This is a genomic window from Caldalkalibacillus salinus (assembly GCF_016745835.1).
In the GTDB taxonomy this organism is placed as follows: Bacteria; Bacillota; Bacilli; order Caldalkalibacillales; family JCM-10596; genus Caldalkalibacillus_A; species Caldalkalibacillus_A salinus.
The window spans coordinates 1-57671 of record NZ_JAERVL010000017.1; the positions used below are offsets into that span (position 1 = coordinate 1).

43 protein-coding genes (1 of these 43 running past the window's edge) are annotated in these 57671 nt (G+C 43.6%); 7 read left to right on the forward strand and 36 right to left on the reverse strand.

The window, feature by feature from the left end; translation table 11 throughout:
- Positions 1–288 precede the first annotated feature (288 nt).
- Entirely contained in the window at positions 289–726 is a 438-nt protein-coding gene (locus JKM87_RS11060) for a DUF4830 domain-containing protein (RefSeq protein WP_202080429.1), read from the forward strand.
- Positions 727–1098: 372 nt separating this feature from the next.
- A complete protein-coding gene (locus JKM87_RS11065) occupies positions 1099–1356 on the forward strand; it encodes a GNAT family N-acetyltransferase (protein ID WP_202080430.1) in 258 nt (85 codons plus the stop codon).
- A 260-nt stretch (positions 1357–1616) separates the two neighbouring features.
- On the opposite strand, the gene JKM87_RS11070 is transcribed toward JKM87_RS11065, so the two are convergent.
- Positions 1617–2579 carry a DMT family transporter gene (locus tag JKM87_RS11070; RefSeq protein ID WP_236838764.1) on the reverse strand — a complete coding sequence of 321 codons (963 nt, stop codon included), beginning with the start codon at positions 2577–2579 and terminating at the stop codon, positions 1617–1619.
- A 106-nt stretch (positions 2580–2685) separates the two neighbouring features.
- Between JKM87_RS11070 and JKM87_RS11075 the strand changes: the two genes are divergently transcribed.
- From JKM87_RS11075 to JKM87_RS11090, 4 genes are all read left to right on the forward strand, one after another.
- Complete coding sequence (locus tag JKM87_RS11075; protein ID WP_202080431.1) at positions 2686–4476, forward strand: ABC transporter substrate-binding protein; 1791 nt, start codon at positions 2686–2688, stop codon at positions 4474–4476.
- Positions 4477–4630: 154 nt separating this feature from the next.
- A complete protein-coding gene (locus tag JKM87_RS11080; RefSeq protein ID WP_202080432.1) occupies positions 4631–5545 on the forward strand; it encodes a hypothetical protein in 915 nt (304 codons plus the stop codon).
- 279 nt (positions 5546–5824) lie between these two features.
- On the forward strand, positions 5825–6154 hold the full coding sequence (locus JKM87_RS11085; protein WP_202080433.1) for an immunoglobulin-like domain-containing protein: 330 nt from the start codon (positions 5825–5827) through the stop codon (positions 6152–6154).
- Between the two features lie 52 nt (positions 6155–6206).
- Positions 6207–6608: a hypothetical protein gene (locus tag JKM87_RS11090; protein ID WP_202080434.1), complete on the forward strand. Its 402-nt coding sequence runs from the start codon at positions 6207–6209 to the stop codon at positions 6606–6608.
- A 457-nt stretch (positions 6609–7065) separates the two neighbouring features.
- Here the strand turns inward: JKM87_RS11090 and JKM87_RS11095 are convergent, their stop codons facing one another.
- The 12 genes from JKM87_RS11095 to JKM87_RS11145 all read right to left on the reverse strand — a co-directional run bounded on the left by JKM87_RS11095 (position 7066) and on the right by JKM87_RS11145 (position 20300).
- On the reverse strand, positions 7066–7722 hold the full coding sequence (locus JKM87_RS11095) for an SAP domain-containing protein (RefSeq protein WP_202080435.1): 657 nt from the start codon (positions 7720–7722) through the stop codon (positions 7066–7068).
- A 122-nt stretch (positions 7723–7844) separates the two neighbouring features.
- On the reverse strand, positions 7845–9098 hold the full coding sequence (locus JKM87_RS11100) for an aminopeptidase (protein WP_202080436.1): 1254 nt from the start codon (positions 9096–9098) through the stop codon (positions 7845–7847).
- Positions 9099–9525: 427 nt separating this feature from the next.
- Entirely contained in the window at positions 9526–10074 is a 549-nt protein-coding gene (locus JKM87_RS11105; protein ID WP_202080437.1) for a hypothetical protein, read from the reverse strand.
- Between the two features lie 207 nt (positions 10075–10281).
- Entirely contained in the window at positions 10282–10737 is a 456-nt protein-coding gene (locus tag JKM87_RS11110; protein WP_202080438.1) for a 2-thiouracil desulfurase family protein, read from the reverse strand.
- 169 nt (positions 10738–10906) lie between these two features.
- On the reverse strand, positions 10907–11029 hold the full coding sequence (locus tag JKM87_RS18075; RefSeq protein ID WP_272899204.1) for a hypothetical protein: 123 nt from the start codon (positions 11027–11029) through the stop codon (positions 10907–10909).
- A 52-nt stretch (positions 11030–11081) separates the two neighbouring features.
- Positions 11082–11777 carry a response regulator transcription factor gene (locus JKM87_RS11115; RefSeq protein ID WP_202080439.1) on the reverse strand — a complete coding sequence of 232 codons (696 nt, stop codon included), beginning with the start codon at positions 11775–11777 and terminating at the stop codon, positions 11082–11084.
- Between the two features lie 19 nt (positions 11778–11796).
- A complete protein-coding gene (locus JKM87_RS11120; protein WP_202080440.1) occupies positions 11797–13230 on the reverse strand; it encodes a sensor histidine kinase in 1434 nt (477 codons plus the stop codon).
- A gap of 110 nt (positions 13231–13340) precedes the next feature.
- Complete coding sequence (locus tag JKM87_RS11125; protein ID WP_202080441.1) at positions 13341–14093, reverse strand: ABC transporter permease; 753 nt, start codon at positions 14091–14093, stop codon at positions 13341–13343.
- On the reverse strand, positions 14080–14808 hold the full coding sequence (locus tag JKM87_RS11130) for an ABC transporter ATP-binding protein (RefSeq protein WP_236838765.1): 729 nt from the start codon (positions 14806–14808) through the stop codon (positions 14080–14082). The genes JKM87_RS11125 and JKM87_RS11130 overlap by 14 nt, the downstream gene beginning before the upstream one ends.
- An 87-nt stretch (positions 14809–14895) precedes the next feature.
- Complete coding sequence (locus JKM87_RS11135) at positions 14896–16176, reverse strand: hypothetical protein (RefSeq protein WP_202080443.1); 1281 nt, start codon at positions 16174–16176, stop codon at positions 14896–14898.
- A 240-nt stretch (positions 16177–16416) separates the two neighbouring features.
- Positions 16417–18240 carry a coiled-coil domain-containing protein gene (locus JKM87_RS11140; RefSeq protein WP_336885168.1) on the reverse strand — a complete coding sequence of 608 codons (1824 nt, stop codon included), beginning with the start codon at positions 18238–18240 and terminating at the stop codon, positions 16417–16419.
- A gap of 2 nt (positions 18241–18242) precedes the next feature.
- Entirely contained in the window at positions 18243–20300 is a 2058-nt protein-coding gene (locus JKM87_RS11145) for an efflux RND transporter permease subunit (protein ID WP_202080445.1), read from the reverse strand.
- Positions 20301–20449: 149 nt separating this feature from the next.
- On the opposite strand from JKM87_RS11145, the gene JKM87_RS11150 reads away from it, so the two are divergent.
- A complete protein-coding gene (locus tag JKM87_RS11150) occupies positions 20450–21034 on the forward strand; it encodes a TetR/AcrR family transcriptional regulator (RefSeq protein WP_336885169.1) in 585 nt (194 codons plus the stop codon).
- Positions 21035–21161: 127 nt separating this feature from the next.
- On the opposite strand, the gene JKM87_RS11155 is transcribed toward JKM87_RS11150, so the two are convergent.
- From JKM87_RS11155 to JKM87_RS11265, 23 genes are all read right to left on the reverse strand, one after another.
- Complete coding sequence (locus JKM87_RS11155; protein WP_202080447.1) at positions 21162–21617, reverse strand: GNAT family N-acetyltransferase; 456 nt, start codon at positions 21615–21617, stop codon at positions 21162–21164.
- A gap of 53 nt (positions 21618–21670) precedes the next feature.
- Positions 21671–22027, reverse strand: coding sequence for a nuclear transport factor 2 family protein (locus tag JKM87_RS11160; RefSeq protein ID WP_202080448.1), 357 nt, complete (start codon positions 22025–22027; stop codon positions 21671–21673).
- A gap of 67 nt (positions 22028–22094) precedes the next feature.
- Positions 22095–22259, reverse strand: a complete 165-nt coding sequence (locus JKM87_RS11165; protein ID WP_202080449.1) for a hypothetical protein — start codon at positions 22257–22259, stop codon at positions 22095–22097.
- 381 nt (positions 22260–22640) lie between these two features.
- Positions 22641–23135, reverse strand: a complete 495-nt coding sequence (locus JKM87_RS11170) for an SRPBCC family protein (protein ID WP_202080450.1) — start codon at positions 23133–23135, stop codon at positions 22641–22643.
- A gap of 87 nt (positions 23136–23222) precedes the next feature.
- A complete protein-coding gene (locus JKM87_RS11175) occupies positions 23223–23681 on the reverse strand; it encodes a hypothetical protein (RefSeq protein WP_202080451.1) in 459 nt (152 codons plus the stop codon).
- A gap of 170 nt (positions 23682–23851) precedes the next feature.
- The gene (locus JKM87_RS11180; RefSeq protein WP_202080452.1) at positions 23852–24769 is read right to left on the reverse strand and encodes a VOC family protein; all 918 of its coding nucleotides are present in this window, start codon (positions 24767–24769) and stop codon (positions 23852–23854) included.
- 242 nt (positions 24770–25011) lie between these two features.
- Positions 25012–25743 carry a DUF899 family protein gene (locus tag JKM87_RS11185; RefSeq protein ID WP_202080453.1) on the reverse strand — a complete coding sequence of 244 codons (732 nt, stop codon included), beginning with the start codon at positions 25741–25743 and terminating at the stop codon, positions 25012–25014.
- 78 nt (positions 25744–25821) lie between these two features.
- Positions 25822–26130 carry a methylated-DNA--[protein]-cysteine S-methyltransferase gene (locus tag JKM87_RS11190; RefSeq protein ID WP_202080531.1) on the reverse strand — a complete coding sequence of 103 codons (309 nt, stop codon included), beginning with the start codon at positions 26128–26130 and terminating at the stop codon, positions 25822–25824.
- A 292-nt stretch (positions 26131–26422) separates the two neighbouring features.
- Complete coding sequence (locus JKM87_RS11195; RefSeq protein ID WP_202080454.1) at positions 26423–26836, reverse strand: RDD family protein; 414 nt, start codon at positions 26834–26836, stop codon at positions 26423–26425.
- Between the two features lie 94 nt (positions 26837–26930).
- Positions 26931–30074 (reverse strand): efflux RND transporter permease subunit, encoded by a 3144-nt coding sequence (locus tag JKM87_RS11200; RefSeq protein WP_202080455.1) that lies wholly within the window; start codon positions 30072–30074, stop codon positions 26931–26933.
- Positions 30071–31585 carry a phytoene desaturase family protein gene (locus JKM87_RS11205; protein ID WP_202080456.1) on the reverse strand — a complete coding sequence of 505 codons (1515 nt, stop codon included), beginning with the start codon at positions 31583–31585 and terminating at the stop codon, positions 30071–30073. The genes JKM87_RS11200 and JKM87_RS11205 overlap by 4 nt, the downstream gene beginning before the upstream one ends.
- A gap of 228 nt (positions 31586–31813) precedes the next feature.
- A complete protein-coding gene (locus JKM87_RS11210; protein WP_202080457.1) occupies positions 31814–33550 on the reverse strand; it encodes a fatty acyl-AMP ligase in 1737 nt (578 codons plus the stop codon).
- The gene (locus JKM87_RS11215; RefSeq protein WP_202080458.1) at positions 33547–34287 is read right to left on the reverse strand and encodes a DUF4386 family protein; all 741 of its coding nucleotides are present in this window, start codon (positions 34285–34287) and stop codon (positions 33547–33549) included. The genes JKM87_RS11210 and JKM87_RS11215 overlap by 4 nt, the downstream gene beginning before the upstream one ends.
- Positions 34288–34290: 3 nt before the next feature.
- Positions 34291–34722 (reverse strand): 3-hydroxyacyl-ACP dehydratase FabZ, encoded by a 432-nt coding sequence (gene fabZ, locus JKM87_RS11220; protein WP_202080459.1) that lies wholly within the window; start codon positions 34720–34722, stop codon positions 34291–34293.
- Positions 34723–35805: a beta-ketoacyl synthase N-terminal-like domain-containing protein gene (locus JKM87_RS11225; protein WP_202080460.1), complete on the reverse strand. Its 1083-nt coding sequence runs from the start codon at positions 35803–35805 to the stop codon at positions 34723–34725.
- Complete coding sequence (locus tag JKM87_RS11230; protein ID WP_202080461.1) at positions 35802–37052, reverse strand: beta-ketoacyl-[acyl-carrier-protein] synthase family protein; 1251 nt, start codon at positions 37050–37052, stop codon at positions 35802–35804. Before JKM87_RS11230 ends, JKM87_RS11225 begins: the two co-directional genes overlap by 4 nt.
- A gap of 2 nt (positions 37053–37054) precedes the next feature.
- Positions 37055–37291 (reverse strand): acyl carrier protein, encoded by a 237-nt coding sequence (locus tag JKM87_RS11235; protein ID WP_202080462.1) that lies wholly within the window; start codon positions 37289–37291, stop codon positions 37055–37057.
- A gap of 251 nt (positions 37292–37542) precedes the next feature.
- Positions 37543–38286 carry a 3-oxoacyl-ACP reductase FabG gene (gene fabG / locus JKM87_RS11240; protein ID WP_202080463.1) on the reverse strand — a complete coding sequence of 248 codons (744 nt, stop codon included), beginning with the start codon at positions 38284–38286 and terminating at the stop codon, positions 37543–37545.
- Positions 38283–39653, reverse strand: coding sequence for an MFS transporter (locus JKM87_RS11245; protein WP_202080464.1), 1371 nt, complete (start codon positions 39651–39653; stop codon positions 38283–38285). The genes fabG and JKM87_RS11245 overlap by 4 nt, the downstream gene beginning before the upstream one ends.
- Positions 39653–45637, reverse strand: a complete 5985-nt coding sequence (locus JKM87_RS11250) for a non-ribosomal peptide synthetase (protein ID WP_202080465.1) — start codon at positions 45635–45637, stop codon at positions 39653–39655. The genes JKM87_RS11245 and JKM87_RS11250 overlap by 1 nt, the downstream gene beginning before the upstream one ends.
- 12 nt (positions 45638–45649) lie before the next feature.
- Positions 45650–48832: a type I polyketide synthase gene (locus JKM87_RS11255; protein WP_202080466.1), complete on the reverse strand. Its 3183-nt coding sequence runs from the start codon at positions 48830–48832 to the stop codon at positions 45650–45652.
- Positions 48829–55563 carry a non-ribosomal peptide synthetase gene (locus JKM87_RS11260; protein WP_202080467.1) on the reverse strand — a complete coding sequence of 2245 codons (6735 nt, stop codon included), beginning with the start codon at positions 55561–55563 and terminating at the stop codon, positions 48829–48831. Before JKM87_RS11260 ends, JKM87_RS11255 begins: the two co-directional genes overlap by 4 nt.
- A gap of 7 nt (positions 55564–55570) precedes the next feature.
- On the reverse strand, positions 55571–57671 hold the 3' portion of the coding sequence (locus JKM87_RS11265; protein ID WP_202080468.1) for a type I polyketide synthase. 983 nt of this gene lie beyond the right edge of the window; 2101 of the gene's 3084 nt are visible here — the last part of the coding sequence; its start codon lies off the right edge, out of view; it ends in the stop codon at positions 55571–55573.

Here is a 57671-nt window from a genome sequence, read left to right on the forward strand (position 1 = left end):
TAGTCTTTTTTTACAATGTCTACTTGACAGGGGTAAGCCCAGGTGGCTTTTAGTGTTTATATACTAAGATTCAGTGATTGGGTACTATTATTGCAAAGAAGATAAAAAGAACATCTCTATTTAATATACAGTACAAAGACACTGTTCAGTAAGAAATAACAAATTCAAGAAGAAGTATAGACAAAACTAGAAGCAGGCCCGATAAAGGAAAGCGTGTATAGGTGTGACCGTCCATGGCCGCAGTTTAAAAACTTGAATTGATTCCCCAAGAGGAGGAGTTAATTAATTATGAATAAAATACTGTTCTATGGTATATTGTTAATTTTCTTTCTAGCAGGATGTAGTCATACAAATAAAAATGAATTAAATGAAATTGTTATAAATGAAAATGTGTTTAGTGAACATAGCCAATTCTTTTCCAATTATGGTTGGCATATTAAGACACCTTATAGTGAAAAAACAGAGATAATAAATTATTATCCAGAACGTATAGAATCACTAAAATTATCTGGATTAGACCTTGAGCAATACAAGGGAAAAGAAGTAAAAACAACATCATATGTTTTAGAGGAAGAGCAAATAAACGGAGATAAAGTCTATGTGACGATTTATGAGATTGACGGTGAAATAATTGGTGGCACCGGTGCATTAGAAAATTGGACACCAGGAGGTTTTTCTTTAAATGATAAGAAACGGCTTATTGAAGATAAAGTTATAAGTGAGTAAGTCAAACTTGTTAAGCTAATGAGTAATGAGGAACGGAACTTTATTTTTTATTTTAAGAAGAAAGGGGTTGCCATCCATGGAAACCTCTGACATAGTAGACGACGTTGCCACCGATAATAATATATCTACGTGGTGCTGCGCGGGAAGGATTGGTACCGAACCTGATGGTTTACTTTTGCTTTCTTGTTGTTTTGCAGTTTTTGCATTTGTATTCTGACAAAGGATCATTAACAGCACGAATGCTTAGATTGGAGATAGCAAAAGCTGATGATGTATATATTTCTTGTCAATAATGCTGCCCTAGGGACGATGCACGACAATTATTACGGTGGGATAATGATCACTGGGATAATGTCACTTTGGAGCTTGTAAGTGGCTATTTATTGGGACTGTAGAAATGGAGATTGGTATTTGTTTGTCAGACGTGTTTGGGGTAATGGTTATGCTACCGAAGCTGCACTTGCATGTAAGAAATATGGGTTTGAGCAAATGAATCTATCTAAACTTGTTTCTTTGCCTGATATCAACATTGTCCCTTCTACTAAGGTTGCTAAACGAATCGGTATGAAGGTAGAAAAGATAATTAATAAATGGGGAAAAGGGGTATATGTTTATTCTGTGGCAAAATAATTATTGCTTTCCATTGTAAAGGAAGCCTTGGAATATGAACCAGGAAAGAATGTGTTAAATGAAGGTTATATACCTATTGCAAGCTGTTCACACGTAAGTGGAGGGATGATGGTGACCCTCCTGTATATAGGATATATCATGATGATACAACTAGGACCAAAGTATCTAATAGTTTATCTGAGTTTCTGAAGCGCGGAAGGGTAGTTTAAAAATTAATAATTCAGATACAAAACAGCATCCGATTGGGGAATACGCTAGGATTAATTAATTTTATTAACCTGTTTTTTAGACTTTACAATGGTTTTTTCTTTTGCTTTTTCATTCTTATCTCCCATAGATAGCAAAAGAATGGAGATAATCAATATGAAGGCACCAGCTGTATTTTTAACAGTTAACTCAATTGGGAAAAAGGGGTAAGAAATAAACGCTAGTAATAAGGGACTAAAAGCTCTGGTCACATTAGCAATAGAAAATCGCAAATACCTTAGCGCTTCGTATAATAATATTGTCCCAAGGAATCCTCCGAAAAGTGTTGATAGGACTAAATATCCAACTCCTTCGAATGTATAATGTCCATCAAAAAGTTCCCCCTTGATGATGGAGTAGCTCAAGATAAAAAATAAAGATATACAATTATTGGTAAACATAATAGAGTTAGAGCTCTTTTGCTTAGACATCGACTTTTTGATAAAAATATTTGTTAGTGCAAAGAAGAATGTATATAATATAGCGAAAAAACTCCCGATTAAATGATTGGTGTAATTACCACCTGTCTCAACAAACAGAAAAGTACCAAGCATAGCAAAAATGATGAAAAACGTTTCTTTCTTAGACAGTTTTTCATTGAGAAAAATGACGGCTAAAATCACAGCAAACACCGTATAGAACCTTCCTAAGAAACCAATCTCCACCGGTGAAAGTAAATCAATGCTTAAAAACAAAAAGATGATTCCCATAGCATTAAAAACAGCTGACAGTATTATATTTTTTTCCAAATATAGTGTTACATATTTCTTAGTAAAGAGACCAAATAAAAAACAGGCTGCGATGATTGTCAAAACGTTTATAAGTGCTGCTTTAGCAGGAGAAATTTGTAGCAGTCCAAACTTCGATAATAAAGGCCCAATCGCTAACATGAAAACCGAGAGGACATTAAATAGATGCCCTTTTTGTAAATCACTCATTATGTTCACCATCCAATCATTGGTTTTTGGTTTGCTCATTCATTCAAACGACTATGTTTACATACGTTGATTATATTTGATAAACGGAGAATAAAAAGTGTAAATGATTCGTAGTCGTTTCACCTTTTTAATCGGAGGCTCAGCAATGAAGCTAGTTGAATATTACATTAGACTTTTTATGACGTTTGCTGACATCAAGACAGATCATCAAACGAGGGTATCCAGACAGACGATTAGCAAAGAGTTGGACTGTTCAGAACGGAATGTTATTCACGTATTAAACAAAATGGAGGAAAAACAGTGGATTAAGGTCGTGAGGGGAAAGGGAAGAGGACATACGACTAGTATTACTTTTTTAAAGTCACTCGAAGAAATGTTTGAGTGCTATGAAAAATGCTCTCCTAAAACGGTAGATATAGAACGTCTCATATCAATAATAGAGGGTCATCCGCAATTAAATGAAAGACACCAACTCATCAGTACGTTTTTTCATAAGCTATTTGGTATTGATAAAAGGTTCGCACAGGATGTCCAATTCGAAAATGAGTACGAGTATTTAAAAATACCCTATTATAGGTCTCTGTACGCCTTAGACCCCTCACAAGTCGAAAGGCAAACAGAAAGACATATAGTCAAACAGTTATTTAATACATTAGTGACATTTAACGAAGAAAGGAAGGAAGTAGAACCGTGTCTTTCTCATTATTGGGAGATTGATCATGAAGGAAAGACGTTCACTTTCTATCTAAGAAAAGGGGTTTCGTTTCACGATACAAGTAGTTTTGGAGCAGAGGATGTCAAGTTCACGTTTGAAAGATTAAAGAAAACACCATCTAGATGGATCGTTCAAGGCTTGGATAAGATTAAGTGTATGGGGAAGTACGTGATTCAATTCACCTTTACTCAGCCTTCTTATCACTGGCTGCACCTGATCACTTCACCGAAATGTTCCATTGTTCCTTATCATTATGCTAACAAATCCACTGAACAGTTTTCTAAACGCCCCATTGGGACCGGGCCATACAAAATCAAAGAACATGAATCAAATTTTCTTAAACTCACCGTTCATAACAGCTATTTTCAAGAGCGTGCTCATATTGATGAGATCGACATTTTTATACTGCCATCTATGGAAAAGTATCTTAACGCAAACGATATGGATTGGGAGCCGATATTTTACATGCCCTTTACAACCAGGGAAGATCATAATACTGAACTAAAATATATCGAACGGAAAAGATTATCTGTAAAGTATCTTACATGGAATATGAAAAAAGAAAAAATACGAACGAATGAAGAGATAAGAAGAAAACTTTCAGCAATACTAGACAGAAAGAAAATGGTAGAGGATCTGGGTTATCCAAGGTATGAACCTGCACATTCATTTTTCAAACAAGACGCTTCTTCTCAAGATGGCAAGTATGGTCATGAAGCATGTGATAGTCTTTTAACAGAACCGTTAATCTTAATGACCTATGATCTCCCACCACATACAGAGGATATAAAATGGATACAGCAAGAGTCTAGAAAATACGGAATTGAGATTGAAACCAAACACCTTCCATTTTCGACCTTTATTGACAATGCAAAACATGCTGACCTCGTTCTTTCAGAGTTTGTCACCGAAGAATCGGAAGAAGTTTCGCTCTATAATTTGGTTAAATCTCAATCAGGTGTTATATATAACCTTATTGATCCAGTAAATAAAGCAATCATACAAAGCTCTCTGAATCACCTTTTCCAAGAAGAAAAAAGGCAAGATAGAATAGAAGGATTAAAAAACGTTGATACGTTACTACGTCATAGCTGTATGACTATTCTTTTGTACTGGACTTTCCAAAAAGCACTATATGATCAGCATTTAATGGGGGTGTCTCTCAGTACCATTGGGTTAGTCCCTTTCAAAGATTTGTTTTACAGAAAACAACTGACGTAACACCAGAATAAATAGAATGGTCGTGTATGATAGACAACCGACTTTGACTTTGCCATCATTTAACTTTTCATTGCGAAGTGCTTAACGCTTCTTTATGATGAGTTTAGGTATTGAGTGAAGATGACTTCGACAAGAATAACAGGAGGGGAAGAAATTGGAGAGTAACAAGTATATCAAACCTTTTATGATTTTCGTTTCCGCGGCTTTAGTGGTGAGTTTAATCGTTAATTTCAATCTATTATCTAGAGTAGGTGAGATAGAAAATAGCGTGTATTCTCTGTCTAACAACCAACATAACATGATCACTGACATCAATGGTCAATCGGGACAAATCCGTCATGTATTAAATGAATTCAAAGAGGAACAGAGCTGGCTCGGCCAGATCGAAAGGAATGTCAATATGGACGCGATAGACCAGGGTCAAGTGGCGCTAAGCTATACATGGCAGGTCAAGGAGCTGCAACCTGGTTCGGAAGTCGTCTTCCATTATGCTTACGGTCAGTCTGATGAGTTCACCTCTCTTCCAGCAGAAGAGCTCCAACAAGGGCTGTTTCAAGTAAACCTTCCGTTAGAAGTGGACATGGAGCCCCGATGGGAAATTTATCAGTATACGGTGAACAGGAGCGATCAATCACATGCGGTTGAAGAACAGGAGGTGTTTGCAAAAGAAGAGGTGATTAAAGAACGGGATGAGACTGCTCTCAGGTACTTTGTATCTGTCACCAATGATGACATGGTCAGGAGTGGAGATATGCAAAAAGAACATTTAGATCATTTGGGAACGAGTAAATATGGGCATATCCAAACGGATATCCACCTGGATGAGGAGAACTTTGCCGTTAACCTCGAACATTATACTGATTCAATGCAGAGGATCGAAGAGGCTTCTCTTTTAATGTATGAGGATAATACATTGATTTCAGAGCAAGAAATTGAAAGGGATGAGCATAGGTCACCTGATGAGCACTATCAATTCTTCCGATTGGAACAGCAGAAGCGGGATGACCAGGCGCGTCATGTGATCAAAGTCCGCTACAGTGATGGTGAAACGTTTGAAAAAGAAATTTAACTACAAGGTTAGTGTTTAGGAAAAATGACTGGAAGTATAAAGGGGACAACTGAAGAAGAACTAGCAGATGTGTATTATGTTGTATCATTGGCAAATGCTTATGATATTCATTCTTGAGAAAGTGAATAAAATTAAAAAATAATAGTTCTGTTATGTTTGGTCGTATTTTTAAGTTCATGTGGGGAACCGAATAAAGATCCAAAGATAACTTACACCCTTGGAAATACTTCATCATTAACGGAATCGGAGCATCAATTAAACGGGGACTTTAAGATATCAATGGATAAAAGTAATTATACACTCAGTGATTCCATTACATATACAATTACCAATAATACAGATATAGAATATTATGTTATTAGTAATGAAATAACCCTTGAAAAAAAAGTTAATAACACATGGAAAAAAGTAATTTTTAATATTATTCCAATAGAAGATGGGCAAGAAATCGATAAAGTAACTAAGGAAAATCCATTTTATTCTGAAACTAGACCATTAGACGAATGGTTAACAGTAGGAACATTTAGAATAGTGCGTATCATTTCAAAGGACCGTGATATTAATACCGAAGATATTATATTACTCAGCTCTGAGTTCACGATAAAGTAATTTTCATTAGATTTAGGCTGCTTGAAGAAGGCCAGTCACAAGGAGAATTTCTATGAAGAAAAATATAATTATTATCATCTTAAGCAGTTTATTAATTTTGTTATCTGTTTATATGCTTGTAAGTAAAAAGGTTGAGCATGAAGAAATATTAATAGAAGATGCTCCGTCGTCAATTCAAGATACTATCCGAGAAGATGATAACAAATTAAGGTTTAGTATATTTCATGATGAAACTAATACATACATCTACTATAAAAGCGATCATTTTCCAAATGAATATATCACAACCTACTTAGATTTAGAGATTAAAGGTGGCAAGTACATTGTTACCGCAAGTGTTAGAAACGCAACAAACGATGGTTTTGTTAGTTACGAAAAGCTAATTAAAGTTGGGAAGCTAGTTGATAAAGATATAGTATTGGTAGAAGACGTAGATAAGACAAAGATATATTAAAAATTGATTATCGCTAATCAATTAAATATTAACTTCTAATCGCGTTCAAGTATGAAGATCCATGGCAACCTCTCAACAAAGAGGCCGGCGAATTCCAATAACAATATATTAGGTCGCACATTCTAGTGGGGGAGATCCCACCAGGGTAAGGACTAGCCATCCGCTCTGTATCAAGTCTTGGAGGCATGGCGGCAACGTCATGCTTTAAGCGCAGACAGAAAGTCAGCGAGGTTTTGATCCTATTACCTTATAAAAGGTTCATAGTATTTTCCTCAACTGATGCTAATCAATAAAAAGAGTATCGACACAAAGAGTATCGACGTTATCGGCAAGGATTTTAACTAGTTTACATAATATATATTATCGGACGCGACATCAAATTAGAAAATTATGCATTACCCTAATTTTTGAGCAATCAAGAAATGTTATTTAGGGACCAAAAAAAGTGACCACTGATTTATTCGTGGACACTTGTTATTTTCTTAACATCCTTTTCAAATCGTTGGAGTAAGTCGTGGCGATACTCCTTAGATCCAGGATTGTTTTTGACATAGCGCCAAAGGAGAGCAGCAACCTTCATTTTGTTCTTCATGTTCTTGCTTCTCGGGTCTTGATTAAATTCACGCACAAAATTGTTCCACTGATACGTTTTCTCTTCCGCTGAATCTATCGCTTTTTTTGTTTTTTTTCTAAGTTTGCTCTCTTCGTATACTTTTATTAAGTCCGCCACCGTCATTTCAAGATCCCCACGTTTTTCAGCGTCTCTTAGTGCTGCCGCCATATCCTTCGTAAAGGAAAATTTCGAAACATGATAGTACTCCATAAAAAATTCTCTCGCTTGATCATTAAATTTAAATCCCTCAGGAATCAGTCGGGTATGTAAAGTGATTTCATGATTATGGGCGCTTTTTCTTACATTTGAATGTTTTTTGCGCTTATCAATGACGACTTCCCCAGATAAATATTGTCTTATTTTCTCTTGTAGTTCAGCCTTTGTTCCGTGTGAAGAGAGACTATGTTTCATACAGATTTGCTTCAGTTCCTCTTTGTACCAATAATGTTGATCAAACTCTTCAACAGACATTCCTGGGCTAAACTCTTTTCGATTAATCATGTTATATATGCCTCCTAATATTTATCAGTGTTGACATATATTATTATATCATGAGTGTAAAGTCAGGACTTTGGATACATATGGAGAAAGTTGGTGCTTCGGTAGCATATCCGACGACCAAATTAGAATTGGAAATCTCCATCTTTCATTAGTAGGACTTCAGTTCCACCTTCTTTAATACCCACTACTTTCATATCATCGGTACCAAAGGCCACATTGACTAACAGGAGGGAAGTATTAAGTCCTGCTTCCTTCAACTCTTTCACCGATAGGTTGCTGCCATTTTGAAGGTTGGAAGGGGAGGCGTTTCCGATTCCAATATGGCAGGCCGTATTTTCATCAAACAAGGTGTTGTAAAAGAGAGTATCCGCCTGAGAAAGAGGAGAATTGTTAGAGACCAAAGCAATTTCACCTAAATAATGTGAACCTTCCTCTGTTTCGATGAGACTTTGTAACGCTTCTTGCCCAGTGGCGGCATAATAGGCAGTAATCCGTCCATCTTTAAAGGTTAGGTAAAAATCATCGATGACACTTCCCCCATAGATAAGCGGTTTAGTGGCTACTAGTTTGCCATTTACCTCATTTTTATGAGGAGCAGAAAATATTTCCTCCGTGGGAATGTTCGGAAAGAACGGTATTCCCTTTTTATCTATAACACCCCCTCCGATAAAGAGGTGGTTTTTAGGCATGCCGACTAATAAATCAGTTCCTCGGCTATTTGTAAAATGCAGGGCTTCAAACTGGCTGTCGTTTAGAAACTTTTTTCGGGACTCGAAGGCTCTGTCATGATTTTCCCAGTCTTTTATAGGATTTTTTCCGTCTGCCCGAGCTCCACGTAAGATTAATTGCCATAACGATTGCAGGGCTTCTTCTTTACTTAAGTGAGGAAATACTTTAGTTGCCCATGTGAAGGACGGAACAGCTAGAAGACACCAGCGTACCTCGTGGGATCTAATCTTTGCGTAATAATCCTTCAATTTGGTGCGAGAGGCCTTTTGGAAGCGGCTCATCCGTTCTGTGGAAACATCCTTAAAGGCATCTAAGTTTTCAGAAATAATATGGATGTAAGCAGCACCCGCATCGTCCCACTCCTTAAAGCGAGCGTACTGCCAGTTGGGAAAGTGATCGATGGCATCATCTGCTGCATTTAAATAAAATTCTTTGGTAGACTGTTCATCTGTCCAATCCATAACTACATTTGAAGCCCCCACCTCATAGGCTGCTGTTTGGATTAGACGTGCAAACGTTGCATTTTTTATGTCACTATGAATAATCACTAATTGATTCTTTTGCACATTTACACCAGCTCGTACTGCAAGCTCTGCATACTTTATCAACTGTTCTTCGCTAACAAGCTCATATATCCCTTTAATCATCACACACTAGCTCCTAACTTTTTTTATTCCTTTATAAACAGAAAAACTTCAATTAACTAAGCTAATTTCATTAATGGAGTTATAATAAAAGTACAAGAATAACATACACACATTGATAATCGAGTTCAAGAAAAATTAGGCTATCACTTTTCCATAAAGTTTTGGAAAGAGACAGCCTAATTTTTTAATTGTTTTATTATGATTTTTTTCATTTTTATATGATTTGTAGACATGCTGATTACCTCTTTAATGCGGATAATCTCCAAGGTATAATTCTCTATATGACCGAATACGGGAATTTCTAAATCGTTTGTGTAATCTCTACTTATCACTTGATACCCCATATCCTTCCACATTTCTATAGACTCTTTCAATATTTTGGGCAGATTGCACTTCATAATCGATGCTGGCTCTACCCCATAAACAGCTATTCGTTATCCGTTAATGATATGGGGACGCTTATAGAATCAGTACCGACAATCTTTGTGCCGTTTTTTTCATCGGAACCCACCGAAACCGAAATATTAAATGTCTCAGACGGGTTGATGACATTTTGATCAGGAACGATATCAATGACAAGCGTTCCTGTTCCTCCTCCCGTATCTCTTCCAACTTCTATAAAAGCGTTCCTTTCATGTTCCTCAGTAGTCCATGTCGATACATAGTCCCTAGGTTTTGATTGCGTTTCGTTTGCTGTAAAGCTACTTTTAATATTGGAAATATACCATTTGTCAGGGACATAGAAAGCAACACCACCCCAGTCATTTGGGTCGATCTCAATCGAAGCAACAATCTGTACATGCTCAGGTATTCCTTCTTCTCCCCTAATAAATACCGTTCCTTTTACTGATGTATTCAAATCTGTAGAATCGGTATTGACGCTAAAATCTCTAATTTGATCGACCTTTTCGTTGACTGCCGTATCATGAACAAGGTTTTCTTTAATTGATATGAGCAGAAAAAGAATAGTCGACACAGTGATTATCAATACAATAAGCAAAATGTATCTCGCTTTAATACATATCCGACCTTCTTTTCTTTATATTTATATCATCGAAATATACTCCTATAAAAGCAGAGCTGACTACCTATAGTTACTACCTAAATAGCTTGGTAGGAGCCCTTCTCTATCTGTCATTTCTTCTTTTTTTCTAAGGGCTTGTTAATCTCTAGCTGGTTTTATTTAGTAATATTCAACAAATTGTTCTTCTGATATGACCTCTAATCCGTTTCTTTTAAGTAATGCGGAGGTCACGCCATTTCCAGCGATTTTCTTCCCCTGAAATTCTCCATTATAGATCATTGTACTTCCGCAGGATGGGCTATTTTCCTTGAGAACGACTATTGTTGCGTTAATGTCTTTGGCTTTTTCTAATGTGGCATAAGCGCCTTTGATGTAAAGTTCGGTTACATCATTACCTGATCTTTCAACAACTTTAGCTCTTCCATCTAATACGTCATATCCGTCTCCACCTACGATTTCAGCTGGTTCTCTTGGAACTGAAAATCCCCCGAGTAACTCGGGGCATATCGTCGTCATTTTATTCTCATCTACTCGTTTACTAATCTTTTCATTTAGACTATGCGTACCATTATACCGTACCTCTTGTCCGGCTAAACAAGAACTCACCAATATCATCTGATACCACCTCAACTCGTTTAATTTCCCAATATTAGATCGGTCATCTTCATCTGAGGTTTGTCTGGTGTAAAGGTCATGACCTTTACACCGTGTTCATGTCTTAAAAATCATCTTTATGCATCATTTGACTACCATTTTACCAAAATTAAAATCGTAATCCTCTTGTCTATAATAGCTTCGTATGATGCTCTACAGCGATGTCCATGGGTTCAGACGCATACGCTCTATTTGTTTCATCAGAGGAACACCCCATTAACGCAAGGGTTAAGCATAATAATATTAAGCCCATTAAAGCCACTCGCTTATTAAAAATAATGACCACCCTCTCATGTTTAGTTAATCTACACCATAAACCTGTATCCCGCACCCCACACGGTGCTAATATACTGGGGCTTGGATGGGTTCTCCTCAATTTTCTCCCTGATTCGGGCAATATGTACGGTTACTGTTGAGGCATCGCCAAGTGCATCCATCCCCCAGATTCGATCAAAAAGCTCTTCCTTATTAAAAACCCGATTAGCATTTTCGAACAGAAACAGAAGCAGGTCGAATTCCTTATGCGCCAACGATACTTCCTCCCCATTCACAAATACCCTTCTGGAATCCTTATGAATCTCTAAACCCCTGACCTGTATCATGCTGCCTTGATCCACTCCGCCAAACCGTTCCTTCATCCGATCAAACTTATTGAGGTGTGCCTTTACCCGCGCAACCAGTTCAGCTGCACTGAACGGTTTTGTGATGTAGTCATCGGCACCGAGACCCAGGCCGTTCACTTTATATATTTCTTCCGTCCTGGCCGACACGAGGAGCACGGGAATGTCTTCCTTCTCACGGATTGTTTTCAATACATCAAAGCCGTCCATCTCCGGTAGCATAATGTCCAGGATGATGAGATCAAACGATGCTTCCTGAAGCGCTTGTAAGCTATCAGGGCCATTGTTTACTATTTTGACGGAAAAACCGCTGAGCTCCAGATAATCCTTTTGCAGTTTGGCTATACTTTGATCGTCCTCAACAATCAGTATGTTTCTCATCCCTTAACCCCCACAAGCACTAATACTTTTTTAGAGATATCATGATACGGGTGCCTTCTTCTACGGCACTTTGAACCCATATTTTACCTTCATGCCCCTCTACAATTTGCTTCGCAATCGCCAGTCCAAGACCGCTGCCGTTTGCACTCTTTCTTGACGGATCAACACGATAAAACTTCTCAAAAATATGCGGGAGGTCATCCTCAGGTATGCCTTTGCCATTATCCCTAATTTCAATGATGGCGGAATTCCGGGTTTCTCTTAAGAGGATATCGACCTGTCCCTCCGTCTTTTCCATGTACTTCTTCGCATTATCTAGAATGTTTTGAATGACCCTTTTAAACCTTTCACGATCAATGAAAACAAAGACCTTATTCTTTAACTCACGGGTCAGTGCAAGTTTGATATGAGCCTGTTCATATTCATAGCGATGGTCATAAACACAATCCTCGAAGTACCCTTCCAGATCTGTTTTTTCCAGATGATAAGGGATTTGGTTTAAATCCAGCTTGGAGTACAATAGGAGATCGTCGATCATACTGTTGACCATAACCGCCTTTGACGATGCCGTTTCCAGGTATTCCTCCATTTTCTCAGGTGTTGTGGCTACACCATCGGTAATCCCTTTGATATAACCAATAATGGACGTCACTGGGGTCTTTAAGTCGTGCGAGATACTAGAGACCAAAAACTTTCTGTTCTCATCGTATTTCTGTTGTAAGTAAACGGACTCTTTTAATTTTATCCTCATGAGCTCGAGCGTCCGGCTCAGTTCCCTGACCTCACCTTCACCATCTTCTGCGATCCCCCAGTTTAGATCGCCTTCACTGATTCTAATGGCGGCATCCTTTAGTCTGGAAACTGGCGTGATGATGCCTTTTGAGAACCGGTAGGAAACCCAAAAATTCATGATCAGAAAAGTCAGGATAAAAATACCAACTGTAAAAATACCAAGTACGAGGTAGAAGCCTGTATTGAACTTGATAGGCGCTAGCATTAACAAGGTCCCCGTCTCTCCAGAACGGAGAGGATAGTCCGCTCTCGTATACATAAAGGTGTCGCCATTTATATCTAACGTTTCAAAGTCAGACGTATTGTCAGATAGCATTAAACTTCTTTCAATGTCTATGTCATTTAACGTTTTTGTCGCGAATAATACGTCTCTATTTTTTAAAATAATGGCATGTGCCCCTAAAGCTCTAACACGGCTGGACAGCTCCTCCTGATACTGTGTAACAAGCAGTTGTTCGAACTCTAATGTCAGCACTTCTCTCTTAATCTCACTCAGTCCCGACCTGACTTCAAACATCTTTTTCATTTCGTTGGTCACCATTTCAGTGCTAAACAATGTCGTATAAGCGGCAACAAATATAAGCACAGCTAACACGGTAATCGCAACCGAAACCAGTACTGTCAGCACGTTCATGGCAAAAAATCGTTTGGCTAATTGCATAAGTATGACCTTTCTATTCTATAAGTACCCTCTATATATCTCATGTCTTATAAATCCCAAATCTCTTATAAATTTCGTATAAATCTCTTGTATACTTCTTACATATCTCTTTAAAGTTCTCTTCGGTCGAACAAATAATAACCTGCGGTAAATAGCATTATACCATACCCTAACATTATGAGAAGCTGGCGAAGAATTTTAAACTCGTTCACGTTTTCAGAAATCCATAGCATATACCAATCAAACTTGGAGGTGATGAGAAAGCTAGAAAAATTGGTAAACAAAATGTCCAGTACGTTAAACCCGATAAAGAGAAGAACGGCTAGAAAGAATACAGCAATACCTCCTCGAAGGATATTGGAAAGCAAGACCACAAGGAGCGTAAAAACAAAAACAGGTAAAAATGTGGCCAAATAGGCCATGATGACCTTTATGACCCCCATCAAGCTAAAGGATGAAGGATTAAAGAGCAGTCCGGCTAGCAAGGCTAGAATCATGACAAACATCAGATTTGCCATGATGAACAAGGCAATGTTGAGTATTTTAGCGCTAAATACACCGAATCTTGAAACCGGCCGGGTAAGCGTTATTTTCATCGTATTAGATGAAAACTCGCCGTTAAACATATCGATGGCCACAAAAGTGGCAAAAAGAGGAAGTAACGTATAAGCGAATACCGCGAGCACCACGAGAGGAAATTCTGTGCTCCCTACAACTCTCAATCCGAAGCCATGCTTGATTGCAGATACGGCAATTTGGCCGATGATAACAGCAAGAATAGATAAAATAGCGGCCGCCATCAGCTTCTTCTTTTTGAACAACTTAACAGTTTCATTGATAAATGCGGCTTTAAACCCTACCATTTCGATCGACCTCGCTCACATAATAGTTTTCCAGAGAAGCATAATTTTCAAGAATGTGCTGCGTCTTATCCACATTGACCAGCCTTCCACCATATATGACGCCGACTTTCGTACATGTCAATTCAACGTCATGAATTAAATGACTAGAGATGAAAAATGTTGTACCCTCTTCTTCGGCCAGTCGTTTGATCAGCTTGCGCATATCTAACATGCCCTCGACATCCAGTCCATTGAGAGGCTCATCTAATATTAACAGTTTGGGCTTAGAAAGCATTGCTGCCGCTAATCCAAGTCTTTGTTTCATCCCCAGCGAAAATCTTCTGGACTTCTCATTTTTATATCTTGATAAACCGGTCATTTCCAGACATTCGTTGACCCTCTGCTCGTCAACGTGAGGATAATACCTGGCAAACATCTTGAGATTGTCATACGCCGTTAAATAAGGATAGGACTCCGCTGTCTCGATCATACAGCCGACGTGTTCCATCGCTTCTACATAGTGCTCTAAAATGCTATAGCCATAAATCTTCACGTCACCAAGGTCCGGTTTCATGAGGCCCGTCATGATTTTCATCGCCGTTGTCTTTCCTGCACCGTTTGGACCTAGAAAACCGAATATATCTCCTTGGTCGACTTCTAAATTCAAATCGCTAATCCCTCTGCCGTTGTCATACATTTTGGTCAGACTTGTGATTTCTATCGCTTTATTTGACAATGATAACATCCTCCATTACATGAACTGTCCCTCAAGTGAAAGGTTCACTTGAGGGGCACAAAGCTTTCTCTATTTGCACTTCAATATTTACTCTTCAAACACTCGATTAAATTGTCCGTTGAAATATTCGTGATTCATGCCAGAATGGTACGAGTTCTCACCTGTGACCTCAATACCTAGATCGAGGTAAACCTGACCTTTGTCACTTGGGTGAAGTGATCCTTGTTCCTCTTCTCCATTAGCATTTTGATAAGTAAAGAATGACATATGTTCGGACTCTTGAACATATTCAAATGTAAAGTCGTACGGTGTTTGAGGATAGTCGGATTCGTATTCAGGCTTCACCGTTTCGTAATACTTCCCAGTCACGGTTTTGTCTTCCACACTCGTGATTTCAAGTGTTCTCTCTCCGATTTTTACGAACGCGCCATCTTTTTCAATTACGATATCGTTTTTGTATGTCCCCACGTGTTTACTATTAAAGCCAAAGGAATCGTGGCTCACTCTCTCAACATCTTCACTTGTGAGGTCAGGCGCTGTAAATGTGGTGTTTCCAATGTCAGAAAGCTTGAAGACCACATCTAGTGATAACTCATGCTGTGCACCACTATCGTCTTGACCGGAGAGGACCACTTGACCTGTCAAGTTTTCCAACAGCCCCGCTTCGTTTTCAATAGCTGTACCCGTTACATTTTTGACAAAAATATCACTCGTGATTTCCGGGAGATTCCTATTTCTCTCCATATGTCTCTGATCGTTAATCATTTGCTTAACCCCGAATGAAGAGACAGCATTGATGAGGGCAGGTACTTGCGCCTCAGACAGGTGACCTGAATACGCTCGTCCGCCGTCAGGTGTGTCTTCAAATTGAACATAATCTTTCAGATTGCCCACCACAGCATCAGCGATCTTCTCCATCTCCGCTGCGCCATCCTCGTTAAAAGGGTTTGTAAAGATATTTTTTCGGTTTCCTCTATCAAAATCATCATCGTATTCTGTCACATAATATCTGTCGTCTGTATTGTTCTTCCAAACTGACATCTCCTGATCATAATATCTGTAGTGGCGTGTTGTCTCACCATTTGAGTATTGGGTGACTGATGTTTCTTCAGACGCTTGATTTTCGTTATCAATTTTATGATAAATAGAGCTCTCAAACAGTGTTTGATCATTATCTTTTAACGTCACCAGCATCTCGATCGTATAGTTGTCTAGGTCCTCCTCCATTTGAGCAGCTGTGCCTTTTACGGTATGCTTTAACCGATCATATCCGGTACCCAGCGCCATATCGGCAAAAGCTGTGGACACGAACATACAGGCGCCAACCGTAAATGAAAGGACGGTCAGCGTTGATTTTTTAAATTTCATTTTTTCATCTCCTTTTAATTTATATTCGGAAACGTTTCCTTGCTTTTTATTATAATGGCGACCTATTGAATCTATCTAAATAAACTATTAACAAATTATAAACTCGAGTGAATAAGGCCACCATTAAAAAATGTGTACAATGGTCTAAAATAACACCATCATACACATATTAACATTCATTCTATTTAAAGGCATTATTTATCTTTTGAATCAATGACGTCACGTCATTAAGACCCTGCTCTAAAAAAATAAGTCCAATAGGCGACTCCAAAATCCTTTCTCTTCCTGTTCGGGTTCTTCTATTCTTTCTTCATCTTCCTTCTTAATGGTTTCTGTTTTCATTACAAACTGTACGTTGTTGATCTTTTCATTTTTAGGAGAGACAAAAGAGATAGGGTCAAAATCCGATTTATCATAATCGGTGGTCATGCTGTTAATTTCCTCTTGTATTTGCTCTGGTAAACGTGCTGTTGAATGCGTTAATGTTTCCGTACCGTTTTGAAGCGCTCCTACTCCCTCTTCTAGCTCGTTCGTTCCTTCAGACAACGCGTCGATGCCATCATGTAGGTCTTGGTATTCACTTGCGAGCTGGTCTACACCTTCTGTATAGTGTAATAGGCCGTCGTGAAACTCTCCATAATCGGAGGTCAATTGAGCCAATCCTTCCTGTAATTCCTTGAGTGCATTCATATCATCCGTCCCTTTAAGAGATGATGAAAGATCGTTTGCCGTTGAATGTAGCGCGTGTGCCATTTCCTGAATAGAATCATTCATGGCCTTCAATGTTGTATTCACTGACTCAAAACCTTCTTGTACTTCGGCGTAGGTTTTCTTAACTTTAAGTGCAGCCGAATACGTTTCGATCAACTGATTGAGCACATCTTGATCTGCGCCACTCGTATATAAACGTTGTATTTCTTCTTCCGTTATATCGTACTCAGGGATGTCCCCCATGGCACCGTCCAATGTGTTGTAAGCCATGTCGTAGTTCTCTCTTAGCGTCGATAGCCCATCCGCTGTTTCATGTAAGCCATCCGCTAATTGAGTGAGCCCATCGGGAAGGCTTTGCAGTTCACTGAGATCCACTTCTTCCGTGTCGTTTTGAAGACGATCATTGATTGTGCCAAGAGCTTCGTTAATGGCCGAAGAAGCATTAACGAGTTCAGAAGACGCTTCGCTGATGTCCATCATGCCTTGTTGGTACTCTGCTGAGCCCTGACGCAGGTCTTTTGCACCGTTATTTAAATCCGTCACACCCGTTCTTAATGCCGTGACTCCCTCATGAATGTCGTTAATCGCATCTGAAAGTGTACGGATGTCTTCTGTTAACCCATTGGCATCAACCTCTAGGGCCATGTTGGATGGAACCGCGGATATTTCGATACTTTCCATTTCAAAGTCCACCACGTCTGCTTCGAACTGTATATGCCCCTCTTCTTCAGGCATCACAGTAAAGGTGAGAATCTTATCCTTGCCTGCGTTGGCCATCATGGCGTCGGGGGTCTGAATATGGCTATAGATAGAAGGAGAAAGCGGAATAGAGACTTGTAGTAGATAGTTTTCGTAGAACGTTCGATCTACATTTTCGTTCGCCGATGTGGTCATGTTCATCTGTAAATGCCCGTCTTTACCGACAAGTTCTTCTGGTGTCATCTCCTCCCCGTTCAGCCGATAAGAGATGGTAAAGTCCCATGGTAATTCACGGCCATCCTTCATGTTACCTTGATAATAAAACTGACCTTCTGGCGCCTCAATCTGGACCCTATTATGCTCTTGGTGTATGTCAGATAAGTCCGTTAAGTTCCTTACGCTTGAGTACGAGCCGTAATCGTTAATCGTGCCTGGTTTACTTACATCCAACGTGTTCACCACATAGATGTCGGATCGTTCTCCTGTAGGGTCTAGTGTGGCGTATACCACCTCATCCTTGGAGGCAAGTTCGCCCTCCACTTTTTCCGCTTCAGATGTTTTATCCGCATCAACGTTAGGTGCCGCTTCAACTAGAAATGAAGGGATGATCAGCATCATAACCAGTACAACGAGTACATAACGTTTTTGTCTCATCGTCATTCCCCCTCATAAAAATTTGCTCGATACGTCGTTCGACTGATCCATCTATCCGTCATGAGCAGTAGCGCTGGTAAGAAGCAGACGACCACAACAAAGGCCAGCAACGCCCCTCTTCCCAGCAGCAGACCAATGGAAGAAACGATAGGATTGGAAGACGTCAGCCACAATATATACCCTACACTGGATAAAATGGAGGCTGATACGGAAATCGAGAACGTTTTCTCATCCAATGTCTTCTTAATCGCACGTAATGACGGCATCTTTCTACGATTCTCTTTATACGCGTCTGAAAGTAGAATGGCGTAGTCCACCGTAGCGGCCAGTTGGACCGTGCTAATGATCAGGTACCCGACAAAAACTAAGGAAGTAGCGGTGAAATACGGAATCGATAGATTGATCCATACAGCAGACTGAATTGTGATCAACAATATAAGTGGTATAGACACGGACCTAAAGGTGATGATAAGAACGATGGCTATGGTCACAACCGTTAGGATATTGACAACCGTGTTGTCTCTCATCACCGTGTTTTTGATGTCATATAGTGTGACACTTTCCCCTAGCGTGAGGGCCTCGTCTCCATAATAGTGGGCTGCTGTCTGCTGTACCGTTTCCACTACGCCAAAGGGAACATCACCCTCCTTACCAGTATCCGTATTGATAATCATGCGGCTATAATGCTCTGAAAAGAACTCACTCGTCATTGACTCATCGAGATATTCGGATGGGATCACAGACCCTACCGTATTCACATAAGCCATGACGCTTGTGACATGCTCTATTTCCTCTAAATCTTGTGCTAGTTTTGCCTCTTTGGCGACATCCCCTTTAGGGACGAGGACCACAATCGGGGTGAATGCCCCAAACGACGCTTCTATCTCTAGTAAATCGCTGCCCGCTCGTGTCGTTTCCGGCTGCTCCCCAAGACCATACGTAAACGCCGTTTGACTTTGGGCTAAGAAGCTCGGGATCAGAAGCGCAAAGACAACGATGACACTCAGCACCCGCATTTTTAGCACACGACCTCCGATGCCTTTGAAGCTAGGAACGAAGCTTTTGTGCTGAGTTTTATCAATCCATTTATAAAAGCATAACGTTAAAGCGGGTAAAAAGAGGATGACGGTCACGTAACTGAGGAAAATCCCTTTCACTAAGTTGAATCCAAGATCTGATCCGATTTCAAAATTCATAAATGTAAGGGCCGTAAATCCAAAAAACGTCGTCGCTGCACTCGCTGTAATCGTAGGGAAAGATTTTTTCACCGCTAGCTGCATCGCCTCTTCGACATGGTACTTCTTCTTCCTATAATCTGAAAAACTGTGCAGGAGAAAAATAGCATAATCTAGCGATACGGCGAGCTGTAATATTGGAGCGACCGATTGTGTAACGAAAGAAACCTCGCCGATGAACACGTTCGTTCCTAAGTTGATCACCACTGAAACGCCAATTGCAACCAAGAAAAACACGGGCTCTGCCCAGGAGGTGGTGGATAGGACCAATATAAGGATAATAATGGGTATGAGAAGTGACGCGGCGTAAAGGGTTTCCGTTCCCGCCATCTTTTGTGAAGTGGCCGTATCTAACGCCTCACCAGCGATAGCCCCTTTATCACCCACGAGCTCATATATGGCATCCGTAGCGGCGACTTCTTCACCATCGCGTACACTCAATGAAAATAACGCCTTGTTATCCTTGTAGTAGTCTTCTATTAACTCAGGCTCTATCATTTCAAGCGGTGTTTTCAAATCGACGAGGTCATCTAACCAGACAACATCGGACACCCCGTCAATCGCGACTAGTTGGCTTTTATAGTTTAGGGCTTCCTGAACCGTGACGTCATGTATCATGACTCTCGTATTTGGAACAGCCGTTGTAAATTCCTGATCCATGATGTCAATCGCTTGTGTCGATTGGGCATCATCGGGTAAGTAATCGACCATACGATAATTGACGGATACAAATAATTGCGCCACAGATGAGATGATCGCAATCAGTATAAAAGAAAAGACAATCCATTTTTTATATTTGGTCATTCTTGCTACTATGCCAATCATAACTCACCCCTTCTTGCAATGGCACGTTTTACACTTTACCATTATAAATACACAGTGTTGCTTATTCAACAAACAGTTTATTTACATACGTACAGTTGACAACACTAGGGGCCATTATGTTGGATTACGATAAAAAATAATAGTAAAGGGTGATAGGATTGAACGCTAAGTTAGACAGGAGAAAAAAATATACCCGCATGGTTCTAAAGGACAGTCTGATGTCATTATTAAAGGAAAAGCAAATTTCCTCGGTGACCGTAAAAGAACTATGTGAACGAGCCGATATCAATCGCTCAACGTTTTATTCCCATTACTCAGATCCGTATGATCTCCTATACAGTATTGAAGAAGAAATGATTGAGGATATAAACGAGACATTTAGTCAGTACAATTACACGAAGGAAGAAGAAGCCTTACAAATGACTGAAGTCATGCTAGAGTATATCGTGGCAAACAGCGAGAAATGTCAAATTCTTTTGAGTGAGCATGGGGATATAGCGTTCCAAAAGAGGATTATGAAGATCGCTCAGCAATTCTTGATGAAAAACTGGCTGGATGTCATCAGTTTCGATAAGGAAGATCAGGCGCTCTCAGAATATATCAGTATGTTTGTGGTTAGTGGTAGTATTCACGTGGTCAGAAACTGGTTGAATAATGGCATGGACCAGTCGCCAAAGGAAATGGCTAAAATCATCACGGACCTGACCAATAACGGGCTTTCCTCATTACGCTGATACGAATTAATGTTCTTTGTTCCATTGCATTGTACTAAAAAAAGACTGTAGATGAAGTCCGCTTCAGTGCTTCGTCTACAGTCTGATAAATGTGACATGATTGTTTTCTAATGGTTTATTTGAATGTTCATAATAGATTTTGAGCTAAACGAATCATATCCCTGCATTGTATCCCGTTCTCGTAGATGTCTTCTTGGTAATGGCTAGTAAAAAAGTCTCTATCAATACCAGTTATTCTAAACCCACATTTCTGATATAAAGCAAGCTGACCTATGCTTGAGTTTCCTGTCCCAATCTCAATTGTCTGGTACCCGTTTCTTTTCGCTGTCTGAATAGCATCCTTTATTAAAAGCCTTCCTATACCCCTACCATGCTTTTCTTCTACGACTGCAATGTTCACTAGCTCCACCGTTTCAGGCCTCGTTGGAAGTAGAACATAAATGCCAATCGTTTCATTGTTCATTTCTGCAATGTAACAATCCCCTCGCTCTAAGTACGCTTCCACTATACGTGGAGAAGGATCAGCTAATAGCAGCAATGCCATTGGTGGTTTTTCATCCTTATGTCGTAACCGGATATTCATGATCATCGTCTCCTATATGAAAGGCATTGAGTCATCCTCTATTTCATACACGTTTATGTATTGTTCGTAGGTGTTCCCTGATGAAAGGTCATTTGCCACTGATTATGCTTTAGTTGCCATATAGAACTTCTTAACGAGATTTTCATATCGTGGTGTCTCGTAGTCTGATAGGTTACTAGTGCTATATCTGGTGCCAATAGCTTCATATCAAAATCTGATACAGTATATGCTATCTTAAGGGTGGTTTCCTTGTGTGCGGCTACTAGTTGATCATGTTTACGATACACTTGACCTGACGAACCGATCTCATAAAAGTCCTCGGCGAGCAACGTGTCTAGATCTTTAGGGTCATACTTCATTAAGCGCTTTTCAAGTTCAAATATATACGCTCGTAACGATGAAAGTGCCATGCGTCACATCACTTCCTTTGTTAGACTATACCCTTATCAACCGCAACATGATCGTTATACTTTTCTATTATTCATCCGTGTTCCGTGACAACAATTTAATGATTTTCTCATTTTGTTCAATTTGTTGCTCAAGTCTAAATCTAATGACCTTCACCTTGTCATTTATCAAATAGATTCCGTAAACCATTACAGCCAAGATGATGACCATATACAAAATAAAAACATCGCTCATTTAGAATGCCACCTTTTCCTAGTCATAATTGAAGATAAGTCCCAAAGTCAAAGAACATGTCATGTAGACCTACATTGAGATCACTCATACTCTAACGCTCGTGTTATATTTTTTCGACGTCCCCTAATTCGGAGTGTGCCATGGGAAACAACCTCTTGTCACAAAATGATGGTTCTCATTTATTCTTCTACTGTCTAATAGTCATATCATAAAGCAGATTAAGTAACAAATACAAGTGATGCCGAATAGGGCAAAGTAGCTGGATGTTATGACCATATAACAACTCTTAGCCAGTTTCAACTCATGCAGTGAATTTTTTCTGCACCTCAAAAAAGAAAACCACCGCTAAGTGAGGCGATGGTTTTCACTACATGTTCCCGATTATTTTGATTCTTTTGACAAATAATCTTCTAGTTGATTGAAGGTGCCTGAAAATCCTGCATGAACCATATCTTGTGATGCTCCAAAGGTTTTAAGTTCCTCTTCGGTTGCTGATGCTGGCGTTATAATCGCTGTAAGGGTTGTTTGACCCTCGTCCTCGGTAAACATCAATGTATTCAGGGTCTCCAAAGGCCAACTTTCGTCAAAAGGGGCACGTACAATCTGACCTTCCTCATCAGAAAAGAAATTGGTGTAAACGATCTTCTCTGGAGCGACCATTTCATTGTATACAAATTTGACCCACATGACATCACCATCAGCAGGTTGCTGGCTGTAATGAAAGACACCGCCTGGGCGGAAATCTGATTGAGAAACATGAAACGCCCAACCTTTTGGCCCCCACCAGTTTTGTAAATGTTCTGCTTCGGTGAATGCTTTAAATACTTGTTCACGTGAAGCATTGAAAGTATGGGTTATTTCAACTCGAGCTAACATGTGATTCCTCCAATAATTTTAGTACATCATTATTTTTGTTGTTGTTTCTACATCGAAGTATTTTTGATTTTATATGTTTTGGAGAGCTTATCTATGTATATTTCTATATATGATGCTAAAGTCGTGCTCCCAGTTTACACCATCGTATGATTTCTCCCATGTACTATGAATGGTATTACCAGACTCCTTGATTTCACCAAAAAAACGTTGAGAGAAATCTAACGATGAAAAATCTGATGAATTTCTCCACATTTTCCAGATCCCATCTTCAAGAGACATGTTGTATAGACGAGCTACACCCCGAGAGCCGAAATAATGCTGTAAATAAGTACCATCGTTTAAGTCATAGTCATAAACGAGCATACTACTTGGAAATTCTGGGCGATCCACATTCGTACGTTGAATCATGAATTGACCGCCATCCATCCAGGCAAATGACGTTTGTCCATAAATGGATTGGTAATGCGGGTGGATCAATTCCAATTTCCATTCTCCTTCAAAAGTATCTAGTCGTTTCATAGCTCCGTCACGCATAGATTGTTCCATTGATAACCCCACCCATCCTTTTCAATCGTTTTAAAACCTATCTAGCATCGTGAGTCTTGACTCTATTGGTGTCTTTCAGGTTTGCTATAGACGTCAATCCCTTGCCTGTTTAACAAGGTAACACTATTGATGTTAAAATCGCTTTTATCAAAGAGAGGGCTGAGTTTTCGTTATCCCTCGTATGCTCTTTGTAACTCCGCAAGGTCAAGTTTCTTCATTTTAAATGTTGCTTGGGTCACACGCGCAATTTGTTCGGGTGTGCTATTGCTACTCATTATCTCTTCCATTTTTCTCGGTACAATCTGCCAAGACACGCCATACTGATCTTTGAGCCAGCCGCATTGCTCAGACTCAGGAACAACAGATAGCTTATGCCAATAGTCATCAATCTCTTCTTGTGAGTCGCAGTATACCATAAATGAAATGGCCTCGTTAAAACCGAATTTATGATCTCTCGCGCTGTCCATTGCGGCAAACCATTGATTCTCTAGCATGAAGTCAGAAAACATAATGGTTCCTTCCTTGTCAGGTTCCATGCCTTGAGGGTAGTGAACTTTGAGACCCTGTTTTGAATGCTTAAACACGGACAAATAAAAATGAACGGCTTCTTCGGCTTGGCCACATCGATCACCGACAAACATGAGCGAGGGGACAATCGGAGGTCGCTCTTCACCCTCTGGATCGGAGAGGATTAACTGCCATGACAAACCATACTTATCTTGAATCCAACCATATTTCTCACTAAACGGGTACTTGTCTAGTGGCATTAGCACAGTACCACCCTCGGACAATTTGGTCCAAACCTCACTTAAATGTTGGCTTGCGTTTTCTTCTCGCGACGGATCAAAGTTAACGATAAAAGACGTCGACGGATTGAAAGTAAATAAAGGCCCTGCATTGATGGCCATGAACTTTTGCCCCCTCAACTCAAAAGAAACTACATCGCAGTCTCCTGAAGGTGTGTCGTGGATTGTTGTTTCATTTGTAATTTTTGAGTCCGGGAAAATAGAAGCATAGAATTTTGCTGCTTCATTTGCCTCTTTGTCAAACCATAAATGCGGAACAATGTTTTGATTTGTATTCTGCATCGTTATTCCTCCTAACCTATTTTGTTTATCTTATCATTTTGAATGTATTGCGATTTCTTATAGATTGCTGAAAGTTGCTACTCTCTTTTTCTCTGTCAGTCGATGATTCGTCATCTTCCTCTGCATTTACTCTCTTATAGATGGAAAATAGCCCATTAAAAGTAAAGAAAAGCTGTTTGAACAACTTTTCTTTACTCTTGTAAATATGTATGGATCGTTTATATTAGACTATAAGTTCCTCGTTACCCGAGATCGTCGGAGCGTCCGGCTGCAAGGCGGGACCACTGGGCTGTCGGGCGACCGTCTAGCTGAAACTGACCACCTTTGGAGCCCCAACGCTGCGGCCAGCCCTCGGGCGAATCTTCCCAGAACTCCTGCCTGCCGTAGACAGTCAGGTCCAGCAATCCGTAAGACGGTGACATCAGTTCGTTGCCGCGACCAGTAGTCCAGTAGGTCTCGTAGACCTTGTCACCGTCCCGGATATAACTAACCAAGATGCCGAAGTGTCGCCCTACGATCAACCGGTCCACGGAGTCTTGGGGTACCGAGTACCAGGGAACCGTCCAGCCCATGAAGTCGCGATACTGCGAGCTTTCTTTATACGGTCCCTGACAAAAAGTCGCATAGCTCACGTCCCGTGAGTGTAGGTAGGACAGCTCGTTGATGTGAGTCGTGGAGAAGGTACAGCCCTCGCACTGCTCTGCGGCGGGCTTGCCGGTGTGCCACATGTGATAGTAGACGACTAGCTGGTGACGGCCCTCGAACGTCTCCAGCAGCGTGACTGGACCATCTGGGCCGATCAGCGGAATGGTCGAGTCCACCTCAACCATCGGCAGCCGCCGACGGGCTGCCGCAATTGCATCACCTTCGCGAGTATGCGCCTTCTCTCGAATCCGTAACTCATCCAGTTTGGCCTGCCAGGTGGACCGGTCGACCACTTTAGGCAACGTAGAAGTGTTGTAATTTTGATTCATTTTAATTATCTCCCTTCGCTACTGCTTACACTCCCAAATTTTATCACGTATAAATACAGAGGAATTCTTCTCGATTGCTTAAAAATCCTTTACTGTACTATTATTACCCGTCACCACCCGCTTGCCAACGATGACAACACCTTCGGCTTCTAGTAAACTTTTCTGTCGTTCAACCTTATCTGGATCGTTTAGAGCGATTTCACCCTTGGCATTAATGACACGGTGCCACGGTAAGAGGTACTTCGCACTTGATGAATGAAGGATTCTTGCCACTTGTCTTGCTGCACGCGGATGACCCGCTAGCCTGGCAACTTGACCATAGGTCATGGTATGACCTTTGGGAATGTGTTTAATAATATCAATGACGGCCACTGTAAAAGGTTGCACGGCTAAAGCTCCTCTCGCTAAGTGTGCTTGGTTCATTGCTTGGTTCATTCTTCTGTACGAAATGTAATGTTATTGAAGAAATATGTAAAACAAATAGAGAAAACCCAAGCGACGATTGCGACGATCAGCGCTTGGGTTTATTTTATCTCGTATTCACTGAGCTGTACACAGACGTTAATGATTAATACACGATAATCATGGATACGATTGACATCATTCATAACTCAAGAGATGTTTCAAGTTCGTCATATAGGTGTCTTCCGCTGTAGAAGTCGATCTCTGCCTTTCTGTCTTATGGTTCTAAGGTTGTGACATACGTACCGGCGATCATATCGTGGATGGCCCGTTTATCTTCTCTTAGTCCCACCATAAAGGCGCTAATGACTAAGGCAATACCTAGGGTCACTACATACACGATATGACCGACCAAGACTCTCAGTAACATGGTGCCAATACTGACGGGGCTTCCGTCTTTCCTGACAATGCGTACACCAAGAATTCTCTTGCCTACGGTATACCCGTACCATACGAGCGGTATCACAATCGTGTAAATGAGATACATAATATTAGAGAGTGCTTCTGCCACCTGTTCATTTGTCATTATAAGTCCGGCTAGCATAGCAATAGGCAGTGATACGATAATGGCATCTAGTATTTGGGCGGCAAGCCTTCTCCAAAAACCTCCGGGATAGTTTATGTTTTCCATCAATCTATACTCCTCTCCTTGCTTTTACGGGTTTTGTACCCACATAAGAGTATAGAGGAATGAGCTTAATGTGACAAGAATTTGAGCATTCAAATTAAATTTGTTGTTTCACCGGATGGCTATCCGTTGCTGACCGACGCCTGAACATAGACTGAACCCTTTTAAGGATGTCTTCATACACCATATAGATAGCTGGTATAAGCAATAGTGTGATAAGCGTACTGACCAACAGACCAAAGATCATGACAACGGCTAATGGCGATTGGAAGTGACTAGCGCCGCCCGTTGAAATCGCCATCGGTAACATCCCAGCGGCGGTCGTTAATGCCGTCATCATAATGGGGCGTAAGCGATCTCGTCCCGCTTCAACTAGTGCTTCTTCACTCTTGAGCCCTTGTAACTTCAGTTGTTTTGTTCGGTCAATAAGTAAGATGGCATTATTTAAGACGATGCCGATTAAAATAACCACGCCGACAGCAGACATCGCGTTTAATTCCTTTTGTGTCACAAACAATCCGAACAAGGCACCGACAAACGTGAGTGGCACGATTGACATCACGATAAAAGGATGGGCCAAATGATTAAACTGCACGGCCATAACACAATAAACGAGGAGCAAGGCCACAATCACAATAAACAGTATCTCAGTAAAGGTCTCTTCTTGATCTGCTAACTGGCCTAGCGTTGAGACAGTATAGTTCTCAGGTATCTCAAGCGATGCGATGACATCCTGAACATCCCGTTGAGCTTGACCTAGATCTTGGCTCGTGTCATCCGCTGAAATTACAACTGACCTCATACCATCGTGTCGGCTTATTTCTATCGGGGAGGGCACAACGTCTAAGGCTAGAAAGTCCGACATATCCTGTACCCCCGCTTGGGTCGTGACTAGTAGTGACGTGACATCTTCAGCCTCCTCAATCTTCTGATCACTCGTAAGTACGACGGGGTGGGTACGGCCTTCTAAGGTCACCTCATCGATCGTTTCTTGTCCGAGATGTAAGTTCAGTTGTTGTAGTAAGAACGCGCTTGTGAGTTGGCTGGCGGATAACGCTTCTTCATCTATATTAATAAGTAGTTCTTCGTTCGTTTGGGACAGCGTATGATTGACGCCGGAAAATCCGTCTAAGTCATCTAAAGCGGTGGCGATGTCATCTCCAATTTGCCGTAGTGTGTCCAAATCATGTCCTTGCACCATCACTTGTATGGGAGCTCCTCCCCCGCCTGCGAAAATAGCATCTGCAACGGCTTGAATCGGGTAGTCATTTTTCAGGCTGTCGACAATATCGTGTATGTCTTGTTTGACTTGCGTTTGACTAAGAGTGGCATTCTCTTCAGGTGTCATATTAATAAACAGATAGACACGTTTGGGATCTAAAATATTAACGAGGTAGTCCTCTATCTCTGAATGCGCGTCAAACGCTTGGTGCAGATCATCAGCGAGTTGGGTTTGTTCCTCTAGTGATAACATTTCCTCCAAAGATAATATAAGTTCCGCTTGCCTGTCATAGACATCGGGCATTAATCCCTGCGGAATATTTGGTATCAGGAAAATTGAAGCCACAAACACCATGACAAATAGAAATATCGTTAACCAACGGTAGCGTTTCTTGTTCACAATACCTCGCGTGAGGGTCGTATAGAGACGATACTGTTCCTTCTTCACTCTCCTACTTCTTCTTGGTTTATCATCATTCGATTTTAGCTTATCGTCACTCGATAGTTGCTCATCACTTGAAGATGTCGCGCTTGATGCTGTATCATTGTTGTTTGCTTTTTTAATCCATTGTTGGGCTAAGACGGGGATTAGGGTAAAAGAAACAAAGACTGAACTCAACAAAGCGATGACAATCACAATAGACATGATAAACGTGAACTCCCCCACTTCACCACTCAGCATGCCGATGGGTAGGAAGACCACAATGGTGGTGAGTGTAGCACTGATAATAGCCGTGTAAACCTCTTTGATCCCTTGGGTCACAGCTTTAAACTTGGACTGTCCCTGCTCTAATTTGCGGTAAATAGATTCAAGCATCACGATAGCGGTGTCGACCATCATTCCGATACCCAGACCTAGGCCGATAATTGTCAGCACGTTGATACTGTAATCTAAGACCCATACTGTCGCTAACGTCAATAAAACCGAGGACGGTATGGCTACTGCTATTACCAGTGTGGCTCTGAAGTTCCTCAGAAAAAGGAGTATAAGAAGAATGGCCAGTATACCACCGACAGCAACCTTCGTTTGAACATCGTAAACTGTTTTACCGATATAATCTCCCTTTGAAGTCAGCTCTTCTACTGTTAAGTGACCCATGAGGTCATCAGATTCCATCTCATCGAGTAGTCCTCGGACCGCTTCGGTGAGTTGAAAATCAGTGGCATCACTTGACCGGCCAACTTGAACGGAGATATACGTGTCATCCCCGTTTTTCCATAAGCGCGTGGAAGACTCAGATTCGGTTTGGGTCACATCGGCAATCTCCTCAAGCGTGACGATGGTTGACCCTGTTTGTATTCTCATATCCTTGAACTCATCAATGCTTTGCTTTCTCGTGTCCCAACGCAGGTTCATGGGACTATCATTCACACTGACTTGCCCTAGGGACCTCAGTTGGTTCTCGTTTTGCACGCTCTGAATCACTTGTTGTGGGGTCAATTGGTACGCCGCTAGTCTATCTTCGATCAACTGGATTTGGAGCACGTCGGTCTGGTCACCCACAACGCGAACATCACTGACTTCCCTAAGGCTTTCCAATCGTGGTTTAAGCTCGTCATGTACAAACTGACTCATCTCATCCATGCTGCTGCCTTCAACGTCGATGAAAAAGGAGTAAGCGGAGTCCATGGAAAATTGTTGAACGAGCATCTCCTGTACAAAGGGGAGCTGTGGTTGTAAGCGGCGCACAACCGATTCTAGCTCCCGGTACGCCTCATCCCCAGTTCCTTCTAAAAACGTCACCCTTATGTTGGCCAGTCCGGTCGATGACTGAGAGGTGACACTATCTACATTTTTCAATGCTAATATGCTCTGTTCTAGTGGGGCTGTGATGAACTGTTCAACGTTGACTGCGGACTCGTCACCCGCATGAACCTGAACGGACGCACCATCAAAGGTCATATCTGGCATTAATTCGATTTTTAAATCTTGCGCTGCAAAAAGTCCGAAGATTAAGATGAAAACAGCGAGAAAGCCAACGATGATCTTACGCTGAAGTATGAATTCAAGCAGTTTCAAAGCGGTATTCCTCCTTCTACGTGTTGAGATTGTAATGGCTGCTTTAGCAGTTGTTTATGTATCCTTTCAGCCTCCATTACCCCAGATTGGGCCACACCCTGATATCCTCCACCCGGTCGGGTCCAAGCCCCCGTAAATGAAAGGCCCTTCACTGGTGTCCGCTGTTTTAGGCGGGCGATACCTGACAGTGAGACGGTTTGAGCGTACCCGTATATCGCCCCTTGCGGATTATCTGTATAGCGCTGCATGGTACGCGGGGTTCCCAGCTCGATTACATCAACATAAGATTGGATACCAGGATAGATCTCAGCTAAACGGTTCATGAGTATGCCAATGACCTCTTCCTTTCGCTCGAGGTAGGCCCTCCTTTCTTTTGGCCAATTGTGTATATAATCGATATAAAACAGAGATAAGACTTGTTTGTCTTGGTGGTTGAGTAAAGGGTCTGCCTTTTGATAGTTGGTCAAGCCGAGATTGACCTTCGAAGCATCACCCTTCTGATGATATTCAAAACTTATTTCGGAGTCCGTTTCATCTATCATGAATAAATCCTCATGTACGTCGATAGGGTTATGTTTTAGACCCAAGTAGAGCTGTGTGATCGAAGGACCGATTTCAGCTTCGCTCAGTTTACGACGATAGGACTCACTGATAAGGTTCAGATCTGATAGTAGTGACATGGTTCGTGGTGGACTCGCATTGGAGACCACCCACTGACCGCGAAACATGGCTCCTTTTTCTGTCAAAAGACCGTACGCCCCATGCGTATTGGCGAGGATCTGCTGAACAACATGGTTTAGATAGACATGACCCCCGTGCTGCTGGATGACATGAACCAGAGAATCTGATAAAGCTTGAGCGCCTCCTCGAATATAGTAAGTCCCTTCGAAATGGTAGCTAATCCAAGGAATGATGAAGTATAAGGCTGCTAGTCGACGAGGCGGCAAACCGTAATAGGACCAGTTCGCACTGAAAAACGCAATAAATAGAGGATCGTCGATGTATAGATTGAGCATTTCTGCTAACGTGAGTTTAGACCAAGTTGTGAGCCTGTCATTGTCATTAAACCCATACGTTTGTGCACGCTGTGATTGCTTTAATTTATGGTAGAATTTCTGTAAATCCTGAAAAAGTTGAATGAGGCCTGTACGTTGCTGAGGAAACATATCAATCAACAGATTGAAGTAAGCTTTAGGATCGGAAGGGACATGTATGACCTCACCCTGCCACCAAACTGTATATGGATACTCCTTTTTAATAGGGGTAATCGCCTGATGAACCCAACATTTTTTAAGAAGCTGTGTAAAGCTTTGGTGCTCTCCTAAACCACCTAAACCGTGTAAAGAGACGTCGAATGTGTAGGGTCCCTTTCTTCTAAAGTTGGTTGCATATCCACCGGGGATATGATGCCGTTCAAAAACAGCGACACGATACCCATATTGCGCTAATCTTGCCCCACAAGTTAAGCCACCCAGCCCCGCCCCTATGATAAGAACATCATACTTATCCAATGACACACCTCCTACAAGATCGTGTCCTGATTGTTCATAACACGTATGCGACACTAAAAATGAACCTTATACGAAATAAAACCATTTACGACAAGTAAATAAAACGCATACCCCAACCACGCCATCACGCATATCTCGCATTTTATGAATGAACAACCTACGTATACACTACGAAACGGATATGAACCTACAAGCTTCTGGCTATTATAGCCTACGTACAATCTGCCCCTAATCAAAAGCGGTCTGGAGCTGATTGGTGAGATACAATGTCTTGGTCTGTCTCCTCTGCACTTTACCGCTGGACGTTTTAGGTAGCGTCCCCTCTTTTAAGAGCACGATGTCATGCGTTTGGATGTCGTGATGATCCACGATGTGTGAGCGAATCTGGGTTTGTAACTCATTGGGGGATGTCATATCAGCCACACGGCGGTAAACTTCTGCCGCTACAACGAGTTTTTCCTCACCATCGTGTTCAATTGAAAACGCCGCGGTTGCATGATTGACGATAGCGTAGTGACTGTCCTCTGTCGTATCTTCTATGTCTTGTGGATAATGGTTTCGCCCGCGGATGATAATAACATCCTTTATCCGCCCTTTAAAAAACAGCGCCCCATCCTTAAGGTATCCAAGGTCCCCTGTCCGCAAGTAAGGCCCTTCACCTTCTACTGTATAAGCATGGAAAAGCTCCTCTGTTGCTGATGGATTTCCCCAGTATCCACGAGCGACACACGGGCCTTTTATCCATATTTCACCGACTCTTCCAGGATGACAAGAGGTGAGTGTCTGTGGATTGACGATTCGGACCTGCATCCCCTCACCGGGTTGACCACAGGAGACATTATTTGCTCTCTTAGGCGCGATGTCATGTTCAACCGACAGATTATCTGTGGCCGATGTGGCCTGTTCATCATCAAGCTCAGTAGGAACATGCTCATCCACTTGAACCGTTTCTTTTGGTAGTGTGCATGTCACCATGAGCGTAGCTTCTGCTAGGCCATAAGAAGGGCAAAAGGCAGATGATTTAAAGCCCTGTGGTGCAAATTTCTGTTTGAACCTTTCCAAGGTTTCAAACTTCACGACATCTGAACTGTTAAAAGCAATATCCCAAGAGGATAAATCAAGGGTCTGTCGCTCTTCATCTGTCACTTTTTGTGTACATAAGTCAAAGGCAAAGTTAGGTGCACCGCTATAGGTTCCTCTGTAATCACTGATGTTCTTCAACCAAGAGAAAGGGTTCTGTAGGAACTCTAGAGGAGACATGGCAATACAGGTACCGCCGATATATAAAGGCTGCAAGATGCCCCCTATAATGCCCATGTCGTGATACAACGGCAACCAGTTTACAATCACCGCCTCGTCCTGATGACCACTCACTGCTTGGATCATATAAGAATTATGAACCAGATTTCGCTGTGTCACGATGACGCCTTTGGGACGTCCAGTTGAGCCTGACGTATATTGCAGAAAAGCAATGTCCTCTTCCCGTGGCACACTTACGCCTCGAAATGTGGTGACTGAGTCTGGCACATCTTCAACGGCCAGCCAATTGAGGTCTGTCACAACAGGATCTTGGGCAAATCGTTTGTGTATGACTTGCTTGATTTTGCTCGTGGATAATACGAGGCTGGGTTGACAGTCCTCAGCGATGGCGTATAAGCGGCCGATATGTTTATTAGGCGGAACGGCAGGCACAGCGATGACATTCGCGTACATACATCCGAAAAAGGCGGCGATGAAATCGATGCCCGGTGGGAAGATCAGCAGGACACGCCCTTCTTTTTCCACGCCGCTCTCTATAAGGGCAGTGGCAATCGCTCTCGCTTTGAGATCCAGCTCGGCATACGTAAAAGATTGGTAAACGTCATGATGAGTGAGGTAGCGGTAGGCAAATTTGTCTGGGGTACGTTGGGCTTGCCCGTGTAGAACGTCCACCATACTACGATGTTTTAGGGCTTGTCCTGTCATCCTGTGCTCACCTCTTCCGCTTGACGGTTCGGTTTGTGTCCCGTCGTTTGGACACTTTTTTCACTCGTTCTCATCATGATTATTCCCATCCATATAAACCAAATGGGACCAAAAACCATGCCCCCAAGCCCTGAAGCGATCCCGCTTAGCATCGGGTTGTTTGCTCCAATCAAGCCGATAAATAAACATACGGCCCCGAGTAAGCCTATAACATTAAACACTTTTGAAAATTGCTTATCGTTAAAACTGACAATGTTAAGTGTCAGTAACCATAAACCAACGGCACCCATGGTGAGGTAGCCAAACGGATCTAATAGAAGCCAAGGGTCGACCGTGGGGATAATGTCTTGAAACAGCGGGTCACCGTTCACATACACGTCCGCCATCATAGGCTTAATATTCATCGCTCTCAGGTTCGCTACAATCGTGACAGCAAATCCGATCAGAGCTAAACCACTTACCCAGTTAATAAGGGCTTCATTGTATTGTTTGAAACAGTTTGAAATCATCGGGACGGCACCGATAGCAAATATACCGGTCAAAGCCCAAGAAAGAAAATATAAGGAGCGCATCGTTGAGTCTTGGTGCAGTGCTTGGAGATGTTCCGCTACCGTACCTGTGATCAATACACTCGGTTGTAAGGCAAAGGTTAACCCAACTAAGAGATAAGATAGACCTACCAAAATAGCGAACAGTCCCCCCGTTTTTGTCACCTTGTCTTGTCGTGTTTGCTTCAATTGTCATTCCTCCTCAGCATGATTTTGAGTCGAAAAGCTTAATTCACCCTTTGCCACGACCTTCTCTTGTACACACGCTTCTGCTTCGACAATGGCGCCGATCCGACTCACTTTTTTCGCGTTTACTCTTAAAATAAGTTGGTCACCAGGTACAACCGGATGTTTGAATCTCATTTTCGTTGAAGATAACAAGTATAGGGTTTGGTCATTTTTCTGCTGGTAAAAAAGTAATATAGAAGATTGCGCCAGGGCCTCAGTGATGAGGACACCCGGGAAAATGGCACGCTCTGGGAAATGCCCCTGAAACACCGTCTCATTTCCCGTTACATTCTTCAGACAGGTGATGCTTTCATTCGGCTGTATCTCTAACACTTTGTCCACCATGATGAAGGGGTTTTGTTGGGGTAATATAGCCCTCACTTGTTCAAAATCCATCTACTCACCCTCCTTATGGAAGAGTAGACTTCGGTAATGACCAAACCAATCATAGTTAAAAATTAGGCCATGTCCTTCCTCCGTTTGATGTAATGCGGTCAGTAGCTGTAATATCCCACAGGCGCCATAAAGCTCTCCACCAAACCTTTCAAAGTGATTGATCACAAGAGGCCCCGTGCCGAGATGATTCAGAATAAATGCCTTTTCTTCTTCACCAGAACGGTGCAGTTGTGAATCTGCGATACACACACTCTTGATGGTAGAGATGTCGCTTGAATGTGCTTGCTGTGATGAGTTTGATGAGTAGACATCCTGGGTTGCAGCCACCTCGTGCACAGGAGAAAATAACGTGTCCATCAAATGCTGATAGCCACTAACAGATACCTGCTCCGTTTGTTCTCTTAGGGCGTTTGGATCAAAGTAGGAAGCGAATCCTGATAACGTCCCGTAGATGGTCGCGCCTCTCTGCAAGGCGTGTGTCTTAGACTCTAAGATGACAACGGCTGCGCCTTGGTTAATGAGATCCGTTTCATGTTGCTTGATACGTCCGCTTTGGATATGCCAATTGAGGTATTCTTCTGATTTTTCTTCTACGCCAGCGACAATACACACATCCACCTCGTCTCGAGCAATCGCTTGGTAGGCGTACTCTAGTGCATCATGCCCCCCTACCCGGCCTGAGGTCACCGTTGTATTAAAACCGCTAAAACGATGGAAAATACCTAGTCTTGAAGCGGGTGCGTTCAGCAGTAGATTAGGTCCCTGCATCGGGCTGACATCATTGACCCCTTCCACTAAAGAGGTCATATCAAAATCGGTGACATATGAAATGGAAGCCATGTTCGTGGCTAGCACGACACCCCCGCGCTCAGGTTCAACTTCCTCTAATTCGGCATGTGCCTTAGCCATAACGGAAGCGGTTAAACTCATCTTGGTCGACTCAGTGAGGTATTTCAGTCCACGCGTACCTATGAAATCAGCATAAGAGATGTCTCCTACTTTTTTGATGGGGTAACATTCGTCCATCGTGTGGCGGTATGTGTCTAATAGGATGGCGCCACCAGTGATCACAACTTCGTTCATGATGCCTCCTCCTTACTTCCAACACACGGTTTTTTTAAGATGAGTGAGCTTATGTTCCCTCCGAAAGCAAACGAATTACTAAGCACAAAGTCTACAGCTCGATCGGTAGGCCGATTGACCACGTTAAGGTTGATCTCAGGGTCCAGGGTTTCTAGATTTTGATTCACCGGGAGTTTAGATTCATGAATGGCTAACACTGACGCCACGGCCTCAATGGCCCCAGCCGCTCCCATGGTGTGTCCCATCAGTGATTTAATAGAGCTGACAGGGATCTCATGCACGTGATGTTGAAATACTTTTTGTAGTCCTTTGAACTCCGTCGTGTCGTTCGCTTTGGTCCCTGTGCCGTGGGCGCTAATGTAATCGATATCTGTTGCGTTCAAACCACTGTTTTCTAACGCTTTGTTCATAGCGATCACGGCCCCGTATCCTTCAGGATGAGGAGACGTGATATGATGCGCATCACAGCTATTGGCGTATCCTGCGATTTCAGCATAGATGGTGGCCCCTCTTTGCACTGCAAGATCATAGCGCTCTAGGAGTAACACAGCGGCACCCTCGGCGACCATCATCCCTTTACGATGTTGATCAAAAGGGCGACACCAGTCAGGCGAAATGGCACCTAGGCGGGCAAACATGGTAAAGCATGCCCGTGATAAGGCGTCAGCTCCCCCGCAAAGCATATAGTCTGCCTTGCCCAGTTTGATCTGATCTGAAGCATAGCCGATCGCATAATTACCAGCCGCACAGGCCGTCGGTATGACCATATTCGGACCTCTAAAGTCGTTCTCAGCTGCAACGGTAGCCGTAATCGTCTGTGCAGGATAGTAATGATAGTTTTGATCATATGTCACGTGTGCCGTATCTCCCCCTTGAGCCAATCGTGTATCATGACGTTTTTCTATCGTTTGTTGGTTACCCATGGTGGTTCCGATCGCGACACCCGTACGTGTAGCAGGCAGCTCATTTGCGTCGATGTTAGCATGCTCTAAGGCCATGCGCGTCGCCCCTACCGCAAACTGTGTAGTGCGATCAAATCGTTCTGGAGGTAGATGCTTGAAAGCTTGCTCTGGGTTATACCCTTTGACTTCCCCTCCATTTTTCACGCTATAAGGTGACGTATCGAATCCCGTAATGGGCCCTGTTCCCACTTTGCCTTGAAATATGCCTTCTGCAAAAGGTTCAACGTGACAAGCGATGGGGGTGATGACCCCCATACCCGTCACAGCCACTCGTGTATGCCCCATAACTAAACCCGCTCCGTTGAAAGTTCTTCAACAATTTGCACGACATCGGCAAACGTCTGGAACTTGGGATAATACTCTTCCGGAATGGTCATCTTAAACTCTTTCTCAATACTTGCGACAAGCTCTAACACCATCATAGAGTCGACACCGTAGTCCTCCCCAAAACGTGAATGATCCTCAAAGTCGTCGATCTCGATGACCTCCGCTACGATATCTCTCAAAATTGCTTTCTTCTCCATGTTCATGCCCTCCCCTAGAATTCTTAATTTCTAAAAATCTATATTGGTCAGTTGATCGTGGTGCAAACTTCAATACCAAAGTTCAAAACGTCAACATTTAAAGATTTTTGCTACGGTAAGACTTGTTCGTAAGGTTTTTTGTAAGTCTTTTTTGTATGGTTTGTTGTAAGTTTTTTTCAGTAACTTTGTTCGCCTGTTGTACAAATCTATCTCGTACACGGGATGGTTTTATTTCTTGGTCACGACGAGCATCATGCCGTGAGACCGCCATCTACCGTGATCACTTGTCCCGTGATATATCGCGATTGCTCAGATAGCAGGAAGTGCACAAGATGAGCGACATCCTCTACTTCTCCCACATAGCCCACCGGGATGGACTCAAATAAAGTATCCCTTTTACGCTCGGGCATATTCTGAACCATCTCCGTATTGATATAGCCTGGCGCTACAGCATTGACATTAATCCCATATCTGGCCACTTCGGTTGCGAGGCTTTTCGTAAAACCGATGATACCCGACTTGGAAGCACTGTAATTTGTCTGCCCTGGGGTACCGACTAAGCCTGCAACGGAAGAAATGTTGACAATATTCCCTTTCTTTTTTTTCAAGAAGTGCGTGATCACAGAACGTGTGACGTTGTACATCCCCGTGAGGTTTGTATCTATCACCGTTCGCCAATGCTCCTCGTCCATCATAAACAGGGAGCGATCCTTGACCAAACCGGAGTTATTCACTAGACCGTCTATAGGGCCTTGCTCCTCTATGATACGTTGAACGGTCTCCTTGGCCTGTTGATAGTCTCGGATGTCACACTGATAGGCGTGCAATGTGGTAGATGAATCGGAGAACGTATGAATGAGTTCTTCAGCCGCCTTTTGACTGCGATTGTATATAAAGCTCACTTGGTAGCCTTTTTGGACGAGGTGTGTGACCATGCCTCGCCCTATTCCACGCGAACCTCCGGTCACTAAAATATGCGCTTGTTCATGACTCATACGGACACTTCCTTTCCTTGTTGTACATCGTTTTCCGCTAACTCTTCTGCTTCTAATGTCTTGAGCGTGTGGCTGAATAAGCCGATAATGGATAAGCCCATGCTAAACAATCCGATGGTGCTAAATAAGAAGATATAACTGTGCCCCGTACCGACGCCCACAATAGGGCCTAGATAAGGCGCTAAAACACCCGAGGCGTGTAGCATCGGTTCCACCCAGTCCCCTATCAGGCCAGCCAAGATGAACGATAAAGGAAGGACACCAAGGACAGAAGCCCTACGAAGGGAAAACACGCGCCCCTGGTATGCCGCGGGTACTCTCCTTTGCCATATGGCCAGGTTACAGCCCAGAATAAAAGGAATGGTTAAAAAGTACAAAAACGCACCGATGGTAAAAATGATCAGGGAATCGATCAGGGCTGCCAGTGTAATAATGAAGCCACCTAGGAAGGTGAATATCAGGACCCCTTTGACCTTGTTCTTAGGTCCTCCCCAAATCCCCATCGCGATACTACCTACCATCATTCCCACACCACCAGAGGTCATCACGGTCCCTAACGCCGTCGCTTTATCTATTGCAGTTGAACTTATTTCGGCCAGCGTAAAGACGAGAGGCTGCACCCAAACATGGACAAATCCGATCAAGAAGTTACTGATAACAAAGAAGATTAAGAGACTCTTTAATCCCTTGTCACTCTGGAAAAAGCGATAGCCTTCCACGGTTTGCTGCCAGAAAGAGAGCGTCTCTTGCCCTTGTTCTTTCTCTACATGCCCCGGTATGCGAATAAAAAACAGTGTGCCTATTCCGATCATGAAACACAGTAAGTCGATCATCATAATGCCGTGTATTGAAATGACAGAAAACAGCGTACCCGCAATTAAGGGTGAAACCACGCGATGTAAAGATTCTCCCATCTGCGAAAAGCCATTCGCCTTACCGTAATCCGCTTTGTCCACGAGGAGGGTGATACACGCTTGAAAGGCTGGTATCTGGAACGCAGCGGCAATAGATTTAATACCCGCTGCGAGATAGATATGCCAGACCTGTAAATACCCCGTCAGGACCATGATGAGGGTAAATAGTGTGGCCAGCGCAGCGATCATGTTACTTAATACGAGGATGGTCTTCTTGCTATGGCGATCGATGAAGGTGCCGGCAAAAGGCGCCACGATCATCCCCGGAAAATAGACAAAGAAGAAAATCAGTGAAAATATAAGTAAGCTAGATTCACCCATGAATACATCTTCTAACACGTAGAATGCGAGGGCGAAATCCGTTAGCCCTGACCCCACAAGTGATATCGTTTGACTGAATACAACCAGAAGGAATATTTTAAAACCGTTGTGTTGTTGTATCTGTTTAACCATTATTCACTCCTATCTACAGCAGCCGAAGCTTGAACTGATTGAGGAACTGCAAGATAACCGATATCGATAAAATATTGAATCACGGATTGGATCATCTCTTGAGTGATAGAAACAGACCCAAACCCTGCTATCTGCTCTTGCACGTGTCGGTTGTCGAAAACGATTTTCGATCCTTGGAAGATACCGTCTGCAATCAACTGCGCTAATGGCTGAGCTGTATTCTCTTGTGTAGATAATGCGTGCACCCATTCATCGAAAGGCACTTTGTTAAGATCATCGAAGGTTTCAGCAATAGCGGACGTCATAAACTGTAAATCGATAGGCTGTGTGTTAAATAAATGATACTGACGGTTTAACGGGCCGCTTTTAAAAAGGGTGATGAGAGCGTGAGATAAATCGTCTACCGGTGTCATCTCAATATCTATATGTGCATCTGGGTATTGCTTAATGTCGATGCATCCCTTTATCATGGACCAAATAAAGTCATGCGTTTGACAAGCGCCAGATCGGCTGTGCCCAGAGATTCTACCTAAGCGATACACATTGACGGGTACCCCTCTTTCCTGCGCGATGGCAAGCACGTTTTCGGCAACCCACTTCGTCTGCGTATAGCCCATCCTTAAACCCTGTGGTGAGGGTAAAGGTGTGTTTTCCTCAACGTGTATGACGTCCTGTTCATCAGAAGTAGGAGGAAAAACATATAGCGTTGAGACGAAGTGTATGGGTTTGGTGTGGTGGTCACAGGCGAGACGAATGATCTCTTTGGTGCCATCGACATTGGGCGCTTTCAGCGATTCATACGGATAAATGAAATTGACGTGTGCGCCGTTATGGATGATAGCATCCAGTTCATGAGCTAAAGTGCGATACATACCAGGTTCTAAACCTAGAGATGGCTGACTTAAATCACCAAGCACGACTTTCACTCTGCCCTGAAGTTGCGCGTGTATGTCTTGATCTAGGAGTCGGTAGCAGCTCAGATTATCCATCAGTCTATCTAAGCCCTCTCGTTCGCTGTTCGCTCTCACCAAACAGTAGATATCATGCACCGTTTCCGATAGTAAGTCTCTTAATAGGAAAGCGCCAAAAAACCCGGTGGCCCCCGTTAGTAGGACTTGATTACACTCGTGCATGTCCGCTATAGGATGACTGTGATTCGGTTTAATTTCAGGTGCGAGAGTCACATCCTGCTCTATGTTCGGTTGCTGTAGTTGAATCCTATTTCGTTCATCGGCAGTTGACTGACCGTCTAAGATGTCTTGAATCACGTCTGCCATCCCCTGTACGGTCGGTTTTTCAAATAGGGCACGCAGAGGAAGGTCGACATCAAAATCCTCCCGCACACGATGGATCAACTGTGTCGCCAGTAGTGAATGTCCCCCTATCTGGAAGAAATGATCCTTCAGCCCAACATCTCTTGTTCCAAGGACACGGCGCCATATTTCAAGCAGCCGGCTCTGCACCTCTGTTTGTGGCACAAGATCATCTTTTTGTCCTTGTGGCCTTACAGTGACAGGGATAGGCAAGGCTTTGAGGTCCGCTTTGCCGTTCGTTGTTAACGGTATGTGATCGATGATGACAAAATCATGGGGTACCATGTACTGAGGGAGTCTTTCTTCTAGTTCTTCTTTTGCTTTGGCACTAACATACTGGGCAAACCTGACCTTTAGTGGTTCAGTGGTTCTGGGCCTTACGTATTGAGATGTTCCGTCATTGGCTCTATCCTCTGTTAATTGTGAGAGAGGTTGCCCTTGATTGCGACGGTAAGGGTCTAGCTTCGTACGTGGACATGTCTTACTGTATAAAAGACAATCAAACCGATCAGGTGCTTCCTCATTGATATTAAAATCAAGCTGATAATCATGTGATTGCGCTAAACGGAATAGGTGTTCCAGTTCCAATGGAATATCTTCTTGCCCTTTTTCATGGGTAAGGTCAAGCCAGTCCTTCAACTCTTGTACAGTGTCTAACGCCTTAGCGTGCCCGCTCTCTACATCCTTACAGTGTTGCAGTGCCCATGCTTCTTGTAAGACGCGTGTGTTGATCATATCTCGGATGAGGATCGCCTCTTCTCCTGCCAATAGAGCGGATTCAATATCGGCTAAACACGGGACTTTCCCTAGACGCTCATTCAAATCTGTCACAGCGGTGCTCACTTGATCCTTAATAAAAGCTGGGTCTTTTTCTCCTCCTTCTTCTGCCCCTTCCGTTGTTTCTTTTACACTGGAAACATGTAGAATGACATCGTATCGAAATTTGGTCAGTTCGTTATCTGCCCCCCCTTCCTTTGGTATAAAGGTCACATGAGTCACTTGTGGGCATTTATTTTTCCAATCATTAAAGTACGCTTGATTGATGACAAGCTCTGTCTCCTGCTTCATCCGCGCTTGAACCCGACGATACATGTCTTCAGGTTTGTCCGTTGGGTCAGATTGGACTAACTCTAAGGACATGTAAAAATGAGCAAGCCACTCGTAGCTTCTGACATCACCTATAAAGATAGTGCCGCCATCCTCTAACATCCCGATCGCATTTTCTAATACTTGATCCAAATATTCACGACTTGGAAAGTATTGCACGATGGAGTTCAGGATGATGGTGTCGATCCCTTTCCCGTCTTGCATGTGCTTTTGGACATGACCACATTCATGAGCGGGTCGGTGAAACAGAGCAATATGTTCTGTATCCGTGTTGAGTTGCGGCAGTTGCTGCTTGGTGTATGCGATGGACTGTTGAGATATATCGGTCCCGATATACGCGTGACAGTGTGGTGCAACGCGGTACAGGATCATGCCCGTTCCAATCCCAATCTCTAATACATGGCTCGGGTTAAGGGCTAGTATGCGTTCAACGGTGGAATCTAACCACCCTCTCATCTCTTCAGCCGGTATAGGTTCATGGGTATAGGTGCTGTTCCAGCCAATAATATTAAAAGTCGGGTCAGTGGGTGTGTCATTCTGCTGGTAATAATCGTTAAAAACTTGCGCCCACGCTTCAAGTTGTTGTTCCTGCGTGGACCATTCGCTTTCAGTGGCGTAAGTGTTGTGTTGCGATTCATCAAGGATGAGATAACTGACCAGTCGTTTATCACGCTCTGAAGTATAAGTTGTCACCACACTTTCTTTTACTTCACACATGTTGTTTAGCACGGCTTCTATTTCTCCTAGCTCAATGCGAAAACCACGCACCTTCACTTGTTTGTCGATCCTTCCTAGATACTCAAGCTCCCCAGTTGGAAGACGTTTGACCAAGTCGCCCGTTCGGTACAACGTGTCTTTTGTATCTGTGAACGGATTTTGTATAAAACGGTCAGCGGTGAGTTCATGTCTGTGCCAATACCCGCGTGTGACCCCGCCTCCACCAACATAGAGCTCTCCCGGTACGCCATTTGGCACAGGCTGCTGATGTTCATCGAGAATATACACGTATAAATCTGCTATCGGTCGGCCAATCACACTCCCCTTGTTCTCAACAACGTCTCTTATATGAATTGGACGATATGTCACATGCACCGTCGTCTCTGTAATGCCATACATGTTCACGAGCGTTGGGCGTTCATCTCCGAACTGGTCAAACCACGGACGTAACGTGTGTAATTCAAGTGCTTCTCCCCCAAATATGACGTATCGTAAAGCCAAATGATCATAGGTTACTGGGCTATATAACCCGCTCACCTGTAGAAGTTGTTTGAAGGCAGAAGGTGTTTGGTTTAACACGGTGACCTGCTTCTCTAATAGGAGGTCTAAAAACGCTTCGGGGGATCGACTCTCCTCAAACGACACGATGACCAGCTTGCCGCCAAATACTAGGGCTCCCCATATCTCCCAAACGGAAAAGTCAAAGGCGTACGAGTGAAAGAGGGTCCACACATCTTGTTCCGTAAAATGATAGTCTTTTTGTGTTTCTATCATTAACCTAACCACGTTTCCGTGTTCGACTAACACACCTTTTGGCTGTCCTGTAGACCCGGATGTGTATAGGATGTAGGCCAAGTCGTGGGCAGTCATATTCATATCAAGGGACGTATACGCTTCTTGTCGTACATCCTCTTGCGCCTCGTCTAGTAAAATGGCATTGACTTTATCAAGTTGAATCGTATCCATATGGGTCCGATCCGTTAACACGGTGGAAATACCAGCGTCTGCCATCATATAAGCGAGACGTTCTTTAGGATAATGCGGATCTAGTGGCAGGTAGGCCGCACCACTCTTTAAAATACTTAACATGCCTATAATGAGGTTGTCACAGCGATCGAGGCAGAGCCCAACGAAATCGCCTTTCTGCACCCCATGTCTCTGAAGATAGCGTGCCCACTGATTCGTTATTCGGTCTAGCTCTTCATACGTCATTTCACGATGCCCCTGTACCAAGGCGATGTTTTGCGGAACACGCTTAGCCGCCTGTTCAAATAAGTCTATTAAACTCGTTTTGTCTTGGCTTATAGCTTGATTAGCCTCGGGTGAGGGACACAGCAATTGCACTTCTTGCGGGCTTAACATCGGCAAACGATGGATCTCTTGTGTGGGGTCGTCAATGATGGCCGTTAAAATGTTTTCCCAATGGCGTGCCATTTGACTGATCGTTTCAGAACGAAATAAATCGGTACGATATTCAATGGCGGCTGTCAGTTCCCCGTTTGTTTCCATGGTCGTTAATAACAGATCAACCTTAGACGCACCGTTGCTTACATCCATAAACTCTAGTGTAAGCTGAGGCAAATTCAGCTTCTCTTGTGGTGCATTTTGGAGTACGAACATCGTTTGAAAAATCGGACTGTGATTAGCTTCTCTATCGGGTTGGAGCTCCTCCACTAAAACCTCAAACGGTAATGATTGATGGTTAAAGGCGCCCAGTGCGACACGCTTCACTTTCTGCAGTAAAGATGCGAATGTGTCTTGCTCCTCGATTTGGACTCGTAAAGCTAATGTATTAACGAAAAATCCGATCAGCTGCTCAACGTCTTTATGGTGCCTATTGGCTACAGGACTCCCTACGATCAGGTCTGTTTGTCTCGTATAACGGTGTAACAACACTTGATAGGCGGCGAGTAACATCATATACAACGTACACCCGTTTGCGTGAGACCGTTTTTTGAGCTGTGCCAGTGTCTCCTTACCGATCTTAAACGTGTATCGCGCCCCTTCAAATGTCGGTTCTGCAGGTGAAGGGTGATCGGTCGGAAGCTGCAAGATGGGCAGATCTCCTGTTAGAATGTCTTTCCAGTAAGATAAAGACGCTTGAAAATCTTTCTTTTCAAACGCAGCTTGCTGCCATTCTGCAAAGTCTGCATATTGAATAGGAAGGGCTGAGTCATCCTTAACCTCTTGAGAAGATACATACGCCTGATAATAGCGCATGAATGCCTTAGCAAATACACCAAATGACCACCCATCCGAGACAATATGATGCATGACCACCACTAGATAGTGGAGATTGGCTTGTACCTTCACTAAAGTGGCTCTAATAAGGGGACCACGTTGGAGATCGAATGGTTGTTTCACTTCGGTGTCAATCAACCTTTCGAGATGGGGCAAGATCCTCTCCATTTGTGGCTTCGTGTCGTCATCATCAGGCAGATCCAACTCAACATGACCGAGCTTCGCCTCTATTGTCGGGTGGATGATTTGTATGGGCTGACCTTCCTTATCGGTGTCGAAGGTGGTCCTTAACACCTCATGTCGCTCAACAATGTGCTGTAAGGTTTTTTCCAGAGCCGTGACGTGAAGCTCACCCTCCATTTTCATTACGGATGGCATATGATAAACGGCCGTATTGGGCATCAACTGTTCTAGAAACCATAATCTCTTCTGAGCGTATGACATCGGGGCGTGCGTGTCGTGTTGTCTTTTAGGAATCGGTTGTTGTAATAATCCGTGTTGGGATGCTTTTTCCTCCTTATTTTGAGGCCTTCTCTTCTTCCCTTTTAATAACGCTTGGAGAATGTCTTGTTTACTTTGGTTTAATGGTGTATGAGGTTTGTCCACTCCAGTCACCTCCTATAGCAATTTGCTTGCCTCTTCTTCCGACATCGTAGAAAGGACCTCGATTAGCTCCTGTTCAATATGAGCCGCTAACTCACGTACATTCGGCGCTTGAAACATTTGCTCCAAGGTCAAATCAATAGGATATGCCTCTCGTATCCGGGTTAATAATTGAGTGGCCATGAGTGAATGCCCTCCTAACTCAAAGAAATGATCGTCGATACCGATGCCTTCAATACCTAAAAGTTCTTCCCAAATGTCAACGAGTGTCTCCTGACAGTCTGTTTCAGGCGGAACATAAACCGTATCGATCGCTGGACGCTCATGTTTGGTCATGGGCACATTTGATTGACCTGACTCGGATTTCACCAAGTCATCGTTAACACTTTGTTGCGGATGACGAACGTTTGGCCCCACTAGCTCTGAATTCTGTCTCTCCTGTTGTGTCTCTGCTGAAACGGGCGGCTGACCAATCCAATGCACCTTCTTTTTGAATGGATAAGTAGGAAGCGCCGATTTGAACGGCCTTGCCTGATCTTGAGATTGTAAGGTCGACCACTTTAGGCTGAATCCCATTGACCACAGTCTTCCTACTGTGGACAAAAATTGCGCGTACCCGTCTATTGTCGAGGCTTTGTTTGGTACAGGCTGAAGGAAGAAGTGCTTTTCTTGCTCGGCTTCGGTTCCTTGCACTTGCATGTTTTGCTTTGCTAGGTTCGTTAATACCTGACCCGGTCCTAATTCTATCCATACTTTTGGGTCCGGCTCTTGCAGTATCGTTTTCATCCCTTGTGCAAACTGGACAGGGTTTCTGAGGTGCTTAACCCAGTAATCTGCTTCCACAGGTGTCGGTGCGTCCGCTAACACATCGGGTGGTGCATGCTCCGCCAATCGCCCACCTGTGAGATTAGAGATGATCGGGATCTTGGGTGCCTGTAATGAGACGTCTGCCAAGACTGTGGCGAATGTCTCCTCGATAGACGCCATCATATGCGTATGGAACGCATGGGATGTCTTTAAGGGTTGGTGCTTTATACCTCGTTGCTCTAAAATGGGTTTCCATTGATCAATCGCTTCTTTTTCACCACCTACAACACACAGTTCAGGACTATTGATAGCTGCCAGAGACAGGCTTGGTGGTAAAAGAGGTTCAACGACATCCGCTGAAGTCATGACGGCCAGCATCATACCTGGGGGTACTTTTTTGAAAAGCCTGCCGCGTTGGGTGACGACTTTCAGCGCGTCTTCAAGCGTCATGACACCGGAGACACAAGCGGCTACGTATTCACCTAAGCTATGGCCAATCAGCACATCTGGCTGGATACCGAGTTCAATATACACTTGCGCCAAAGCGTACTCCACTGAGAATAGTATCGGTTGGGTATGCCACGTCTCTTGCAGCTCCTGGTCTGTTCCGTGAAAAAGCATGTCGTAGATATCTTCATTGGTCAGTGATAGCAGGTGCTTTCTACAGTCATCAAGATGCTTTCTGAATATCGGTTGTTGATCGTATAAATCCTTTGCCATGCCGACGTACTGGGTCCCTTGCCCTGGAAACATGAACACCACAGTTCTGTTTTCTTGTGCTGTGATGTTGATGCCTGACCATTGGCCTGTACTGAGTTGTTCGAGTTGTTGGATGGCACTTTCTTTGTCTCGGCAGGCGAGTGCTTGTCTATAATGAAAATGCTTTCGCCCCGTTTGCAGGGTATATGCCACGCGGGTCAAATCGTCGCTTCCTGGGTCTTCTAAATATGTCTTCAACTGCTGGGCGATGTGTTTAAGGTCCGTCTCATCCCGAGCCGAGACACACAATAACGAGGCTGATGGTTGCTTCTGTTCCCCAGCACCTGTTACTCCGGCCGGCGCTTCTTCTAAAATAAGGTGGCCATTCGTTCCACCGATCCCAAATGAACTGACGCCCGCTCTCCTTACGCTGTCTTTAGCGACCTCCCATGACTGCAGCGTTTGATTAATGTAAAAAGGGCTTGCTTCTAGGTTTAGAGCCGGATTTTCCTCTTCTATATTGATCGTGGGGGGCAGTTGCTTGTGTTTGAGTATTAAGGCCGATTTGATGACACCTGCTACCCCTGCGGCCGCATTGAGGTGTCCGATGTTCGCCTTAACGGAGCCGAGGGCGCAATAGCCTTTTCTGGACGTATACTGCTGATAAGCATGGGTTAAGGCTGTCACCTCGATCGGGTCGCCCATCTTAGTGCCTGTCCCATGGGCTTCCACATAGCCGATCGTATCAGGATGCACCTCACCAACATCTAGCGCTTCTGTAATCACGTCAGACTGACCATTCAGGCTGGGGGCCGTATAACCCACTTTGTCCGATCCGTCATTGTTCATCGCAAAGCCCTTGATGACGGCATAAATGTGATCACCATCAGCGATGGCTTCATCTACTCTTTTTAATAGTACAAGCCCGACGCCACTGCCAAAGAGGGTCCCGTTCGCTTGACGATCAAAGGGGCGACAATGCCCGTCAGGTGAGAGAATACTATCCTCTTGGTATCGGTAACCGACTTGGTCCGGCACGTTAATGGTGATCCCACCCGCCAGTGCAATGTCACATTGGTAGCTTAATAGACTCTCACACCCTAAAACGATAGCGGTCATCGAACTAGAGCAGGCAGTTTGAACGGTGATACTAGGACCTGTTAAGTTCAGCTTGTAGGACACACGAGTTGCGAGATGATCTTTATCTACGCCATGCATCAACGCTTGAATGCCACCTGTCCGCTCGATGAAGTCCGGATCATGTTTCAGGGCCTGTAAGAGATAGCTGCTGGCACTGGTCCCTCCGAACACACCGACTTTTTTGTTCCCGTGTTCATCGGGAGGGTACCCAGCATCCTCAAAGGTTTTCCAAGCCTGCTCTAAAAACAAACGGTGTTGGGGGTCTGTTAAGTCCGCCTCTCTAGGGTTGATGTTAAAAAACTCGGAATCAAATTTATCTATATCCGTGATCGTCGACGCCATTTTGACGTAGTGAGGATCATCTTTTAAGGATTGGGAGACCCCCTGTGCCGTGAGGATATCATCATCTAAAGGGGTTAAACACTCCCTACCTTGCGCAATATTATGCCAATACTCCGTAATATTTTCAGCCCCTGGAAAGCGTCCAGACATGCCAATGATGGCAATGCCGTCTTCCTCTTGTGTTTCAGTCGGGTTGTATTCGTCGCTCATCTCCGCCCCTCCCTTACTTGTTTTCTTTTGCGGCTTAAGGTCGATCGTTTGCGCTTCTCTCTTGTTCTCGTCACCTCTCTTATTTCGTGATCTGTGTCTTGCTGTGCGCCTAAATGACGGGCCATCGATTGAATGGTTGGGTAGCGGAACATGTCCACCATTGTCACTGTTACGTTCAGTTCCTGTTGCATGCGATTGCGAACCTGAACGAGTAAGAGCGAGTGGCCTCCTACATCGAAGAAATTATCTGTGACGCCTATCTCTTCGCTTTCAACCACTTCTCTCCAAATATTGAGCAACACCTTCTCATGATCGTTGGTAGCGGCCACGCGTTGTGACGATGTGGTTAGTGTTGGAAGGGGTAAACTTGATTCAGCCACCTTCCCATTGCGCGTGACAGGTATATGCCTGATACGAACGTAGGTCTGAGGCATCATATAAGTAGGTAAATACGGACTTAAATGTTTTTGTAACGCCTGCTGACTGATCTCTTTTCCATTCCGTGACACATAATAAGCCACTAAAACCTTTTGTTTGGACTGAGCGGTTGCGAGGCACACGTATGCGTCTTGGATTTGTTCATGTATCGTCAGAGCTGAGGCAATCTCTTCAGGTTCAATACGATACCCGCGTATCTTGATTTGTCTATCTTTTCTGGAGACAAGTTCGATATGTCCGTCCAAGCGGTAACGTCCCAAATCTCCTGTGGCATATACCTTAGCCCCACTTGACATAGATGGTGAGAAAGGCGTATTATCCGGGGCTATACTGTTCAGATAACCGTTAGACAAGAACGAGCTCTCGATCACAATCTCGCCGACTTCTCCTAAGCCAGCCTCGGCCCCAGCGGACGTTTTTATCCGTATATCTACGCCTTCTATCCCTGTGCCTATCGGTTTTCTATATGGTTCCTCTCTTCCTCCATTCACATAGTAAACACTCATCGCTTGTGGCGTTTCTGTCGCGCCGTAAAAGTTGACGACTTGAGCAGTATCACTGATGGTCTTGACCCTGTCCACATGCGACTGTGTTAAGGCCTCGCCCCCGAAGAAGACATAGCGTATATGCGATAAGCAGTCTTGTGGTTGAGGGATTTCCGTTATCATCATGAGCCTTGAAGGTGTGGTATGGATAACGGAGACCTGCTGCTCATGGAGCCACCCTACACACGTTTCAGGTGTTTTTAGGACCTCGTCTTCCGGGATACAGAGTGTGGCCCCTAGAGATAACGGTGTAAAAATATCTCTTAATAACGGATCGTGCCCCAAACCGGATAGCATGCTAAAGCGATCGTTTTTACTCAGTTGGTGCTCACCGATGTGCCAATGAATAAAGTGGACAACGGGCGCGTGTGTCCCCTTAACAGCGTTGGGTTGCCCAGTCGTGCCAGACGTAAAGGCAATATAAGCTAAATCATCACTGTTGGCAGTGATTGATGTTATAGCTGATGGGTCATCCGTCGGATAAGTGGCAAGGGAACTTTCCCTCCGATCAAAGAGTTCTAAGGTGAATTGTCCTTCGTGAGATAGCGTTTGAAGCTTTTCTTCAGGGCCCTGTGCTAATACGATAACCCCTACAGGATTCACCTTTTTTATAGCCTGACGCATCCGCTCTAGTGGCTCTTCAGGGTCAAGGATGCAAAAGGCAGCACCCGCTTTCAAGATACCCAAAATACTATAGATGAGCGGGGCGTTACGCTTCGCGTAAATAGTGACTATTTCGCCTTTTTGCACACCCTGTTGAAGCAGGTAATGAGCTACCTGGTTACTCTTTTGATCTATCTCCTGGTACGTCCAATGCTTAGTGTGGTCACGGATGGCAATCTCTAGCGGGTAGCGTTTAGCCAAACGACCGACTTTTTCGTGTAATAATTCATCATGCTTGTACAACAATTTGTCTAAGACTATTGACTGATGTTGATCTGACTTTCTTAATCGTCCTTGGACATCTCCATCTGTCTGCAATGTGATCTGATCCATCGTCTGGTGAATATCGGCGGTCATCGCCTCCAAGATCGACTGTAGTTGACGTAAAAATATCGTCATTCGTTCTCCTTTGAACAGATCACTGTTATACACTAAATCGAGGTCGATGCGTCCCTCTTTTTCGTTTGCATATAGTGTGAGGTCGAATTTTGATTGCGCCTCTTCTAATGGGATCTGTTCCATTTGTAATCCTGAAAGCTCGACAAAGGTTTGTTCCTGATTCTGCACATTCAATAAAACTTGAACAAAAGGATGATGACTGAGACTTCTATGTGGTTGAAGGACTTCGACCAGTCTCTCAAAAGGAACATCCTGATGTTGATACGCATCTAAACACGTTTGCTTCACATTTTGCAGTAATGTTTCAAGTGATAGATCGGCCATATCCGACATACGCTGGCGTAGCACCAGGGTGTTAATAAAGAACCCTATCATATTCTCCGTTTCTGTATGCCGTCGACCCGCAATAGGGGTGCCTACGGCAAAATCATCTTGGCCAGTCAAGCGATGCAGGAGAACGTTGAACGCTGTCAACAAGGTCATGAATAAAGTTGTCCCCTGTTCTTGATTCAAGGTCTGTATGCGTGACGCTAAAGCTGGGTCCAGTTGTAAACGGGTTTTGGCGCCTTTATTCGTTTGGACGGTCGGTCGCTTATAATCGGTCGGTAGTTGGATAGCAGGGATATCACCTGCCAACTGTTTCTTCCAGTACGCTAACTGTGGTTCCAAACCACCTGCTGCTTCAAATTGACGTTGCCAATACACATAATCTAGATATTGCAATGGTGTCGTTTCTTGATTATCTATCGCATTATCTATCGCTTGCTCATGTTGCTCTTCTTTTTGTTCACTCTGAAGTGTATATAACTGCCCCAATTCTTTAACGAAAATGTCTACAGACCACCCGTCTGAAATAATATGATGCATAACGAAGCATAGCACGTGTTCATTTTGATCTAGCTGTATCAATGTGGCCCTTATCAGTGGGGGTGTTGTTAAGTCAAAAGGTTTTTCTGCTTCTAATTGAATGATGTGCTGTAGGGTCCTTTCTCGTTCGGCTTTTTCCAGATGATGAAGAACGATATCGTCTACCCGCAAGCACGTATCATGATGAATAAACTGGTACGGCTGTCCTTGGTGCCCCCCCTCACCAGTGGCAAACCCAGTCTTGAATACCTCGTGTCTAGCAACCATTTGTTGTAGACTTTTTTTCAGTGCTGCTTTGTTTAAACGCCCTTTCAACCGCACACATGCAGGGATGTTGTACGCTGATTGTCCGACGTGCATCTGCTCGATAAACCACAAACGTTGCTGTGAGAATGAAAGTGGCATCATGGACTCACGGGGGACAGGTGTTATTTTCAAAGGATCACGAGCATGATTACCGTCAGGATTGTCAGAATGAGTGGCTCGTCCTAGATTTGACTCCGCATCTAGAATAAGGCGCTCTAATGCTTCAATCGTGGTGTGTTCAAAGACGGTTTTGACTTCTATGTTCACCCCGTATAAATCTTCTATCCTGCTCGTCAGCTGCGTCGCGAGTAAAGAATGCCCCCCAAGCTTGAAGAAGTCCTGGTCAATACCGACCTGTTGACGTTTGAGCAGTGATTCGAACACCTCTGCTAATTCTTTTTGAATCGGGGTTACAGGTGGTTTTAAGGTTTCAGACGATTGTACCGGTATAGCCTCGTTTTCTGCTTCCTTTATTAATTTTTTGAGATCGATTTTTCCATTCGGTGTCAAAGGAAATGAAGGCATCGTTCTGATCACGGTTGGCACCATATATTCAGGGAGACTGCTTAGTAGGTGCGTTCTTAATAGTGCTTCTAGTTGTTCATCCTCCGTGACGACAAATGCGGCTAACGTTGGCTGCTCATCTGCATACAGGACAGTAACAACACCGTCAATGACTGTCGGATATTTGTGCAATTCAGATTCTATTTCACTGAGCTCAATACGATGGCCACGTACTTTCACTTGTTGGTCTATTCGGCCAAGAAAGGCCAGCTGGCCATCCATCGTGTATCTGACCTTATCTCCCGTTTGATACAACCTGTCATCCGGGTCTGTGGAAAATGGGTTTGGAATAAAGCGAGCGTCTGTTAAAGCTTGTTGATTCAGATAGCCTCTAGCGACACTTATTCCGCCGATATACAGCTCCCCATCAACACCCTTAGGGACAGGTTGACCGACCTGATCTAATACGTACAGTTGGACATGTTCGATCGCTTTACCGATCGTTACCGGTTGTTGTGGCTCACATTCTGCTATGGTGGCCCAAATTGTGGCTTCTGTTGGCCCATAAGCGTTGAAAAATTTGCGTCCAACGGCCCATTTATTCACGATATCTTCTGTACACCGTTCTCCCGCAGTGATAATGACCTGCAATGCAGGAAGTGTAGCCTGTGGTAACGTTGATAGGACCGAGGGCGGGAGTGTGACGTGTGTAATCTCTTGTTCCGCCATGTAGTGAATAAGGGACTCACCTAATAGGTGATGCTTATCCTCCAGATACAAGGCCCCGCCGTTACCTAAAGCCATAACCATTTCAAATACAGAAGCGTCGAAATTTAAGGATGAAAACTGTAAAATACGACTGGAATCAGTGACATCGAATAATGACTTCTGTTGTTGTGCTACATTGTACAAACCCTTATGCTCAACCATCACGCCTTTCGGTTTTCCTGTCGAACCCGAGGTATAGATCAGATAGGCAAGCTGCCGTAAGTCCCTTATTCTATTCACATTTTGTTGGGTGGCGTCGTTCAGATTCGTTACCGCTGTCTCTCTGCTTGCAGCTGTCTCCATGCTTTCCATTGACGTGCTTGGCTCAACGTCATTGCCCATCCCTTGGTTTAATAAGCGATAATCTACTTCTATACATGTGAGCTCGGGCTTCATTGCCATGATGTTGTGGGCCAGCTGAGGGGTTGTGAGCACCAGTTGTAGCCCTGAATCTTCAAGCATGTACGCTAGTCTTTCTTCCGGGTACGTAGGATCTAGAGGGACATAAGCACAGCCCGCTTTTAAAATAGCTAATATTGATATGAAAGCGTCGATCGAACGATGGAAATGGACACCGACAAACGTTTCAACGGGTAACCCTTTTGCAACAAGTGCTTGTGCCAGTTGGTTCGCATACTGATTGAGCTCAGCGTAAGTGATAGATTCCTCTCCGAAAATTAAGGCCTGGTGATGAGGGGCCATCTCAACTTGACGCTCAAACAGTTCGATAAAACTCACGTGATTATCTATCGGCTCTGCTGTCGGGACGAATGACTTACGCTCTTCTTCCGTTAATATTGAGATTTCGCCGATGGTTTGCTGTGGATCTATACATACGCTTCGTAGCGATTGTTGGAAGTGCTTGACCATGTGATGGATTCTCGTTTCGCGATATAAATCCGTATTAAACTCTATGAATCCTGTAAGCTGGTTCCCGACTTCTTCCATTGACAAGGTCACGTCAAACATCGAAGCGAACACCTCTAACTCTATTGACGCCACTTCCAGGTTGTGAAAGTCTAGTTTAGGTTGAGGTGTGTTCTGAAAGGCAAACATCACCTGAAATAGAGCATCATCACCTCTTGAATCACCTTGATCTCCTTGTACCTGAACCGTTTCTAGCACCTGTTCAAACGGCACATCCTGATGTTTAAAGGCTTGCAGGGTCGAGTGTTGAACTTGTTTGATCCAATCTATAACATGAGTCTGCGGATCCAATTCGTTACGTAAAACGACCGTATTGATAAAGCACCCCATAATATCTCTCGTTTGTGGATGCTGACGATTAGCGACAGGTGTACCAATGGCCATATCTTTTTGAGCCGTATACTTATATAGCAACAGGTGAAAGACGCTTAATAAAAGGTTAAAAAGGGTCACGTTATGATTTGTACTTAGCCTCTTCAAGTCTTGTGTCAGGGTCTGTGGTAACTGAAAATGAACGCGTTGCCCATTGGTCGTCGGCTGCAAAGGACGTGGGTCATCTGTCGGCAGCTGTAGGACTGGTGTTTGATATAGATAAGACTTCCAAAAGGCAAGGCTGTCTTCGTCTAATCGACGCTCCTTCTCCCATTGACAATAGTCTGTAAAATCGATAGACAACGTACGTAGCTCCGGGTCTGTATCGGTTTGTTTGGCGTTATAATAACGCATCAAATCTTGAACGAATATCCCCATTGACCATCCGTCAGAAATGATATGATGCATGGTCAACACAAAGACATGCTCTTCAGGATCTAATGATATAAGTGCTGCTCGGAAAAGGGGGGCTCTGTCCAGGGAAAAAGGTGTTTTGGCATCCTTTTCAATGAGCTGTTTCACTTGTTCCTCTTGCTCTGCCTGCGGTGTGTCTTGTAGGGCGCATTGATACAGTGTCAATTCAGCGCCTTCATCCACGAACTGCATCGGCTCTCCGTTCTCTTTTTTAATAGCGGTACGGAGAATGGTGTGTCGCTCCATCATATGGGATAAGCTCTCGGTAAAAGCTGTTACGTCTAGGGCGCCTTTAATTTTAACGGCAGATTGTAGGTGATAAGCCGTGCTTGGCCCTTGCACTTGCTCGTGTAACCAAATCCTCTTTTGCATATGTGACAGATTTGCCTTGCGCACACCCAAGTGAGGAATGGACGCTTGGGCTGGCGTCGCCTGTTTTTGACGACTGAGCCTCAAACGGTGTTCCAATAACTTTTTTCTTGCATCGGAGAGCGCTTCTTTTGAGCGCATTGTTGGTTTCGTTTCCATCTAAATGCTACTCCCTCCCATTCAACGCTGCTTCTACCTGCTCGTCTGACATTTGTTCTATTTCTTCAATAAGCATGTCATTAATTTTTGCTGCTAGGGAACGAATGTTTTCACTTTCTAGCACAAGGTCAACAGGGACATTTAATGCTAACTGTGCCTGTATACTCGCAGTATATTGACTCGCAATCAGGGAGTGTCCTCCCAGCTCGAAAAAGTTATCCTGCACTCCGATCCCACTTAAACCGAGTCCTTCTTCAAGCAATTCTATTAAGAGCTGCTCCGTCTCATCTTCAGGGGCTTCATACGCCGTTGTAAGCTTTTGACGATCGACGGCTTGTTTGGTCATGTCGTGATTCAGTGAGTCGCCATCTAGCCTTCCCGTCTCTGTCAATGCCTTTTGATTCGCCCTCCCGTCCGTTGGCGAAAGTAAGCTGTACTTCACCCGATCAAAGGGATAAGTCGGTAAGTGTTGTTTATAGCCCTTCTCGGCAAACCACTTCTTTAGATCAACCTTGACACCATGTGACCATAACTGACCAACCGTTTGGTAAATATATTGTTGATCGTCCACTTTTTCATAAGGATGAGGTAAGGTTTGCAGGTATAGTGGTGCCTTTCCTCCCTGTTGTCTGGCAAGGCTGACGAGTGTCTTGCCTGGCCCAACCTCTATGAAAACTGTGTCAGCTTCTTGGTTTAAAAAGTGGGTGATACCCGTACTGAATAAAACCGGTTCTCTAATATGGTTTGCCCAGTAAGCTGGGTTCGTTGCTTGTTCACTGGTCATATATTCCCCTGTGACATTTGAAATCAGGGGCATCGTCGGCTCTCTTAACGTGAATTGAGAGACATACCGTTGAAAGGGTTCAATCGCGTCATCCATCATGTAGGAATGGAAGGCGTGTGATGTTTGTAATCTTTGCGTGAAAATGCCCTCTTCTTTTAGTTTATCCTGGACCTCTTCAATCGCCTCAAACGAACCGGATAATACACACAGGTTGGGACTATTCACTGCAGCCAGAGATAGGTGTTCATGGAGGTAAGGTTTAACCTCTTCATGGGGACGCTTGACTGCTAACATGGCACCCTGTGGCTGCTGTTGAATCAATCTCCCTCTTTCTGCGATCATCGAGAGCGCCTCATCAAGTGTCATCACATTCGCAAGGCTTGCCGCGACGTATTCACCTAAGCTGTGACCGATGAGCGCACTCGGCTGGATACCCCATGACATGAGTAACTTTGCCAAGGCATATGAGATTGTAAAAATAGCCGGTTGTGTGATCGCCGTTTGCTTCAGCTGTTCGCTTGCTTCATCATTCATGGTCTGGTCAGCAGGATACAGTAAAGTCCGTATATCCAGATTCAGCTTTGGCTGTAGGTGTTGAGCACACTCATCGACAGCCTCCTTAAAAACTTTTTCAGTGGTGTATAGCTCTCTTCCCATGTTGACGTATTGACTGCCTTGCCCCGGGAACAGAAAGTAAACGTGTGGCTCCCGACTCAAATCGAGTGGCGTGATAGCATCTGTTTTTAATTGCTTTAGCCCCTCGATAATATCTACAGGCGCTCCCTTATCTGCATCGGATAAGGTTTTTTGTCTGACGATGGTGGTACGATACTCGAACTCCTCTCGTCCTGTCGCTAGAGTGTAAGCGACGTCGCTCAAAGGAACCTCAGGATGCTTCTCAATATATTCTCCCACTCGGTTGGCCAGATTTTCTAAAGCTGATGGTGACCTCGCCGATAAAGGTAATACGACGGGTGAAGCCGTTATTGTTGGAAAGTCTCGTTGTGGTGCTTCCTCTAAAATAGCGTGTGCATTTGTCCCTCCTATACCGAATGAACTCACACTCGCCCTTCTTTGTTCTCCGTTGGGTTGTACCCACTCGGTCAGCTCATCATTAATGTAAAAAGGACTTTGATTGAGATGTAAATCTTCATTTGGCGATCTAAAGTTCACGGCTGGTGGTCGTTGTTGATGTTTTAAAATCAAGACCGTTTTAATCAGTCCGGCAATTCCAGCCGCTGTGTTCAAATGGCCGACATTCGCTTTGACACTTCCAATGGCACAGAATTGCTTTTGCTCTGTCATCGAACTGTAGACGTCAGTC

What these genes read in the sequence shown, in the direction of transcription:
- JKM87_RS11095 (WP_202080435.1), bottom strand. Translation starts at nt 7,722, where the DNA reads ATGATTAATCGAAAAGAGTTTAGCCCAGGAATGTCTGTTGAAGAGTTT.
- JKM87_RS11160 (WP_202080448.1), bottom strand. Translation starts at nt 22,027, where the DNA reads ATGGCACTTTCATCGTTACGAGCGTATATATTTGAACTTGAAAAGCGC.
- JKM87_RS11225 (WP_202080460.1), bottom strand. Translation starts at nt 35,805, where the DNA reads ATGAACGAAGTTGTGATCACTGGTGGCGCCATCCTATTAGACACATAC.
- JKM87_RS11135 (WP_202080443.1), bottom strand. Translation starts at nt 16,176, where the DNA reads ATGAAATTTAAAAAATCAACGCTGACCGTCCTTTCATTTACGGTTGGC.
- JKM87_RS11145 (WP_202080445.1), bottom strand. Translation starts at nt 20,300, where the DNA reads ATGATTGGCATAGTAGCAAGAATGACCAAATATAAAAAATGGATTGTC.
- JKM87_RS11140 (WP_336885168.1), bottom strand. Translation starts at nt 18,240, where the DNA reads ATGAGACAAAAACGTTATGTACTCGTTGTACTGGTTATGATGCTGATC.
- JKM87_RS18075 (WP_272899204.1), bottom strand. Translation starts at nt 11,029, where the DNA reads ATGGGCTTAATATTATTATGCTTAACCCTTGCGTTAATGGGGTGTTCC.
- JKM87_RS11185 (WP_202080453.1), bottom strand. Translation starts at nt 25,743, where the DNA reads ATGAATCAAAATTACAACACTTCTACGTTGCCTAAAGTGGTCGACCGG.
- JKM87_RS11210 (WP_202080457.1), bottom strand. Translation starts at nt 33,550, where the DNA reads ATGACAGGACAAGCCCTAAAACATCGTAGTATGGTGGACGTTCTACAC.
- JKM87_RS11085 (WP_202080433.1), top strand. Translation starts at nt 5,825, where the DNA reads ATGGATAAAAGTAATTATACACTCAGTGATTCCATTACATATACAATT.
- JKM87_RS11180 (WP_202080452.1), bottom strand. Translation starts at nt 24,769, where the DNA reads ATGCAGAATACAAATCAAAACATTGTTCCGCATTTATGGTTTGACAAA.
- fabZ (WP_202080459.1), bottom strand. Translation starts at nt 34,722, where the DNA reads ATGGATTTTGAACAAGTGAGGGCTATATTACCCCAACAAAACCCCTTC.
- JKM87_RS11125 (WP_202080441.1), bottom strand. Translation starts at nt 14,093, where the DNA reads ATGGTAGGGTTTAAAGCCGCATTTATCAATGAAACTGTTAAGTTGTTC.
- JKM87_RS11260 (WP_202080467.1), bottom strand. Translation starts at nt 55,563, where the DNA reads ATGGAAACGAAACCAACAATGCGCTCAAAAGAAGCGCTCTCCGATGCA.
- fabG (WP_202080463.1), bottom strand. Translation starts at nt 38,286, where the DNA reads ATGAGTCATGAACAAGCGCATATTTTAGTGACCGGAGGTTCGCGTGGA.
- JKM87_RS11110 (WP_202080438.1), bottom strand. Translation starts at nt 10,737, where the DNA reads ATGATATTGGTGAGTTCTTGTTTAGCCGGACAAGAGGTACGGTATAAT.
- JKM87_RS11165 (WP_202080449.1), bottom strand. Translation starts at nt 22,259, where the DNA reads ATGAGCGATGTTTTTATTTTGTATATGGTCATCATCTTGGCTGTAATG.
- JKM87_RS11195 (WP_202080454.1), bottom strand. Translation starts at nt 26,836, where the DNA reads ATGGAAAACATAAACTATCCCGGAGGTTTTTGGAGAAGGCTTGCCGCC.
- JKM87_RS11235 (WP_202080462.1), bottom strand. Translation starts at nt 37,291, where the DNA reads ATGGAGAAGAAAGCAATTTTGAGAGATATCGTAGCGGAGGTCATCGAG.
- JKM87_RS11060 (WP_202080429.1), top strand. Translation starts at nt 289, where the DNA reads ATGAATAAAATACTGTTCTATGGTATATTGTTAATTTTCTTTCTAGCA.
- JKM87_RS11090 (WP_202080434.1), top strand. Translation starts at nt 6,207, where the DNA reads ATGAAGAAAAATATAATTATTATCATCTTAAGCAGTTTATTAATTTTG.
- JKM87_RS11245 (WP_202080464.1), bottom strand. Translation starts at nt 39,653, where the DNA reads ATGGTTAAACAGATACAACAACACAACGGTTTTAAAATATTCCTTCTG.
- JKM87_RS11070 (WP_236838764.1), bottom strand. Translation starts at nt 2,579, where the DNA reads ATGAGCAAACCAAAAACCAATGATTGGATGGTGAACATAATGAGTGAT.
- JKM87_RS11175 (WP_202080451.1), bottom strand. Translation starts at nt 23,681, where the DNA reads ATGGAACAATCTATGCGTGACGGAGCTATGAAACGACTAGATACTTTT.
- JKM87_RS11170 (WP_202080450.1), bottom strand. Translation starts at nt 23,135, where the DNA reads ATGTTAGCTCGAGTTGAAATAACCCATACTTTCAATGCTTCACGTGAA.
- JKM87_RS11100 (WP_202080436.1), bottom strand. Translation starts at nt 9,098, where the DNA reads ATGATTAAAGGGATATATGAGCTTGTTAGCGAAGAACAGTTGATAAAG.
- JKM87_RS11230 (WP_202080461.1), bottom strand. Translation starts at nt 37,052, where the DNA reads ATGGGGCATACACGAGTGGCTGTGACGGGTATGGGGGTCATCACCCCC.
- JKM87_RS11120 (WP_202080440.1), bottom strand. Translation starts at nt 13,230, where the DNA reads ATGCAATTAGCCAAACGATTTTTTGCCATGAACGTGCTGACAGTACTG.
- JKM87_RS11115 (WP_202080439.1), bottom strand. Translation starts at nt 11,777, where the DNA reads ATGAGAAACATACTGATTGTTGAGGACGATCAAAGTATAGCCAAACTG.
- JKM87_RS11075 (WP_202080431.1), top strand. Translation starts at nt 2,686, where the DNA reads ATGAAGCTAGTTGAATATTACATTAGACTTTTTATGACGTTTGCTGAC.
- JKM87_RS11255 (WP_202080466.1), bottom strand. Translation starts at nt 48,832, where the DNA reads ATGAGCGACGAATACAACCCGACTGAAACACAAGAGGAAGACGGCATT.
- JKM87_RS11155 (WP_202080447.1), bottom strand. Translation starts at nt 21,617, where the DNA reads ATGAATATCCGGTTACGACATAAGGATGAAAAACCACCAATGGCATTG.